Source organism: Rhodococcus gannanensis, assembly GCF_042681175.1.
GTDB classification, from domain to species: domain Bacteria; phylum Actinomycetota; class Actinomycetes; order Mycobacteriales; family Mycobacteriaceae; genus Rhodococcus_G; species Rhodococcus_G gannanensis.
Genome location: NZ_JBHUFB010000020.1, coordinates 608,129 through 665,799, shown reverse-complemented (window position 1 = coordinate 665,799; position 57,671 = coordinate 608,129). Strand labels below are relative to the sequence as shown.

Here is a 57,671-nt window from a genome sequence, read left to right as displayed (position 1 = left end):
CGGCCCGCTCGCGCTGCTGATGAGGTCGTGGGTCGCGCGGGAACAACCGCTGGAGGTCATCGGACCGCCGGAGGCTCTGGACCTGTGCCGGGACTGGGTCGGCCCGGACGACCCGGTGCACTGGACCGCCGTCGCGCCCGGTGACGTGGTGCAGGCGGGCGACCACGCGGTTCGGGTGCTGTCCGCCGCCCACCGCGTTCACCGCGACGGTGACTGCGTACTGTACGAGGTTGCGTCCGGCGGGCGGAAACTGTTGTGGGCCACCGACACCGGACCACTCGACGCGGCGCAGCTGGGCTCGCTACGCGACGCCCGCTACGACACGGTCTTCCTCGAGGAGACGTTCGGGGATCGCGCAGAACACGAACCCGACCACCTCGACCTGCGGACGTTCCCGCGCGCCCTCGCCGCACTCCGCGAGTTCGGCGCGGTAACCGATGACACCGAAGTGATCGCCGTTCACCTCGGCCATCACAATCCCGCCGATCTGTCGGACAGGCTTCGGCCGTGGGGAGTTCGCGTCGTCCCGGACGGGACTGTGATCGCCGTCGGGGCGCCGCCGGACCGTGTGCCCGCCGCACAGCGAACCCTGGTGCTCGGCGGCGCACGGGCCGGCAAGTCGACCCACGCCCAGCGCCTGCTCGCGGACCGCGACGACGTCACCTGCGTCGCGACCGGGGCCGCGGACGACGGCGACGACGAGTGGGCAGCGCGGATCGCCGCGCACCGTTCGTCCCGGCCGGATACCTGGCGGACTCTCGAAACCGACGACCTCGTCGGCGCACTGCGCACGGCGACCGGCCCACTTCTCGTCGACTGCCTCGGCACCTGGCTCGCCCGGCGCATCGACCTGCACGGCGCCTGGACCGACAAGAGTTCCTGGCCCGTGGTTCGATCCGACATCGACGACCTCGTCCTCGCGCTCCGCCGGACGCACGTGCAGGTCGTGGTCGTCAGCAACGAGGTCGGCAGCGGCGTCGTCCCCGCGACCGCCTCCGGCCGCCGCTTCCGCGACGTCCTCGGCCGGCTCAACGCCGCCGTCGCGGCCGAGTGCGAGGCCGTCGTCCTCGTCGTCGCCGGGCGCCCACTGCCGCTACGCTGACCAGTCCCGCACGCGGAACAGCGGCGCGGAACCGGCAGGGTGGGTAGCAGGCCCACCTGTCAATTCGAATCAATCGGAATCCAAAGCGTGACCGAGGGAACCGAGTGCGCGACAGTACTGCTCGAGTGCTTGACCATCGAGAGCGACCGAGAGACCCGGCTCTGTGACGTCGCAGCAACCCCACCACACGGTGTGGGTGCTACCGCCGGGATCGATGGAACGCGCGACGGGGTGGCTTCGGCCACCCGGTCCCAATCGTGAAGGGTTGCCCGTGACCGACTTCGAGGTGCCGTCGTGAGCGCGCCCGCCACCAGCGCACCGCCGGCTCCGGCCGAGGCCGCCGACGAGGCCGACCTGCGTGTCGTCCCCACCCGACACCCCTGGCGGTGGGTGGTCGCCATTGCGGCGCTGGTGCTCGTCGCGCAGTTCGTGCACGGCCTCGTTGTCAACCCCGGCTGGGACTGGGCGACGTTCGCGCAGTACTTCACCGCCCCGTCGATTCTCGCGGCCCTGTGGACGACGATCGAGCTGACGCTCTGGGGCACGGTTCTCGGGTTCGGGCTCGGAGTCCTGCTGGCAGTGGCCAGACTGTCGAACAATCCGGTGCTGCAGGTGATCTCGTGGACCTACGTCTGGGCGTTCCGGTCGATCCCGCTGATCGTGCAGCTGCTGTTCTGGTTCAACATCGCCTACCTGTACCAGACTTTGACGTTGGGTATCCCGTTCGGGCCCGGGTTCTTCGAGTTCAACGTCACCGGTGTGATCTCCGGGTTCACAGCGGCGGTCGTCGGACTCGCCCTGCACCAGGCGGCCTACTCGGCGGAGATCGTCCGTGCCGGAATCATCTCCGTGGACGACGGGCAGATCGAGGCGGCGAACGCTCTCGGGATTCCGCGTACCCGCCAGTTCGTCAAGATCGTTCTGCCGCAGGCGATGCGGTCGATCCTGCCGAACGCGGCCAACGAGGTGATCAGCCTGTTCAAGGGAACCTCGATCGTGTCGACGATGGCGATCGCGGAACTCTTCTACCAGGTACAGGTGATCTTCGGCCGCAACGGCCGCGTGGTGCCACTGCTGATGGTCGCGACCGTCTGGTACATCGTGCTGACGTCGATCCTGTCCGTCGCGCAGTACTACATCGAGAGGCACTATGCCCGAGGGTCGGCCCGCACGTTGCCGTTGACGCCCTGGCAGAAGGTGCAGGCGAAGTACCGCGAGATCCGCGACACCAGTACCGGCGCGCCGAGAGGAGCCACGCGGTGACGACCACCGATGTACAGGCAGTACATGCCGTCGACGTGCGTGGGGTGCACAAGTCCTTCGGTTCGCTGGAGGTTCTCAAGGGCGTCGACCTGACGGTCCGGCAGGGCGAGGTGACGGTGATCCTCGGTCCCTCCGGGTCGGGGAAGTCGACCCTGCTGCGCACCCTGAACCACCTGGAGAAGGTGGACCGCGGGTCCATCCGAATCGACGGCGAGCTCGTGGGCTACCGCCGCCGCGGCAACATCCTGCGTGAGCTGCGGGACCGGGACATCCTGCGGCAACGCTCGAAGATCGGCTTCGTGTTCCAGAACTTCAACCTGTTCCCGCATCTCACCGTTCTCGAGAACGTCACGGAGGCGCCGATATCCGCGCAGCGCCGTGACCGCGGCGAGGTGACGGCCGAGGCCCGGCAACTGCTGGAGCGGGTGGGAGTCGCCGACAAGGCCGACCGGTACCCGAAGCAACTGTCGGGAGGGCAGCAGCAGCGGGTGGCGATTGCACGGGCACTCGCGTTGCGCCCCAAGGTCATTCTGTTCGACGAGCCCACCTCGGCCCTCGACCCCGAACTCGTCGGCGAGGTACTCGACGTCATCCGCGACCTCGCCCGGGCGGGCGCGACCCTCGTCATCGTCACCCACGAGATCGGGTTCGCCCGAGAAGTCGCCGACACGGTCGTGTTCATGGACGACGGCGTGGTCGTCGAACAGGGGGCACCCGCGCAGGTGCTCGATCATCCCACGCACGACCGCACCCGCGCCTTCCTGTCGCGCGTGCTCTGAACAATCCCCCCGAGAAATCGCCCTGGAAGGAAACGATGTCCGCCACCATCCGCCACACGAGGCTGTTCGCCTCGGCTCTGACCGCCGTTGCCCTGCTGGCGGGTGCCGCGTGCAGTTCGGGCGAAGCCGCCGAGCCCGATGCCGCGACCGCGGCCGGGTACAACCTGACGCCCGAGCAGAACCGCATCAGCACCGACGAGGTGCCGGACATCGCGGCGAAGGTGCCGCAGGCGATCCGCGATCGCGGAACGCTGATCGTCACCGGGTCGGCGGGCACCGTCCCGCCGCTCCGCTTCTACGCCGACGACGACAAGACGCTCATCGGATCGGAAACGGACATCGCGCATCTCGTCGGTGACGTCCTGGGGCTCGACATCGAACTGACAGCAGCGGACTGGGCGCAGAACTTCGTGCGCATCGACTCCGGCGAAGCGGACACTTTCATCTCGAACGTCACCGTCACGGAGGAGCGCAAGGAGAAGTACGACTTCGCCACCTACCGTCTCGACAGCCTGGCCGTCGAGGTGAAGAAGGGCAGCGGCATCACGTTCTCGGGCCCGAAGGACATCGCGGGCCTGACGATCGGAGTCGGGTCGGGAACCAACCAGGAGGCACTGCTCGTCGAGTGGAACGAGCAGAACGTCGCCGCCGGCCTGGAGCCCGCCGAGATCCTCTACTACCAGCAGGCCACCGACTACTACCTGGCGCTCGGGTCGGGCCGGATCGACGCCTACGTCGGCCCGAACCCGTCCTCGTCGTTCCACGCCCTGCAGACCGGTGAGACCGAGGTCGTCGGGACGTTCTCCGGCGCCGGACTCGATCTGCAGGGTGAGATCGCGGTCCTGACCAAGAAGGACAACGGGCTGATCGGCGCGATCAACGACGCGCTGAACCATCTGATCGAGAACGGAACCTACACCCAGGTGCTGGAGCGGTGGGGCATCAGTTCCGAAGCGCTCGACGCCTCCGAGATCAATCCGCCCGGCCTGCCGAAGAAGCAGTAGCGGTGACCGGTGTGACCGAGTACCCGGTGGACGTCGCCGTCGTCGGGGGTGGAGTGATCGGCTCCGCCGCCGCCTGGCGGCTCGCCGCCCGCGGTCGATCGGTGGTGCAACTGGAACAGTTCGAGCCGGACCATCGGCGTGGTGCCTCGCACGGCACGTCCCGAATCTACCGTCAGGCCTACGACGACGACTTCCACACGCTCCTCGCCGGTCGCGCCCTGCCACTGTGGCGCTCCTTGGAGGAGGTCACCGGAACCTCGGTGCTGACATTGACGGGTGCCGTCGACCACGGCCGCCCCGAGACGGTGCTGACCCGGGCGAGCACCCTGGGGGCGCTGGGCATCGACCACGAGGTCCTCGACGTCCCGGCGGCGGAGAGCCGCTGGCCCGGAATGCGATTCGACACGACGGTGCTGCACCACCCGGCCGCAGGCCGATTGCACGCGGACAGGGCGGTGTGGGCGCTGCAGGACGCCGCCCGGCGAGCGGGCGTGGAGATTCGGCACCGGACACCGGTGCGCGAGATCCACGGCCTGGCCTCCGGGGTCGAGGTCGTGACCGATGTCGACGTGATCCGCGCCCGGCACGTGGTCCTCGCGGCCGGCGCCTGGACGCGACCACTGCTCGCGAACACGACGGTGCGGCCGGCGCCGGTCCTGCCGTCGCTGCGCACGACCCAGGAACAGCCCGCACACTTCGCGCCCGTGACGGATGCCGACTGGCCGAGTTTCGTCCACCATCCCGGCGCGGAACTCGACGGAGAGGGCGTCTACGGGCTCGGCTCGGAGACCGGTGTCAAGGTCGGCGAACACGGAACGGGCCCCGTGGTCCACCCGGACACGCGCGACCACCGACCTGACCCCGACGGTGTGCAGCGTCTGGTGGACTACGCGGCCACCTGGTTGCCCGGAGTCGACGCGGCGTCGGCGGTGCCCGACAGTTGCCTGTACACCAGCACCCCGGACAGTCGGTTCGTGGTCGACCGCGCCGGGGACGTCACCGTCGCCGCGGGATTCTCCGGGCACGGATTCAAGTTCGCTCCCGCCGTCGGAGAACTGGTCGCCGGACTCGTCGCCGGCGACGTCCGGGCGCCGGTGCCGTTCCGGTTCGGGGTGCGGCGGCCGGTGGTCGCATGACGGCAGGGCAACTGGAGGTCCGCGCAGTGCTGCAGGACGATCCGCTCGCTGCACCCCTCCTGGCAGAACTGGCGCGGGAGTACAGCACCCGCTACGAGCGACCGTTCGAGGAGCAGTTCGAGGCGCTCACGACGCACCCGGGCGCCGAGTTCGCGCCACCGGACGGGGCCCTGCTGATCCTGCTCGACGAGGGGACGCCGGTGGCGGGAGGCGCCTTCCGTCGGTACGACGGGACAACCGCCGAGTTGAAGCGGATCTGGACGTCGAAGGACCACCGGCGTCGAGGTCTCGGCCGGGTGGTGCTGGCGGAACTCGAGACGGAGGCGGCGGCTCGGGGGTACAGCCGCATCTTCCTGACCACGGGCTGGCGGCAACCCGAGGCGGTCGCCCTCTATCTGGCTGCCGGCTATACGGCGTTGTTCGACCCGACCCGGCCGTCCGAGGAGATCGGACCGCACCCGTTCGAGAAACACCTGACCCGAAAGGCGCACTCCGCGTGAAGTTCCTGCTCCTGAGTCTCATCACCCACCAGCCGGACCCGGTCTCGGGTGAAGTGCTCGACCCCGCGACCAGACTGCGGGAAGTAGTCGACACCGCGGTTCTCGCGGAGCAACTGGGCTTCGAGGGTTTCGCGGTGGGGGAGCGGCACGAGCGCCCCTTCCTGGCATCGGCTCCGCCGGTCGTGCTCAGCAACATCGCGGCCCGCACGACGACGCTGGAACTGTGGACGGGCGTCACGACCCTGAGCCTGCTCGACCCGGTCCGCGCGTTCGAGGACTACTCGACCCTCGACAACCTGTCGGGTGGCCGCCTCCAGCTGATGATCGGGAAGGGTAACGGCACCGCTCAGGCCGACTTGTTTCACGTGACACCGGGTGACCAGTGGGACCGCAATCGCGAAGGGTACGAACTGTTCCGCGCGCTGTGGGAGAACGAGACCGTCACCTGGAACGCCCGATTCCGTCCCCCGCTGGTGGACGCGGTGACGGTGCCGCGGCCGCTGCAGCCGCGCCTGACGATCTGGCACGGCAGCGCGACCAGCCGTGAGTCGGTTGATCTGGCTGCGCGGTACGGCGACCCGGTGTTCTCGGCCAACGTCACCAATCCGGTCGAGCCGTACGCCGACCTGATCGACCACTACCGGGAACGCTGGGAGGCGTACGGGCACGATCCGGCGAAGGCCCGGGTCGGCGCGGGCACCGCCGGGCTGTACGTGGCCCGCACCTCGCAGGAGGCGGTCGAGCGCTATCGCCCACTGTTCGAGCAGCGGCTGGCCTTCGCCCGCGACACCGGGCTCCCGGTGGTGTTCGAGACGATCGAGGATTTCGTCGACCGCAGCTCCGCGTTGATCGGCAGTCCACAGCAGGTTGTGGAGAAGGTCCTGCGCTATCACGAACGGCTCGGCCACGAGGTCATGCACCTGACGGCGGACCGTGGCGGACTGTCGACGGCGGAGCAGCGGGCGAGCCTGGAGCTGTTCCAGGCGGAGGTCGCCCCGGCGCTGCGATCGGCCGTCCCGGAGCGCGGAACCGCCCCGGTCGCCTGAGCAGGCCGTTCCACTCGGTGTGCTCGGGTGTTTCCGATCCGGCGCGAGGGGCATTCCCACGCCATGGAATCGTTGTGGCACGACATCGCGGGCGCCGTCACCACCGATCCGTGGCGGCCCGAGGCATCGGTGGACACGCTGGTCGTCGGAGCCGGGCTCACGGGTCTGACGACTGCGTTGATGCGCAGTCGCGCGGGCGAGTCGGTGATCGTCCTGGAGGCCAGGTGTGTGGGTGCCGGGACCACCGGCAACACGACCGCCAAGATCTCGCTGCTGCACGGGACCAAGCTCTCGCGGATTCGTTCCCGGCACTCCGGTGCCCTGGTGCGGAAGTACGTGGACGCGAATCGAACCGGGCAGGACTGGCTGCTCCGCTACTGCGCGGACCGCGGTGTCCCGGTACAGCGGGAGACCGCCTACGACTACGCCCTGTCACCGTCGGGGGCGGAGACGCTGCAGCGTGAATTCGACTGCGCGACCACGGCGGGCCTCGACGTGACATGGAGTGACGCCCCTGAGCTGCCGTACCGAGTGGCGGGCGCAATGGCATTGGAGAACCAGGCCCAGGTCGACCCCATGGCGCTGCTGGCGGTGCTCGTGGCCGACGTCCGCGAGCAGGGCGGCGCCGTCGTCGAGGGGGTGCGCGCCCGGTCCGCGCGTGGCGCCGGTGACGGCGTGCGAGTCGACACGGACCACGGGCCCGTCCACGCCCGGCGAGTGGTGCTGGCGACGGGTATGCCGATCCTCGATCGCGGTGGGTTCTTCGCTCGACTGCATCCGCTCCGGTCGTACTCGGCGGCCTTCGCCGACGTCGAGAACGTTCCGTCCGGCATGTACCTGTCCGTGGACTCGCCGACGCGATCGCTGCGAACCGTGCCGACGCCCGACGGTGTGCTGCTGCTCGTCGGCGGCAACGGTCATGTCGTCGGTCGCGGGGGTTCCACCCGCAAGCGCGTCGATGACCTCGAGAGTTGGACCTCGCAGCACTTCCCCGGCGGCCGCCGCACCCACCGGTGGTCAGCGCAGGATTTCCATCCCGTCGACGAACTGCCGTACGTCGGGTCGTTGCTGCCCGGCGAGCGCCGCATCCTCGTCGCGACCGGTTTCGACAAGTGGGGGATGACGAACGCGGTGGCGGCGGCGATGTGTCTGGCCGGCGGGCACTCGGACCCGGAGAAGTGGGCGGGGGCCTACGACGCGTGGAATCCACGACTGCTCACCGGTGCGATGACCGCGGCGAAATGGAACGGTGAGGTCGCGGTCCAGCTCGCGACGGGCTGGTTGGCCCCTGTTCTCGACCGCGACCGCACGGAACCCGAGGACGGCGCGGGCCGGGTCCGGCCGACACTCGGCACACCGGTCGCGGTGTCGGGAGTCGGCGATTCCGAGCGGTGTGTGTCGGCGATCTGCACTCACCTCGGCGGAGTGGTGCGATGGAACGACGCGGAACAGTCGTGGGACTGCCCGTTGCACGGATCACGATTCGCCGCGGACGGCAGGGTGTTGGAAGGACCGGCCACGCGGAACCTCGCACCCAAGCAGCGCTGAGGGTTTCGCTCGCGCTGAGGGAAAGGGTGTGCCGGCGGCCGGGTCGAACACTAGCGTCGGGAACGACCATCCAGAGCGACCGAGAGACCCGGATCGACGACGTCGCAGCAACCCACCGCCGAAAGGCGGAGCAGGGTGCTACCGCCGGGAAACGATGGAAGTGAGCCGACATCAACGTTTCTGCCTGCCCGGGCCCACTGCGAGTCGAGGGCGTCGACGACGCCGCGCCGAGGCGGTGGCATCCCCCGTGCCCGTGACATCCACATCCCTCGCGATCGCTGTCGAGCTCGACGGCACCGGCGCCCACCCTGCCTCGTGGCGGTTCGGCGACACCGCGCCGAGCGACGGCCCGGCGATCGCGGACCTGGTCCGCCGCGTCGAGCATGCCGGGTTCGCGATCGCGACGTTTGCCGACCCCACCACCCGGGTCGACCACCCCACGATCCGAGGCAGGCTCGACCCGGTCGAGGTGGCGGCGTTCGCGGCGGCCGTGACTACCTCGATCGGGCTGGTACCCGCCGTCGGCGCACTGCACGCGGAACCGTTCCACCTCGCCAACCAGCTCGCCAGTGCCGACTTCGCGTCGTACGGCCGAACCGGGTGGCTCGCCGAGACCCAGGACACCGCGGCGCGTGCCGACGCGTACGGGTCCGCCGAGGTCACCGCACCGCAGGCCGTGCGACAGGAGAACGACGAGGTGGTCGCGGCGGTCCGGCGACTGTGGGACACCTGGGAGGACGGCGTCTTCGTCGCCGATCCCGTCACCGGGCACTTCCTCGAGCCGGATCGGCTGCACTATGCGGATTTCGAGGGCGAACTGTTCTCCGTCAAGGGCCCGTCGATCACGCCGCGGCCGCCGCAGGGTCAGCTCGTGGTGTTCGCGCCTCTCGGTACGTCCGGCGCCACCGAGGCGGTGTCGGCGGATCTGGTCGACGTGCATCTCGTCGACGGCCAGACGACGCGCGAGATCGCCGCACGGGCCGGGACCGCCCGCCGGGCGGGCGAGGATCGTGTCTTCGCGGAGATCGAAGTGGTCCTCGAGACCGAACACGACACCGCGACAGGGCGACTCGCCGAACTCGATGCTCAGGCTCCGTGGCATCCGGGTGAGCGGCTGCGTTTCGTCGGCTCCGTCGAGGGACTGCACGCCACCCTGACGGAACTGATCGGCCGCGTCGACGGAGTGCGGCTCCACCCTGCCGTGCTCGCCACGGATCTGCCGATCCTCGAACGAGAGGTACTGCCGCGACTGCGCCGAGAGCGGCGTCTCGTCGTGCCGCAGCCAGGGGCGTCGCTGCGACGAACCCTCGGCCTCACCCGTCCCGTCAACGTGTTCGCGGTGGCTCGCGCCGCCCGAGGAGACCACCATGTCCGGTGAGCGTGCGCAGCGCAGGCAGCGACTGCACTTCAACCTGTTCTTCCCGTTCGCACCCGACTACGTGTGGTCGCAACAGTCCCGCACCGACATCTACTACGACTTCGACGCACTCACCCGGCTCGTGCAGAGTGCGGAACGCGGGCTCTTCAGCGGCGTGTTCTTCGGCGAGAGCCTGCGGCTGCGTGAGCATCTCGGCGTTCTCAACACCGACGCGATCACGGGCCGACCGGACGCGCTGGTGCTGTTCGCGCACCTCGCCGCCCGCACCGATCACATCGGACTGATCGCCACACTGAACACCACCTACTTCGAGCCGTACGACCTGGCGCGCCGAATCGGAACACTCGACGTGTTGTCCGGTGGCCGGGCGGGCTGGAACATCGTCACCACCGACAGTGCCTGGACGGGAGCCAACTTCCGCAGGGGCGGCTACCTGGATCATTCCGACCGCTACACGCACGCGCGCGAGCACGTCGACTTGGTGCAGGCGTTGTGGGACGCATGGCCGTCGACTGGTACCCGGTCGCCGCTGCCCGCCGTGGAATGGTTCGACACCTGGTACCGGGTGGTCGCGCAGCCGGAATGGCCGCGCAGCCCGCAGGGGCAGCCCGTGTTCTTCCAGGCCGGCGAGTCCGACGAGGGACGGGACTTCGCCGCCCGCTACGCCGAGGGGATCTTCTCCCGCTACCTCGATTTCGACGCCGCCCTCGACTACGCGACGGATCTCGGCAGGCGCCTGGTCGCGGCCGGGCGGCCCGCCGACGACCTCCGGATCTTCCCGGCCACGTCCGTTGTGCTCGGGGACACGCAGGCCGACGCCCGGGATCGTCACGAGTGGTTCCGGGGCCAGGTGTGGACGGATCGGCGGACCCGTGCCGTCGTAGAGAAGGTCTGGGGTCGGGACCTGTCCGAGCTCGACCTCGACGGGCCGCTGCCGGACGAGCCGCCGGCGATCGTCAAGCAGAGTCGAAGCCACGGCGTGATGAACAGCCGCGACCGGCCGCACCTGATCGCGCAGCAGTGGCGCGACCTGTCCCGCGAGCGGGGATTCACGGTCCGGCAGCTGGTGCGGCATCTCGCGCCGTCGGCGGGCTTCGTCGGGACACCGGCCTCGGTCGCGGACCGGCTCGCCGAGTACGTACACGCCGGTGCCATCGACGGGCTGAACCTGACCCCGACGGCATTCCCGGACGGGCTCGACGAGATCGTCGATCGCCTCGTCCCCGAACTGCAGGACCGCGGCATCTATCCGGATCGATACCCGGGCACGACCCTGCGGGAGAACCTCGGACTGTCGCCGAGCGTGGCCCGCCGGGCCGACCGCGACCGCACGGTCGCTGTATAGCACACAGACTCCACCCGGCCTCAACTCACAGGAGTGCACTCGATGACCCAGAACCGACCTCTCCACATCGGAGTCGCCCTCGACGGCGCCGGCTGGCACCCCGCGGCGTGGCGCGAGCCGAATTCCAGACCCCACGAACTGTTCTCGGGCTCCTACTGGACCGATCTGGCGGCCACCGCGCAGCGCGGCCTGCTCGACTTCGTCACCGTCGAGGACAGTCTGACGGTGCCCGGCAATCCCTACGTCGCGGAGGACCCGGACGCGGTCGACCAGGTGCGAGCACGTCTGGACGCACACCTGATCGCCGCCCGCGTCGCGCCGAAGACCCAGCACCTGGGCCTGATTCCCACGATCACCACCACCCACACCGAGCCGTTCCACGTGTCGAAGGCGCTCGCCACCCTGGACCACACGTCGCGTGGCCGCGCCGGCTGGCAGATCAAGATCTCGTCGTCGGCGCAGGAGGCCGCGCACTTCGGGCGCCGAGACGTTCCCGGCCTCGACAAGACGGACCGGGAAGCGCTCGCGAAGGGCGAGCTGCCCGCGTTCGTCGCGGAGCTGTTCGACGAGTCAGCCGACGTCGCGGAGGCCGTGCGCAGGCTGTGGGACAGCTGGGAGGACGATGCGGAGATACGCGACGCGCCGACCCGACGGTTCATCGACCGCGACAAGCTGCACCACGTCGACTTCGAGGGCCGGTATTTCAGCGTGCGGGGGCCGTCGATCACTCCACGGCCGCCGCAGGGTCAGCCGGTCGTCACGGCGCTCGCGCACCGCGACATCGCCTACGAACTGGCCGCCCGTGCAGCCGATCTCGTGTTCGTGACGCCGACCGAGGCGAACGGGAAGGAAGTCCTCGCCGACCTCGAGGTGGCGGCAGACCGGGTCGGTCGCACGGGCGAGCCGCTGCGCGTGTACGCCGATGTCCTCGTGTTCCTCGACGCCGACCGGGAGTCCGGGGCGGACCGGCTTGCTCGACTCGACGCCCTCGCCGGCCGCGAACTGGTCACGGACGCAACGGTGTTCACCGGTGGCGCTTCGGCTCTGGCCGACCTGCTGCAGTCGTGGCAGGAGCAGGGCTTCGACGGGTTCCGGCTCCGTCCCGGCGTCGTGGTCGACGACCTCAACTCCATCACCACCGGGCTCGTCCCGGAACTGCACAGGCGCGGCCTCTTCCGCACCGAGTACTCGGAGACCACTCTGCGCGGCCTGCTCGGTCTGCCCACCGACGTCCCCAACCGTTACGCGACCCCCGCGGCCTGAGCCTCGAAGTCTGATCCCGGAGAGAAGGACATGAGCACATCCAAGAAGCAGGTCATCCTCGGCGCCTACCTCGGTGGCGTCAACCATCACACCGCGTGGTGGCATCCGGAGGCGGGCAGCCAGATCGACTTCGACTCCTTCGAGCACACGGCGCGCACCGCCGAGCGTGGGAAGTTCGACTTCTTCTTCCTCGCCGAAGGCCTCGCGTTGCGGGAACGGGCCGGCCAAGTCTTCGACCAGGACATCATCGGCCGCCCCGATACGTTCACGGTGCTCGCCTCGCTCGCGGCGGTCACCGAGCACCTCGGTCTCGCGGGCACGATCAACGCCACCTTCAACGAGCCCTACGAGTTGGCACGCCAGTTCGCGACCCTCGACCAGCTGTCGGACGGTCGAGCCGCGTGGAATGTGGTCACCTCGTTCGACGAGTTCACCGGCCGGAACTTCCGCCGCGGCGGATTCCTTCCGCACTCCGAGCGGTACGTCCGTGCCGAGGAGGCAGTCGAAGCCGTTCGGCAGCTGTGGGATTCGTGGCAGGAGGGCGACATCGTCGCGGACCGGGGCAGCGGCAAGTTCCTGAGCCGACCCGACGCGGGGTCGTTCGCCTACCGGGGCAGCCAGTTCGACATCTCGGGCCGGTTCACGGTGCCACGGAGCCCGCAGGGCCGGCCCGTGCTGCTGCAGGCGGGTGTGTCGCCGCAGGGTCGGGATTTCGCCGCTGCCAACGCCGACGCGATCTTCTCCCCGTACGGCAGCCTGCCCGAGGCGGCCGAGTACTACCAGGACGTCAAGGCACGTGCTGTCGCCGCCGGTCGCCGCCCCGAGGATCTGAAGATCCTGCCGTCCGCAAGCTTCGTCGTCGGCGACAGTGAAGCCGAGGCCCGAGAGAAGTACCTCGCGATCCGCGACGAGCAGGTCACCGGACAGACCGCGCTGATCCTGCTCGAGCAGCTGTGGAACCGGGACCTGTCGGGGTACGACCCGGAGGGGCCGCTCCCCGACATCGATCCCGACCCTGAGGCACCCCCGTTCATTCAGGGCCGGGCCTTCATCCACCAGGACCGATTCGAGACCGCCCGGAAACTCCGCGCGGTGTCGGAAGCGAAGAAGCTGACGTTGCGCGAGACCGTCGCCGACCAGTTCGAGCGCGGACCGATCGTCGGTACCGCCGCGCAGGTGGCCGAGAAGATCGACACGTTCGTGCAGAGCGATGGATCCGACGGCTTCATCATCGGATCGCATCTCGTGCCGACGGGTCTCGACGAGTTCGTCGACAAGGTCGTGCCGCTCCTACAGGACCGCGGTGTCCTGCGCGCCGACTACACCGGCTCGACCTTGCGCGACAATCTGGGCCTTCCGATCCCGGCGAATTCCGTCGCGGTCGGCTAAGCGGCCACGACGGGTGACGCTCGCTCCCCACCCCGCGTCGACCCGGCGCGCACCCGAGGTGTTCGTGTGCGCGGCAGCCGGATTCACGACACTTCTCGATTCCTCCGTCCTGAACATCGGGATGCCCGCCATGCGCTCGGCTCTGGACGCGAGCGGTCCCCAGGTGCAGTGGATCCTGGCCGCGTACTCGCTGGCGTTCGGCCTCGCGCTGGTGCCCGCGGGACGGCTCGGTGACGTCTACGGGCGGCGGCGACTGCTGCTGGCCGGGATCGCCCTGTTCGCCGTCATGGGGGTCTGCGGGGCGACCGCGACCGGTGCGTGGACGGTGGTGTTCGCACGGTTCGGTCAGGGCCTGGGTGCCGGGCTGATCTCGGCACAGGTCCTCGGGATCATCTCCGAGCGATTCACGGGCGCCGACCGCGCTCGGGCGCTGGCCGCGTACAGCACCGCGGGTGGGTTGGCCGGACTGTGCGGACCGCTGGTCGGCGGCGCCGCCCTCGCCCTCGCCCCCGACGGGGCAGGGTGGCGACTGCTGCTTCTGCTCAACGTGCCGTTCGCGGTGCTCACCCTGATACTGGCCGCGCGCCACCTCCCGCCGGATCATCGACGCAACCTGACGCGGCCCGGGGTGGACACGGGTGGGCTCGTGTTGCTCGCGGCGGTCACCGCCCTGCTGATGTTGCCGGTGGTCGCGGACCTGTCGCCGCTGCTCGTCGGTGCCGCGGTCTCGGGCGCTGTCCTGTTCTTCGCCGCGTTCCTGTGGTGGGAGAAGGGTTTCGCCGCCCGCGCGGGCAACCCCGTCCTGCTTCCGGCGCTGACGCGGTCGCCCGGCTACGTCCTCGGAACGCTGGTCGCAATGTTCTGGTTCGGGGCGATCCTGTCACTGCACACCGTCGTCAGCCTGTACCTCATCGAGGGGCTCGGATATCCCGCGCTCCAGGCGGCGGTGGTGCTGTCGGCGGGATCGCTCGCGATGGCCGTCGCGTCGTCCCTGGCGTGGCGGGTCGTGGGCCGGTTCGGACGCCGCGCGGTGGCTGTCGCGGTTCTCGTCGAACTGGCGGTGATCGGGGGATACGTCGCTGCCGCCCATGGCGGGGCGCCGGTCGCCGTGTTCGTGGCGCTGGCCGTGGTGTCCGGGCTGACGGGCGGCATGGTCGACGCACCCAATCGCGTGCTGACACTGGAATCGTCGCCGGCTGGAGGTCACGGTGTGGCAGCCGGGTTCCTGCAACTGTCGCAGCGGCTTTCGGCGACGGTGAGCCTGGCAGCGGTGTCGGGGCTGTACCTGTCGGCGCTCACGGCGGATGCCGACGACTTCGCGGGCGCGGCGACGGCAGGCCTCGCGGTGTGTGCGGCGATGATCGCGGTGTCACTGACGCTGGCAGTCGTGGACGGTCGGCGGCGCCGGACCGGTGGCATCGACAGCAGTGGTGGCGGCACGAGATAGGCGGCGTCGCGACCACAGGTGGCGTTCGGCGCAAGGACTCGCCGGAGTCGCTCCGTCGAGCGATGACCGTTCTCGATCCGGTGTCACGGGACATCGCCGTCACGGTCACCGCCGCTGTCGTTGTCACCACCGCCTGAGACCCGGGCCTGCCGGTGCCAACCCCCGGTCGCTCCGCAGGCTCCGCCCCTCTGCTCCCGAACCTCGGCTTCGCGGCGGGCGCGGGCGTGTTCGAGTGCCCCGGCGATCAGTTCGTCGAGGTGGTGCCGATGGTTGATTCTCGGTTTCTGTCCGGGGTCGATGTGTTTCGGTGCGGTCCACGCGGTCCGGCCTGCGTGGACGAGGTCGTCGGGTGAGGTGTGGGTTTTCCAGCCGCCGGGGCTGTCGGTGACGAGGGCGTGGCAGTGATCGCACGCGAGGTCGAGGTTGCCGATGTCGGTGGGTCCGCCGTCTCGCCATTCGCGGATGTGGTGAACGGCGGTCATCGAGGCGGGGGCGTCGCAGCCGGGTCGGGTGCAGCCTCCGGAGGAGGCGATGAGCGCGAGTCGCTGTTCTGCGGAGGCGAGGCGTCGGGCGCGGCCGAGGTGCAGGGGCCGGCCTCGGTGGTCGAAGAGTGCGAGCACCGGATGGGCCTTCTCGGCCATCCGCAGGGCATCGGAGATCGGCAGGATGCCCCCGGAGGCGGTGGTGACGATCCCGTTCTCTTCTTCGATCTGCTGGACGCTCATGGTGATAATCGCGGTGACCGGCAGGCCGCGATGGCTGCCCAACACTCCGGACGAGAGCAAATGGCGGAGACCCGCCGTGAGGGCGTCGTGGTTACGTTGAACGGCGGTGCGGGTATCGCGGGCGGCGGCCTTGGCGAGAGCGTTCCGGTCGAGGTCGGGTGATTCGACGTCGCCGGACGGAGATTCGGGGTCGTCGGGGTTGTTCATGCCGGGGCGGGCGAGTTTCGCGAGTACCGGCTCCAACAATGCGCGGGTTTCAGGGTCCAGCAGTCCGGAGATCGGCGTCATGAGGTCTGCGCCTTGCTTGCCGATCCGCAGGCCGCGCATGCGTTTGCGGTCTCGTTCGTCCGGGGCGTTTCCGTCGGCAGCGAGGTGCGCGAGTAGGTGGAGTCCGATTGTGGTGACGTCTTCGGGGGTGGTGGAGCGAGCGGCGTCGGAGAGGATTGTCTCGGCAACCTCGATGTGGTCGGTGTCGGTGCCGTGGGGGATCTTTCGCATGATCTGGGCGATGGCGCGGACGTGGTCGGTTCCGATTGCGCCGGTGGCGAGGGCGGCAGCAGTGTCCGGCAGGGTCGGTTCCAAGTTCTCGCCGGAGATGTTGTGCCAGACACCGGTTTTGCGGGCTCGTTTGACGCGTGCGGCTGCGTCGGCACCGGAGATTCGCAGGGTTTGGATCAGAAATTCGTTCACCGACCTGCAGGCCAAGTTTCCCGGGATTGAGCGTTCGACGGCTTCGACGACCAAGCGGTTTCCGACTGCCGCGGCTTTCCGCAGTGAGGTCTCCAGCCGTTGAATCACTTCGACCACCTGGTCGTCGGACAGGCCGGTCAGGGGCTTGCCCAGGAGCCCTTCGACGGCGACGTCGAGTGCGGCCAGGTGGTGTTCCACCTGGTCGACGCCCAAAATCTCGTCAATCGAACTCATGTTCGAAACACTACCGCGACCCACCGACAGACTTTCTCAAGATCGACGGAATGCATCCTCGCGCAGGGGTTTGGCGTCGCGCTCAGCGGAGGCTGTTACGCACGACGCGGGCTGTCAGTTCCGATCAGGGCGAGGACCGGCCAGGAATATGTCGATTCCTACGCGAAGGACTGGAAGGTTCCGACAGGCGACCCGAAGCTGCCAGAGAGGGCTTCAGGCCGGGGCGACGGCCGCATCGTCGTCAGGACGGCTCGGCTCGATCTTCTTGCGCCTGACGAGCAGCACGATGGCGAGCACGGGGTACGCCAGGATCGGCGCGAACACGCCGAGGTACGCGCCCTGGTCGAGCAGAATCGCGCTGCCACTGAGCAGCGCGAAGTCGAAGAGACCGTGCAGGACCGAGTTCACCGCGTTGTTCCCCGACACGCGACGGGTGAGGTAGAAGAAGTAGCCCGCGAGGCTGACCAGGATCGCTTGCGGGATGGTGGATGCGCCGTGCCCGATGACGTTGGTCAGGTGAACCGCACCGAAGATGACGCTGGACCACAGGGCGACCTGGCCTTCGCGGAGGCCGTGCTGCCTCAGAACGGTCACGCCGATGCCGCGGAACATGCCTTCCTCGCCCCAGCCGACGAACTGGGTGGCGATGAGGAGCGCAACGACGAACAGCCAGCCCTTCTCACCGAGCGCGCTGTAGTCGATACCGACGACGATCGCGACGAGAAGCACGATGGGCACGACCCAGGCCCACCGGTTCACCGGGCGGTCGTCGCGGAGCACCGGACGCCACCAGCCCAGCGCCGTGACGACGCCGTAGGTGAACACCAGGGCGAGGGCGAGGGGAATCACCATCGTGAACACGACGCCGCGGGTGGTCAGTGTGTCGTCCTCGCCGCTCCACCCGCTGATGGCGAGGCCGCCGATCTGGATGATCACCAGGTACGCGACGACGATCGCCGCGAAGGCGAGCTACGACAGGCGGCGCCCGTTTCCGGAGCGTTCGGGCACAGATTTGTTAGCGGTGGTTACCTCGTGAGACTAGGCCGCCAGAGACGTTTCTCGCGACTCGGCAATCACTGCGCAAACACTCTTCAGCTCGGCATCGGACCGAACACCGTGACCGGCGGAACAGGGCCGACCCACCGTTCGATCTCTACCAGCGTCGAGTGCGCGCTGGGGCCCTGCGCGAGTTTCGAGGTACCGCGGTCCGGTGTCAGGACGTTCGGGTTGCCGTGCACGTCCAGTCCGCCGGGGGTGATCGGGTCGTACCAGGCTCCGGTGGCGAGCCGGACCACGCCGCGCCTGATGACATCGGTGACGACGGCGCCGGCGAGGGTCTGCCCGCGGCCGTTGAAGATCCGCACCACGTCACCGTCCCGGATGGACCGCGCCTCGGCATCGTCGGGATGCAGCAGTACTGGTTCGCGGCCGGCGACCTTGCCTTCCCGCGAGTGCGAACCGTTGTCGTACTGCGAGTGCAGGCGGCGTTCCGGCTGACCCGACAGCAGATGCAGCGGGAAGCACTGCACCAGCGGGGCGCCGCCCCACTCCTTCGGTGGCAGCCAGGTCGGGTGCCCGGGGCAGTCGGCGTAGCCGAACCCGGCGATGGTGGCAGAGAATATCTCGATGCGGCCCGACGGCGTGGCCAGGGGATGGGCGTCCGGATCGGCTCGGAAGGCCCGGTACGGGGGAGTGGCCGGGGCGATCGTCGGGGCCGGGATCACACCGGCAGCGACAAATTCGTCCCAGTCCGGCAGGACGCCACCCGCGTCGGCGACACGCTTGCGGGTACGGTCGTAGAGTTCGACAACCCACTCGTCGGCGGTGCGTGATTCTGTGAAGGATTCCTCGAATCCCATGTCGCGGGCCACGGCGGCGAAGATCTCGTAGTCGGTGCGCACCCCGGGCGGGGGTTCGGCCGCCTTGACGATCGCCGAGAGGTACGAGTCGACCCCCGCGGCGAAGTCGTTGCGTTCGAGCCACGTGGCCGCGGGTAGCACGATGTCCGCGTGCCGCGCCAGCGAGTTGGCGAAATGCTCGTGTACGACGATGGTTTCGGGACGTTGCCACGCCTCGACCAGCCGATTGAGGTCCTGGTGATGGTGGAACGGATTTCCGCCCGCCCAGTACACCAGCCGGATGTCGGGGTAGCGATGCCGCGCACCGTCGTAGTCGTACTCGGTGCCGGGGCCGAGCAGCATGTCGGCGATCCGCGCGACCGGGATCACCGACCAGATCGAGGACTCACCCTGATCGAACGCGGCGGGACGGAAGCCGTGGCGGGGCTGCCCGAGCTCGTGCAGTGCGCCGAGCGCGGCGCCGAAACCGCCGCCGGGGAGACCGAAGGTCCCGGTGAGCGCTGCCAGGGTGAGCGCCGCCCACACCGGCTGCTCACCGTGATCGGCGCGCTGTAGCGAGTACGACGTGGTGAAGACGGTGCGGCGTCCGATGATTCGCCGCGCGAGGTCGCGGATGCGATGCGGGGCGAGGCCGCAGAGCGGCGCCGCCCACTCCGCGGACTTGGCGATGCCGCCGCCGCGTCCGAGCAGATAGTCCTCGAACTCCGCCCAGCCGACCGTGCAGCGACGCAGGAAGTCGGTGTCGTGGTCGCCCGCGACGACGATCGTGTGCGCGAGAGCCAGCATGACCGCGACATCGGAGCCCGGGACGATCGGCAGCCACTCGGCGCCGAGCTCCGCGTCGGCGTCATCGCGTAGCGGTGACAGGGAGACGAACTCCGATCCGGCGTTGCGGGCGCGGCGCTGCGCCAGGACATTCCGGTGGGCGCCGATTCCACCGCCGTTCACCTGCGCGTTGCGCGCCGCGAGCCCGCCGAACGCCACCACCAGTGAGCGGTGCTCGGCGACCTCGTCCCAGGTGGGATTGGACGCGAGGGCGGCCGGATATCCACCGGCGACGCGGCGCAGGATCACCTGCATCGCCGCGGACGAGTAGGACTCCCGCGACGCGGTGTAGCCCCCGACCATGTTGAGGAAGCGGTGGATCTGCGATTGCGGATGATGGAACCGTCCGGCCGAACCCCACCCGTAGGACCCGCCGTAGATCGCCTCGTTTCCGTGCTCGGATCGGACCCGGTCGAGTTCGCGTGCGACCAAACCCGTTGCCGTGTCCCAGTCGACGGGCACATAGGTGTCTGCGCCGCGCCGTCCGAGACCCCGGCGGGTGTCACCCGGGCCATGCTCGAGATAGCCGCGTCGCACCAGCGGTTCGGTCAGCCGGGAGGGCGACGCCAGGGTCGACGGCACACCGAGCCCGATCTCCGACGGATCGTCGTCGATCGGGTTCGGTCGCAATCCGTGGACGGTGACGCCGTCCGTCTCCGCGAGGTAGGCGCCGAAGTGGCCGGCGGTGGGGACCTCCCACCGCCGGCCGCGCGGCGCCGCTACTCCGAAACCCATGCGTCGACGTAGGACGGCCACCACGGAGCCTGGAAGCTCAGCCCGTGCACCGTGGCAGGCGCGGCCTGGGTCTGGCTGCCCTCGGTGACGGGCAGCGCGTAGCCGCGCTCGACGACCAGTTCCTGGATCTTCCCGGCCTGCTCGTTTCGCTTCTCGGGGTCGAGTTCGTGGCTCTGGGCCTGAAGCAGTTCCTCGAGTTCCGGGTCGTAGCTGGTCTTGTAGAACTGGCTGAAGTCCGGGTCGAATGCCGAGACCAGCACGTCCGCGTCCGGCCGGGTCAGGTTGCCGTACTGCAGCTGCCATTTCCCGGACGCCCGGTTGGCGGTCACCTCGGAGGCGCTGGCCTGCGCGAGCTGCAGGTCGACGCCGATCCGCTTGAGCTGCAGCTGAACCAGCTCGTGCAGTGACTTGTCGCCGGAGGCGCTGAACTGGATGGCGAACGTCAGCTTCTGGCCGTTCTTCTCCCGGATGCCGTCCGTGCCGGCCTTCCAGCCCGCGTCGTCGAGGATCTCCTCGGCTTCGGTGCTGTCGTAGCCGAGTTTCCCGGACAGGTCCCGGTAGTTCGGGTGGGTGGTGGACAGGATGCTGGTCGGCACCTTCTGGAACTCGTTGAACACGGTGTCGTGGACTTCGGCGCGGTCGATGCCGAGCTGCAGTGCGCGGCGCACGGCCGGGTCGGACAGGATCGGGTCGGTCACGTTGGCGTAGTACGTGTAGACGATGCCCGCGGACGAGCGGGAGGCGATGTCGAAGCCCTGCCCGCGAATGCTGTCGACGTCGTTGGCGGGCACCGTCGTCGACACCTGGATCTGGCCGCTGAGCAGCGCGCCGGTCCGGACGGAATCCTCCGGAAGCACCTGGAAGGTGATGCTGTCGAGGTAGGCCGGTCCCTCGTGGGCGTTCTTCGGCGACGACCACTGGTAGTCGTCGCGACGGCTCAGGGCGATCCGCGAATCCTGGACCACTTCGTCGATGACGAAGGGGCCGCTGCCGATGACGCCCTCGGCCAAACGTTCCTCCGGCGTCTTCGTGGTGATGGTCTCCGGCGCGATGATGCCGAGCGGCTTCTCCGACAGTGCTTGCAGGAAACCGGCTTTCGGCTGGTCGAAATCGACCCGGACGGTGAGGGGATCGAGGACGGTGGAGCCCTGGTAGCCGAGCAGATAGGCGGACGACTGGAAGGCCTTGCCCTGCTTGCCCAGGTCGATGATGTTGTCGAAGTTCAGCTTGACCACCTCGGCGTCGAACGTCTCGCCGTTGCTGAACGTGACACCGTCCTTCAGCCGGAAGGTGTACGAGCGGCCGTCGGCGGACACCTCCCAGGACTCGGCGAGCCAGGGCACGATCTCGCCGGTGTCGGGGAGTTGCTCGGTGAGGTTGTCCACGACTTCGACATTCGCGAAGTTGCACCCCGACGTCTGCGCCTTGTCGAGGCCGCACGGCGGGAGGATGCCCACCGTGACGGTTCCGCCCGAGCGCGGCGTCAGGCCTTCGGCGTCTGCGCCGCCACTCGGATCGGACCCGCAGCCGGCGAGCAGGGCTGCAGCAGTGGCCAGTGCGGCGGCCAGGACGGCCACCGATCGTCGTGTCATGAAGTTCACGTCCTGAAAAGGGTTGGGAGGAAGGGGTATTGAACGGAAGAAAATGGGGTCAGGCCCAGTCGCCGCGGATCGTCTGCGGCTGCCACAGTCGGCCGCGGTCACCCTGGCCGAGGTCCTTCGCGGCGCGCAGCGGCCAGTTCGGATCCCGCAGGGCGGCCCGGCCGAGGAACACCACGTCCGCGCTGCCGTCGTCGAGGATTCGGGCCGCATGCCACGGGTCGTCGATCAGCCCGACCGCGCCGACGGGGACCCCGGCGTCCCGCCGGATCCGTTCCGCGAGCGGCACCTGGTATCCGGGCCCGAGTGGAACGTCGGCGGGCAGCAGTCCGCCGCTGGACACATCGATCAGGTCGACACCGAGCGGCACGATCCGTTCGGTGATCGCGACGATGTCGGCCGGGGTGAGTCCGCCGTCGAGCCAGTCGGTCGCGGAGAAGCGGACCGACAGCGGCTTGTGCGCGGGCCACCACACCCGGACCGCCTCGACGATCGTGGCGAGCAGGCGGACGCGGCCCTCGGGAGTGTCCCCGTAGCCGTCGGTGCGAGTGTTGCTCAGCGGGGACAGGAACGAATGGATGAGGAACCCGTGCGCGGCCTGGATCTCGAGCAGGTCGAATCCGGCCTGGTCGGCCCGGCGCGCGGATTCACCGAACGCGCCGACGATGCCTGCGATCTCACCGGTGGTGAGGGCGTGCGGTGCCGCGAACCCAGGAAAGGCCGCCGTGTCGGGGCCGACCGCCCGCCACCCGCCGTCGGCCTCTGCGATGCTGCCCTGCTCGACGTCCCAGGGGCGGTGGATCGACGCCTTGCGTCCGGCGTGAGTGAGCTGAATTCCGGCACGGGTGCCGCGGGCGTGGACGAAGTCGACGATCCGGGACCACGCGCGAGTGTGCTCGTCGTTCCACAGGCCGGTGTCCTGGGGACTGATTCGTCCCGCCGGCGTCACCGCGGTCGCCTCCGCGACGACCAGACCGAACCCGCCCGCCGCGCGTGCCCCGAGATGGGCGAGGTGCCAGTCCCCGGGGACACCGTCGACCGCGGAGTACTGACACATCGGAGACAGCCAGATGCGGTTGCCGAAGGTGACCTCGCGCAGGGTCAAGGGCTCGAACAGTGGTTGCGTGGGAGTGGTGGCGACGAACGCGGGTTCGGTTCGAACGGTCATGGGGATCCTCGCGAAGGGTCGTTGCGGGAGGGAATACCGAGGGCCCACGACAGGCGGTGTCCGCGCCCCGGTGCGCACGTGCGTGTGCCAGCGACCCTAAACACCCAGGCGGAGGCATCGAGAAGAGTTGCGATCGTGATGACGTAAAGGGTTCGCGGCGGACACCGTTGTCACTAGCGTGTGCAACGACCATCCAGAGCGACCGAGAGACCCGGCTCGATGACGTCGCAGCAACCCCCTGTTCGCAGGTGAGGGTGCTACCGCCGGGAACGATGGAGGCAGTGGCGTGACCGATGAGGGGCTGGTGACCGCATGGTCGCGGCTGCACATCGACCTGTGCCGAGTATCCGCGGACTTCTGTCGCTCCTGACGCTCTGGGTTCGAACAGCCTTCCCCTTCCTCAGATCATGGAGCCTCGGTGTCCTTCTCGTTCACTACCCCCGCTGCGCGCCGCCGCGCAGCGATCGCAGTCGCCGCGTCGGCGGCGCTCACCGCCGGACTGACCGCGTGCGGATCGTCCGACACGTCCGGCCCGTCGTCCGATGCCGGTGCACCCCAGTCGGGCGGCACCTTGCGCTACGGCCTCTCGGGAGCCCCGACATGCGCGGACCCCGCTCAGTCGGGATCCAACCAGACCATCTACGTGGCGCGTCAGGTCGTGGACTCGCTCACCGACCAGGATCCCGAGACCGGTGCACTGACGCCGTGGCTCGCCGAGAGCTGGGACGTGAGCAGCGACGCGTCGTCCTTCACCTTCCACCTGCGTGACGGGGTGACGTTCAGCGACGGGACGCCCTTCACAGCGGACTCCGTGAAGAAGAACTTTGACGCGATCCTGGGCACCCTGACGGCTGCCAAGGCCGCGCTCGCGGCCAGCTACCTGGCCGGATACACCGGTTCCACCGTCGTGGACCCGCAGACCGTACAGGTGAACTTCGCGGCGCCCAACGCGCAGTTCCTCCAGGCCACGTCGACGGTGCAGCTCGGCTTCCTGTCCGACGCGGATGTCGCGAAGTCCGCCGAGCAGCGCTGCGCGGGTGACCTGTCCGGCACCGGGCCGTTCGTGTACGAGAGCTATGTCCAGGACAAGTCCGCGACCCTTGCCAAGCGCGCCGGATACGCGTGGGGCTCCGACGTGTTCGCGCACGACGGTGAGGCCTACCTCGACAAGATCGAGTTCACGATCGTCCCCGAGTCCGGGGTGCGCAGCGGTTCGCTCGCATCGGGCCAGCTCGACGCCGTCTCCGACGCCCTCCCACAGGACGCACCGCAGATCGAGGGCTCGGGCGGACGCATCCTCACCACCTCGAATCCCGGCGTGCCCTTCGGTTTCCAGCCCAACGTGACCCGCGGTGTTCTCGCCGATCCGGCCGTGCGCGCCGCGATCGTGCCGGCGATCAATCGACAGGAACTCGTCGACACCGTCCTCGGACCCGACTTCAAGCCTGCGACGAGCACCCTCGCCTCCCGTACTCCCGACTACACCGCCCTCTCCGACGTCACCTACGACCCCGACGCCGCGAAGAAGATCCTCGACGATGCGGGCTGGGTACCCGGACCGGACGGCATCCGCGCCAAGAACGGCACACCGCTGAGCTTCTCGGTGACGTTCAGCTCTGTGTTCGCAGGCAATCAGGCGATTCTCGAGCTCGTGCAGCAGCAGCTGCGTCAGGTCGGCATCGACCTGCGCCTCGACCTCGTGTCCACCGCCGAGCAGACGGCGCGGCAGGGCACCAAGGACTACGACTCCACGTACTACAACAGCACCCGCGCGGACGGCGACATCCTGCGGACCGCGTTCGGCCTCGACGGCCGAAACCTCAACGCACGCGGACCCATCCCGGAACTCGACGAGGTGCTCGCGGCTCAGCTCCGGACCACCGACCCGCAGCAGCGTGGTGAACTGATCGAGCGTGCGCAGCAACTGATCCTCGACAACGGACTGTGGCTGCCCACCGTCGAACTGTCCCAGGCCATCGGTGCTGCCAGTGCCGTGCAGGACCTGAAGTTCGAGGCGTCGGCGCGGCTGCAGTTCTTCGACGCCTGGCTCAGCGAGTAACCGATGACCCGTTACCTCGGATCTCGTGTCCTGCAGGCGATCGGTGTGCTGTGGGCGGCGTTCACCGTGTCGTTCGTCGTGCTGTATCTGCTGCCGTCCGACCCGGTAAGCATGGCGGTGGACTCCGCTGCCGCCAGCGGCGCTGCGATCGACGCCGACGCAGTCGCCGCGCTGCAGGCCCGGTACGGGCTGGATCAGCCGGTATGGGTGCAGTACTGGAACTCGCTGACAGGCGCGGTCCGGGGTGACTTCGGCATCTCCATCGCCACCGGACAACCCGTGACGGAGGCGATCGCCGCGGCCGTACCGAGCACCCTCGCACTGGCATCGCTCGCTCTGGTGCTGGCGGTGGTGTTCGGTACCACGGTCGCGTTCCTCGCCACCTACACGCGGATCGGGTGGCTGCGCAACGCGCTCTTCTCATTGCCGCCGCTCGGTGTCGCCGTGCCCACGTTCTGGGTGGGTCTGATTCTGCTGCAGGTCTTCTCGTTCCGGCTGAAGCTGTTCCCCGCCTTCGGCGAGGGCGGATTCGACCACCTGCTGCTCCCGGCGATCACCCTCGCACTGCCGACCGGAGCGGTCGTCGCGCAGGTGCTCGCGGCGAGTCTGGACACCACCCTGCGTCAGCCGTTCGTGGAGGCCGCGCGGGCAAAGGGTGCCTCGCGGCTGCATATCCAGACTCGGCACGCATTGCGGCTGTCGAGCATTCCCGCGTTCACCATCGCCGGCGTACTCGTCGGTACACTTCTCGCGGGGTCGGTGGTCGTGGAGACGGTGTTCTCCCGAGCGGGCCTCGGGCGGCTGACGCAGACGTCGGTGATGGCCCAGGACATTCCGGTGGTGCAGGGCGTCGTCGTCTTCAGCTCGCTGGTGTTCGTGCTCGTCAACCTCGCGGTCGACCTGCTGTACCCGCTGATCGATCCGCGGATAGTCGGTGCGGGCCGTGGCGGCCGCGTGACCGCCTCCGCCCAGGACGAGGTGAAAGCTCATGTCTGACATGCTCATCCGGGAAACAACCGCGGTGGAGGCGCCGGCCCCGGCCCCGGCGCCGGTCGATTCGGCGCGGACGCGCGTCCTCGGCGTCCTCGTCACGGTTCGTCGCAACTGGGCGCTGGTGCTGTCCGCGGTGGTGCTGGTCCTCGCCGTCGGGTTCGCTCTGTTCCCCTCCTTCTTCGCGTCCGGTGATCCGCTGCAGGGAGTCCCGGCCGACAAACTGCAGGGGCCGAGCCTCGCGCACTGGTTCGGTACCGACAACATCGGCCGAGACGTGTACACCCGCGTCGTGCACGGTGCCGGGCTCTCGCTCACCGCAACGCTTGTCGCGGTCGGGATCGCGCTGGTGGTCGGCTCACTCGTCGGACTGCTGTCGGGTGCCGTCGGGGGAGCGGTCGACGCGGTGCTCATGCGCATCGTCGACGTGCTGCTCTCGATTCCCGCACTGCTGCTCTCGCTCGCACTGGTGACCGCACTCGGATTCGGGACGCTCAACGTCGCGATCGCGGTCGGTGTCGGTCTCGTCGCCAACTTCGCGCGTGTCATGCGCTCCGAGGTGTTGAGGGTGCGGCGCGCGCAGTACGTCGAGGCGGCGTTCGCGTCCGGTGTCCGCTGGCACACGGTGCTCCACCGGCACGTCCTGCGCAACGCCTACGCGCCGGTGGTTGCCCTGGCGGCAGTCGAATTCGGCATGGCCGTCCTGGCGGTGTCGTCGTTGAGCTTCCTCGGATTCGGTGCGATTCCCCCGACTCCGGAGTGGGGATCGCTGATCTCGGAGGGCCGCAACTACCTGGCCACCGCCTGGTGGATGACGACCCTGCCGGGTCTCGTCATCATCGCCGTCGTCCTCGCCGCGCACCGCATCGGACACACCATCGACGATCGGAGCAGGAGATGACCCCCTACCTGTCCAGCCCCACACCTGCCGGCCCGCTGCTCGCCGTCGACGGACTGCGCGTCGAGTACGGCAGTGAGGGCGACCCGGTGGTCGCCGTCGACGGTGTCGGATTCACGGTGTCGCGCGGCGAGGTCGTCGCCGTCGTCGGCGAGTCCGGATCCGGCAAGTCGACCACTGCGCACGCCGTCATCGGCCTGCTGTCCGGGAGCGGTCGGGTCACCGGCGGCAGCGTCACCTTCGACGGCCGGCGTCTGGACACGTTGCCGGAGAGGGCCCTCGAGAAGCTGCGCGGCGCCCGTATCGGCCTGGTGCCGCAGGATCCGACGACGTCGCTGAACCCGGTCGTCCGGATCGGGGAGCAGGTCGCCGAGGTACTGCGTATCCACGGCTTGGCGGATCGCCGGACCGCCCGGATCGAGGCCTTGCGCATCCTCGGCGAGGCCGGTCTGGACAATCCCGAGTTGCGGGCGAGGCAGTACCCGCAGGACCTGTCGGGTGGTCAGCGCCAGCGCGTCCTCATAGGAATCGCCCTGGCGTGCCGTCCCGATCTGGTGATCGCGGACGAGCCCACCAGTGCACTCGACGTCACCGTGCAGCGGCGCATCCTCGACCATCTGCAGGCCCGGATCGCCGAGAACGGCACCGCGGTCCTGTTCATCACCCACGACCTCGGGGTCGCCGCCGATCGCGCCGACCGCATCGTCGTCATGCAGCACGGGCGCGTCGTCGAAACCGGACCGGCGCGCCAGGTTCTGAGCGATCCGCAGCACGAGTACACGCGGGCACTGATCGACGCCGCCCCGAGCCTGGCCGACGCGCCCGTCCGGCCTTCGCACGGCGCGTCGGAACCGCTGCTCACGGTGGCGAACGTGTCGAAGACGTTCCGCATCGACCGCCGAACGTCGCTCGACGCGGTCGAGAACGTGTCCTTCGAGGTCTCCCGTGGGCGGACGTTGTCGCTGGTCGGCGAGTCGGGATCGGGGAAGTCGACGACCGCGCGGATCGCGATCCGGTTGGAGACCGCGACGTCGGGGCAGGTGTCGTTCGACGGTCGGGACATCACGACGCTGCGTGGCCGGGAACTGCGGGCCCTGCGGCGTCGGGCACAGATCGTGCACCAGAACCCGTATGCGTCATTGAACCCGAAGCTGCGGATCCGCGACATCGTCGCGGAACCGCTGGCGGCCTTCGGGATCGGTACCCGGGACGACCGGGCGCGACGGGTCGCGGAACTCCTCGATCAGGTGGCGCTGTCCGCGGCTCACCTCGACCGCAGGCCCGCCGAACTGTCCGGTGGGCAACGGCAACGCGTCGCGATCGCTCGCGCTCTGGCGCTGCAGCCCGAGCTTCTCGTACTCGACGAGCCAGTCTCCGCGCTCGACGTGTCGGTGCAGGCGCAGATCCTGGATCTTCTCGGCGAGCTGCAGACGGAATTGGGGCTGGCCTACCTGTTCATCTCCCACGACCTGGCGGTGGTCCGACAGGTCAGCGACGACGTCGCCGTGATGCGTTCCGGTGAGATCGTCGAGTTCGGCACCACAACAGACATTTTCGACAACCCACAGCACGAGTACACGAGGTCGCTGCTCGACGCGATCCCGGGAAAGGCCGCACATGTCCGATAACTCCGAGATTCTGGTGGGGGTCGAGTTCGCAGGCACCGGCGCGCACCCCGCTTCGTGGCGGCGCGACGACTCCCGCGCCGAGGAGATCTTCACCGGCGGCTACTGGTCCGAGCTGGTCGGGGCAGCGGACCGCGCGGGTGCGGACCTGGCCTTTCTGCCCGACACCTTCGGGGTGAGCGACGCTCGCGGCGCGGTCCGCGGCCGACTCGAAGCGGTCGGCGTCGCCGCCCGCCTGTCCGCCGTCACCTCGCGGGTCGGGTTGATCCCCACGGCGACCGTCACGCACACCGAGCCGTTCCACGTCGCGAAGGCGATTCAATCCCTCGACCACACCACGCGCGGTCGTGCGGGCTGGCAGGTCGCGGTGTCCGCCGGACCGGAGCAGGCAGAGCTGTTCGGACGCAAGGCAGCCCAGGACTCGACGTCACTGTGGGCCGAGGCGGAGGAGGCCACCGAGGTGGCCGTGCGCCTGTGGGACAGCTGGGAGGACGACGCGGAGATCCGCGACGTCGCGACGGGCAGGTTCGTCGACCGCGACAAGCTGCACTACATCGACTTCGTCGGTGAGCACTTCTCCGTGAAAGGGCCGTCCATCACGCCGCGGTCTCCGCAGGGCACGCCTCCGATCGCGGTGTCGGTCGACGGTGAGCAGTCGCTCGCCTTCGCGGCGGCTCGGGCGGACATCGTGCGAATCTCCACGCCGGACGTCCGCGGTGCGGCCGCCCTCGCCGACGAGGTGCGATCGCGGGCAGGCGACCGGCGACCGGTGGTGCTGCTCGACATCGATGTGCTGCTCGCGTCCGAGAACGCGGTGGCGGCGGTGGAGCGGGCTCGGCTCGACGAGTGGTCCGGAGTCGAGTATCGATCGAATTCGATACTGCACCAGGGTGACCCGGACGGTCTGATCGACCTGCTCCGCGGACTCAGCGGCGTCGACGGCGTCGTGCTGCGGCCGCTCGCGCTCGCGTCGACGCTGGAACTGCTCACCACCCGGGTGCTCCCCGCACTGCGGCCGACACCACGTACTGCGGCGACCGTCCGTGAACTGCTCGGCCTCGAGCGTCCGGTCAGCCGCTACGCCACCACTCACTGAAGGGATCGATCACCATGCCACGCGCCACCTCACGCAAGCAGGTGCACCTCGCGGCCCATTTCCCCGGCGTCAACAACACGACCGTGTGGGCGGACCCGGAATCGAAGAGCCAGATCGACTTCGACTCGTTCCTGCATCTCGCCCGCACCGCCGAACGGGGACTGTTCGACTTCTTCTTCCTCGCCGAGGGACTCCGCCTGCGTGAACACCGCGGACGCATCCACGACCTCGACGTCGTCGGCAGACCCGACACACTCACCGTGCTCGAAGCCCTCGCAGGCGCGACCACGCATCTCGGTCTGGCAGGCACCATCAACACGACGTTCAACGAACCGTACGAACTGGCCAAGCAGTTCGCGACACTCGACCACCTGTCCGGCGGCCGCGCTGCGTGGAACATGGTCACCTCGTCGGATGCCTTCACCGGTGAGAACTTCCGGCGCGGAGGCTATCTCGACCACTCGCAGCGGTACGTGCGAGCCAACGAGCTGATCGACGCCACCCGCCGGCTGTGGGACAGCTGGAGTCCCGGCGGCCCGATCGTGGACCGGGAGAACGGCGTCTTCGCCGCCGACGGCGACATCGATCCGTTCGACATCCGCACCACCCAGTTCGACATCCGCGGACGCTTCGAGGTCCCGCGCAGCCCTCAGGGGCACCCGATCCTGTTGCAGGCCGGGGACTCCGACGAGGGGCGCGAGTTCGGTGCCGCGAAGGCCGACGCGATCTTCACCGGACACGGCACCCTCGAGGACGGGCGCGCGTTCTACGCCGACGTCAAGGGCAGGCTCGCCAAGTACGGTCGCCGCCCTGACGAACTCAGGATCCTGCCCGCCGCAACGTTCGTGCTGGGGGACACCGCCGAGGACGCGGAGGAACGGGCCCGGCACATCCGTCTGCAGCAGGTCGGGCCGCAGACGGCGATCGCGTTCCTCGAGCAGGTGTGGGGGCGTGACCTCTCCGGGTACGACCCCGACGGGCCGCTGCCGGACGTCGAACCGGAGGACAACGTCGACATCACCCGCGGTCGCGTCCGGCACGCGAAGGATCCCCGAGCCGTCGCGCTGGCCTGGCGGGAGAAGGCGGAGGCCGAGAAGCTCAGCATCCGCGAGCTGATCATCGAGGTCACGGCCCGGCAGCAGTTCGTCGGAACCCCACAGGAGGTGGCCGACGAGATCGACACCTACGTGCAGACCGATGCCAGCGACGGCTTCATCCTCGTCCCGCACCTGACGCCCGCGGGGCTCGACGAGTTCGTTGACACCGTGGTTCCGCTGCTGCAGGAGAAGGGCAGCTTCCGCACCGCCTACGAGGGCACCACGCTGCGCAGCCATCTCGGGCTCGGAGCACCGCGACCGGCCCACGATTCCGGTCTTGTAACCGAAGGAGTTCGCGCGTCATGACCGCAACCGACACATTCCAGGCCGAGTGGCAGGACTGGCGCACGGCACGCGAGGCGGCGCTGGCGGATCCGCACGGGTGGCTGAGCCTGACCGCACTGCACTGGCTTGACGAACAGCCGACAGGCCTCGGTGAGGTACCCGGACTGTGGCACGTCGACGGTGACACGGTTGTGCATTCCGGAACGGCCTTCGCCGACGTAGTCACTCCCGTCGAGGGCGCGCCGGGTGAGCGCATCGAGTTCGGCGATCGGATCGCCGAGATCATCCGTCGAACGGGACGGTTCGCCGTCCGGATTCACGACCCCAAGTCACCCGCTCTCGCGGACTTCGCCGGGATCCCGGTCTACGAGGCAGACCCGTCATGGGTCGTCGCGGGACGGTTCGATACCTATCCCGATGGCCGCACCGTCACCACGGGCGCCGTCGTCGACGGCCTCGAGCATCACCACAATGCCGTCGGTACCGTGACGTTCGACCGGGACGGCAGCGAGCACACCCTCGTCGTGTTCGGCGACGGCAGCGGACCGACCCGGGTGCTGTTCACCGACGCGACCAGCGGCGTCACCACCTACCCGGCGGCCCGCATCCTGCACCTTTCGGCACCCGCCGACGACGGCACGGTGGTCCTCGACTTCACCCGCGCCGAGAACCTGCCCTGCGCGTTCACCGACGCCGCAACCTGCCCGATCGCGCCCGCCCAGAACCGCCTTCCCTTCCCGGTCGAAGCCGGCGAACGCGATCCCCGTCAGGAGGCCGCCGCATGACCCGCGTGCCACTGTCAGTACTGGACCTCGCTCCGGTCAGCGAGGGCAGCACACCTGCCGACGCGCTGGGCAACACCATCGACCTCGCCCGCCACGCCGAACAGTGGGGCTACCGCCGCTACTGGGTCGCCGAGCACCACTTCGTCGGGGTCGCCTCGTCGTCCCCCGCCGTCCTGATCGGGGCGATCGCCGCGGCCACCGAGAGCATCCGCGTCGGATCCGCCGCAGTGCAGTTGGGCCATCACACCGCCGCCGCGGTCGTCGAGGCGTTCGGCACGCTCGACGCGCTCCACCCCGGACGCATCGACCTCGGGCTCGGGCGATCAGGGCAGCGCCGCGCCGAGGCACTGGCCGCCGCGCAGTCGGGCCCGACGCCGGAACCGCGACGCGAGACGGTGATTCGGGACGGCCTGGTGATTCCGCCGCCGTTCTCGTTGGTCGGGCTGCTCTCGTCGGCGCGACTGGCGGCGGGACTCGGCGCCCTGCAACAGCCCGGCGCGCAGGCACCGGACTTCACACAGCAGGTCGACGACATCCTCGCCCTGATCGACGGGACCTATCGCACGCCCGACGGTGTCGACCTGCACGCGGTTCCCGGTGAGAATGCGCGGTTGCAGACCTGGATCTTCGGGTCGAGCGCCGGGCCGTCCGCCGAACTGGCCGGGCGGCTGGGGCTGCCGTTCGGCGCCAACTACCACGTCAGCCCCGGAACCACCGTCGAGGCGGTCGAGGCGTATCGTGCCGCGTTCCGACCGTCCGCGGTCCTCGCCGAGCCGTACATCGTGGTGTCAGCCGACGCCGTCGTCGCCGAAACAGACGGGAAGGCACAGGAACTCGCGTCGACCTACGGACAGTGGACGTACAGCATCAGGTCCGGTCAGGGCGCGGTTCCCTACCCGGATCCGCGTGGCGCCGCGCCGCTCACCGACGGCCAGCGCGCGCTCGTCGAGGACCGCCTCGTCACGCAGTTCGTCGGTGCGCCGGGCACGGTCGCGGAGCGGCTCGCGTCGCTGCAACGCGTCACCGGCGCCGACGAGATCGTGGTCACCTCCGTGACCCACGGCCATCGGGAGCGGCTGCGGTCGTACGAACTGCTGGCCCGTGAATGGGGCCTCGGCCTGCGCGCCGCCTGACCATTGCGTCCAACTGGCAGGGGCGTCAGGTGGCCGTGAAGGGGTTACCGGTGCGGCCGACGAGGTCGGCGACGGACTCGATCACGAGCGTCGGCCGGTACGGGAACAGTTCCACGCTCGCTCGGGTCGAGATCCCGGTCAGGACCAGGATCGTCTGCAGGCCCGCCTCGAGCCCCGACACCACGTCGGTGTCCATCCGGTCGCCGATCATCAACGTGTGCTCGGAGTGCGCACCGATCGAGCGCAGCGCCGACCGCATCATGAGCGGGTTCGGTTTGCCCACGTAGTACGGCTCGCGTCCCGTCGCGCGGGTGATCAGGGCCGCCACCGATCCGGTGGCGGGCAGCGATCCCTCGCGGGACGGGCCCGTCGCGTCGGGGTTCGTCGCGATGAACCGGGCGCCGCGTTCGACGAGGCGGATCGCCGTCGTGATCGCCTCGAACGAGTACGTTCGCGTCTCGCCGAGCACCACGTAGTCCGGGTCGTTGTCGGTCAGCACGTACCCGATCTCGTGCAGCGCGGTGGTCAGCCCGGACTCCCCGACGACGTACGCGCTGCCGCCGGGACGCTGGTTCCGCAGGAACGTCGCAGTGGCCAGCGCCGACGTCCAGATCGACTCCTCCGGGATGTCGAGGCCGGACTGCAGCAGTCGTGCCCGCAGGTCCCGCGGAGTGCGGATCGAGTTGTTCGTCAGCACGATGAACGGCGTCTCCGACGCACGGAGTTCGTCGAGGAATGCGTCCGCACCCGGCACGGGGTGCTCCTCGCGGACGAGCACCCCGTCCATGTCCATCAGGTACGTCCAGCCGGGGGTGGGCTCGGAGGTGGTCACGTTCCCAGTGTGCGCCCCCGAGGCTCCGGGTTCAGCCTTCGTAGGCCTGCTTGAGCACGTTGATGTCGAGTTTGCGCATCTGCATCATCGCGGCGACCGCGCGCTGCGAACCGGCGGGATCGGGGCCGCCGATCACCGACTTCAGGTCCCGGGGGACGACCTGCCACGACACCCCGAACTTGTCCTTCAGCCAGCCGCACTGCGACTCCTCGCCGCCGTCCGCGGTGAGCGCATCCCAGTACTCGTCGACCTCCGCCTGGTCCGCGCAGTCGATCTGGAAGGAGATCGACTCGTTGAAGGTGAACTGCGGCCCGCCGTTGAGTGCGGTGAACGACTGCCCGTCGATGGTGAACTCGACGGTCAGTGCGGTGCCCGCCGGCTTCGGCATGCCCTCGCCGTATCGGGCGATCTCACCGATGGAGGAGTTCTTGAAGACGGACGTGTAGAACTGAGCGGCTTCCTCGGCTTCGGAGTCGAACCACAGACACGGTGTGAACTTCTGCATGGCGCGCCGTCCCTTCGGGCTGGAGATGGGTGTCACCTGTGTAGACCGGCGCGGCCGCGGAAATTCATCGCGGCGGGCGGATCAGAAGCGCCGGATCTGGTTGATCGGCGGTAGCTGCGACAGCGGCGTCAGCCCGATCGGGACGCCCGCACCATAGGCGTTGAAGACCTGACCGAAGCCGGCGTAGATCCCGACGTGGTCGTTGGCGGCGCGGAACGTGATGATGTCGCCGGGTGCCATCGCCGCGAGGGGGATGGGGGTGCCGACCCACGCCTGCTGCTGGCTGACACGGGGCAATTGCACGCCGGCCTGCCGGAACGCCCACTGCACCAGGCCGGAGCAGTCCCACGCGTGGGGGCCGACTCCACCCCACAGGTACGGCTTGCCCGTCTGCGTGGTCGCGGCGGCGAGTGCCGTCAAGCCGGCCGGGGACGGGATGGGGAGGGGGATCGCCGAACTGCCCGCGCCGACCGATCCGGTGGAACTTCCCGCGCTTCCGGAGCTCTGCGCGAGGGCGGGTGCGGCGGGAAGGGCGACCACACCGGCGGTGAGGATCGCGGCGACGATTGATCGTCGTAGGAAACGGGCGCGAGTTGCTGTCGATCCGGTCACGGACGTGCCTCCTGGTCGGCCTCGAGCGAGCGACGGTTCGACTGGAACATCACGACTTCGGGATCAAGTGTTACACGCATCACACTGATCCGTGGCTGTTCTGCGACGTGGCGGGTGCCGGTGTCGTCCCTCAGATCCGCCGGACCGTGTTGATCGGCGGCAGGTCGGTCAGCGCCGTCAGTCCGATCGGCCGGTCCACGTCGTAGGCGTTGAACACCATCCCGGCGCCCGCGTAGATGCCGATGTGATCCGCCTCCTCGCGGAACGACACGACGTCACCCGGGGCCATGTCGGTGACGTCGACAGGCTCGCCGATCTCCGCCTGGTCCCAGCTCAACCGGGGCAGGTCGACCCCGGCCTGCCAGAACGCCCACTGCACCAGGCCGGAGCAGTCCCAGCTGTCCGGGCCGGTGCCGCCGTACAGGTACTGCTTGCCCTCCTGCGTGAACGCCGCCGCGAGGGCCGCCAGTCCGGCGCGGCTGGACGTCGCGACGACCGCGTCGTCCTGTTCGGTGCCGCTCGCCGCGGCCGCCGCGTCGAGGGCGTGCTGTTCCGCTGCCGTCAGCACGGACAGTCGATCGGACGTCGACCTCTCCAGGAGCGTGGGGACCGCGAGCGCACAGGCGACCAGTGCCGCCAATCCGACGGTGGCGACGCCGGTGCGGACGGCCCGACGGCGTCCGGTCGATTCGGACGTGGTCGACAATTCGGACACCCCCCGCGGCTGTGGACGCGGTCGTCGGCGCCGCGATCCGCCCTAGGTTAGCGACCGCTCGGAACCCGGGCAGTACTGCGGGTGTCGCCCGGACAGCAGGCCCGTCCGGTGTGAGGATGGACGGCGTGGCCGACACGGACGACGACACCACGCCGAACCGCCCCGACGAGCGCTTCACCCTCGCCAGCGAACGCACCTTCCTCGCGTGGATCCGCACCGCGCTCGGGCTGCTCGCCGGCGGTATCGCGCTGCTGCACGTGGTCCCCGACTTCAGCACCGGTTGGGTGCGTACCACCATCGCACTTGTGCTGATCGTGCTGGCGATCGCCGCACCCATCGCCGGACTGCGTCGGTGGCTGCAGGTCAAGGAGGCTCTCGAATCCGGTGCGGCGATGCCGCCGGAGCACGACCTGTGGGTGTTCGCGATCGCGATCAGCGCGATCGGGGTCGTCGCCGCGATCGCGACGATCGTGTCGGCTGCCTGAGACCCGGGTCCACGGGCCGCCCGCACCTGAATTAGCGTCGCGAGGAAGCGCACTACTCGAGGAGGAACCGTGGCACTGAAGCTTGGTTACAAGGCGTCGGCGGAGCAGTTCGGGCCGCGTGAGTTGGTGGAGTTGGCGGTGTTGGCGGAGTCGCGGGGGATGGATTCGGCGACGGTGTCGGATCATTTTCAGCCGTGGCGGCACAAGGGTGGGCATGCGCCGTTTTCTCTTGCGTGGATGACGGCGGTGGGGGAGCGGACGGAGCGGATCGAGTTGGGGACGTCGGTGTTGACGCCGACGTTTCGGTACAACCCGGCGGTGATTGCGCAGGCGTTCGCGACGATGGGGTGTTTGTATCCGGGGCGGGTGATGCTCGGGGTGGGGACGGGTGAGGCGCTCAACGAGATCGCGACGGGGTATTCGGGGGAGTGGCCGGAGTTCAAGGAGCGGTTCGCGCGGTTGCGGGAGTCGGTGCGGTTGATGCGGGAGTTGTGGTCGGGGGATCGGGTCGATTTCGAGGGGGAGTACTACCGGACGGTGGGGGCGTCGATTTATGACGTGCCGGAGGGTGGGATCCCGGTGTATGTCGCGGCGGGTGGTCCGGTGGTGGCCAGGTATGCGGGCCGGGCGGGGGATGGGTTCATCTGTACGTCGGGTAAGGGGATGGACCTCTACACGGAGAAGTTGATGCCGGCGGTGGCGGAGGGTGCGGAGAAGGCGGGCCGGGATGTCGCCACCATCGACAGGATGATCGAGATCAAGATCTCGTATGACACGGATCCGGGGTTGGCGTTGGAGAACACCAGGTTTTGGGCGCCGTTGTCGTTGTCGGCGGAGCAGAAGCATTCGATCGAGGATCCGATCGAGATGGAGGCGGCGGCGGATGCGTTGCCGATCGAGCAGGTGGCGAAGCGGTGGATTGTGGCGTCGGATCCGGATGAGGCGGTGGAGCAGGTGAAGGCGTATGTCGATGCGGGGCTCAATCATCTCGTGTTTCATGCGCCGGGTCATGATCAGCGGCGTTTTCTGGAGTTGTTCGAGCGGGATCTGGCGCCGCGGTTGCGGGCGTTGGTTTGACGGCCCTGTGCGCGTTTGTGGTGGTGGGAGCTACCGCAAACGCGCACAGGCGACGAAGTCGCACTCAGGCGACCAGCTTGGCCCTCAGGGCGTCGATCGTCGCCTCGCTCAGACCGAGGCCGGCAGTGAGATAGCCGTGGATGCTGCCGTAGTCGGCGACCGCCTGGTCGATTCCGGCCTGCAGGTAGCTCGCGTCGACCGCCAGCACCGGGGCGAGATTCGTTGCCGCGCTCTGGCCGAGTGCCAGGCCGATGAGGGCGAGCGTCTTGCTGTTCGACTGTTCGAGGTAGGTGTTGCTCAGCAGGTAGTCGTCCATGATCGTCTGCTGGGGCAGACCGGCGATGGTCTGCAGCAGCATCGCGGTCCAGCCGGTGCGGTCCTTGCCGGACGAGCAGTGGAACAGCTGGGCGCCGTCCTCGGTGGCGAGCGAGGTGAGCAACTGGGCGAACGCCGCCCGCCGCGTCGGATCCGTCACGAACCCCCGGTTCGCCTCGCGCAGGAACTCGCGGCCCTCCTCCGGTGAACCGATGGTCTGGGCCAGCTGGGTCACGTCACCGAACTCGATGGGTATCTGCGTGTACTGGGCGCTCGCCGGGATCTTGTCGGCGCCGCCGACGAGCGGGTTGCTGATCTCGCTGGCGCCACGCAAGTCGTAGACGTCGGCCACGCCGAGTGACACGAGGGTCTGCAGGTCCGCGTCCGACGTCCCGTCGAGCGCGTCGGCGCGGAAGAACACACCGCGCTTCAGGTGCCCGCCGTCGGTCGTCGCGTATCCGTCGCCGTCGTTACCCGCGACGTCGCGGAAGTTGCTGACGGAGGCCAGGATCGACGGACTCGACTCGCCACTCGAACCCAGCGATCCGGTGTCCAGCGATCCGGTGCCGAGGGAGCCGAGATCCACGGCGCCTGCCATGGTGGGTGCCGCTATCAGCAATCCACCCGCGAGCAGTGCGGCGGCAAAGGTTTTCACGGTGTGTCGGGACATGGTGGAACCTCTCTCGTTGGTGACGCTGTCGTGGGATGAACTTCGGCGCCGGGGTAGGACGCCGAGCGGTCCGGTGACGTGCTGACGTGGGCGGACGACGCGGTGATCGGTGCCTGCACACGATCCGTTCCCGGTGGCGGTGACACGGGTCGTGGGCCGGGCGGGTCCGCGAGAGTCCCTCCGGGGTGGAGAGACCGAGGTGTCACGGTTCATGACGACTCCCGTCGTGGTGCACAGCCGACGTCCCCCGACGACGGGCGTCGCCCGAGTTCGGTTGTGCGCGAGCGTGGGACGGTCGCCCCACGTCAAAGCCGTTACAGCCTGTAATCACTAGAGCCGTGACAGAATGTAACGACTAGATCGGGACTGCGTACGGGGTTTGAAGAATGTCGAAGGAACGGGTGCCGAAACACCGGCTCGGCCCGCAACGCGATCCCGCCATCGACGAGGCGGTGCTGGCGGCGACGCGGCAGTTGCTCGTCGAGCGGGGCTACTCCGGAACGTCCATCGACGCGATCGCCACGCGCGCGGGGGTCGGCCGTCCGGCGATCTACCGGCGGTGGCCCTCGAAAGCCCACATCGTCAACGACGCCGTCTATCCCGTCCTCGACACCGACCGGGACGCCGACATCGACGCCGAACTCGGGACCAGCGGTGCGATGCCGGACCAGGTGCGCGATCTCGTGCACGGCGCCGTCGCACTGTTCGCGAGCCCGTCTACGCGAGCGGGCGTACCCGGTCTGATCAGCGAACTCCGCACCGACGGCGCGCTCCGCGACACGCTCGTCGTGCGTCAGCTCGCCGGCGTCGCCGCCGAACTCCGCAGGCGGCTCGACGCGGCGGCCGAGGCCGGCGAGATCCGCGCGGGTGTCGACGCCGACACCCTGCTCGACGTGCTGGGCGGCGCCGCGATCTTCGCGCTGTGCATTCGGGACGTGCAGGACACCGACGGTCTCGCCGGCCGGCTCACGGACCTGGTCCTGAACGGCATCCTGCCCACCGCGGGCCGCGCAGCGGGCGAAGGCACCCACACGGGCCGCAGCTAGGCTCACTGCACATGGAAGCAAGCGAGGACGTCAGGGAAGCCGCTCGCCGGATCGGTGCGGTGTTCGGTGCGCTGCCGCAGGTGGTGATGTTCCGGGCGGCCGTCGACCCGGAGGCCGACGGCGAGCAGCCCGACGAGGTCGCCGTCGCGATCGGGGACGGCTGCCCCGGCCCCGGCTACGCCTCGTACGCGACGCTCGATCTGTCCCGGTACCCGACCAACGTCACCACCGAGGACGGCAGGCCGATCCGAACCGAGCTCGTCACCGTCGGCCGCGCCGACGACCGCGTCCTCGCCGACGTCCTCGCCCAGTGCGCGTTCGCGCTCGCGTCCGGCTCCTTCCACGTCACCCCGAACACGATCGTCCCCAACGCGGTGAAGGAGGCCGACCCGGGTCGCGGCACCAAGCACCTGATGCTGGTCGTCCCGTTCATCTGGCCCGACCTGGAGATCCTCGTGGACCGCGAGGAGGACGTCACGACCTGGCTGCAGGCCGTTCCGATCACGGACGCCGAACTCGAGCTGGCGTCCCGGGACGGTGCCGAGGCGTTGTTCGCCCGCCTCGAGACGGCCGGCGCAGATGTCTCCAACCTCGACCGCGATTCGGTGGTCTGACAGCGACGGACACCACGAGTTCCCACGGGCGGGGTCGTCCCGTCCGCTGTTGCGCTGCCCGTGAGTGCCTTTCGGCATAGGATCCTGCCATGAATCGGCCGTGGCCACTGGTTCAGCGGCAGCGCGAGTTCGACACGCTCACCGCCGCACTGACCTCTGCGACCGGTGCCTGCGGTGTGGTCCTCACCGGCGATGCCGGCGTGGGCAAGACAACTCTGGCGCGGGTCGCGACCCAGTCGATCCCCGGCGAGGTGCGCTGGGTCGCGGGCACGGAGTCCGCGCGCAGCATCCCGCTCGGGGTGTTCGCGCACCTGGTCGGCTCCTCGACCGCTCGCGACCCGGTGGCGTTCATGTCCGCGGCGCGCGAAGCGCTGCTCGGCACGTCCGGCCGGGTCGTGATCGGGGTCGACGACGCGCACCTGCTCGACCAGCTCTCCGCGACCTTCCTGCACCAACTGGCGATCGACCGGGCGGTGCACATCGTCGCTACGGTACGCAGCGGCGAATCGACCCCGGACGCGGTGACGTCGCTGTGGAAGGACGGCCACCTGACCCGCCTCGAACTGCGACCCTTCACCCGCGACCAGAGCGTCACCTTCATCGAGTCGGTGCTGGGCGGCCCCCTGGAAGGGCTGAGCGCGAAACTGATGTGGGAGGCGTCCGGCGGTAACGCGCTGTTCCTGCATCACCTCGTCGAGGGCGCACTCGAAGCGGGGACGCTGCGCGAGCAGCGCGGCGTGTGGCAGCTTCGGGGCCGGGCGGCGATCACCTCAGAACTGGCGTCCCTCCTCGAGGACCGCATCGACCAGCTGTCGCCGGAGGTGATCCGGGTACTGGAACTGCTCACCTTCTGCCAACCGCTGGCACTCGGCACCCTCGGTGACCTCGCAGGCGAGGACGCCGTCGAGGAGGCGGAACAGCGCGGCCTGGTGCGGATCGTCGAGGACGGCCCGAAGATCGAGGTGCACTACAGCCACCCGATGTTCAGCGAGGTGGTCCGGCGCCGCGTGGGTCGTGCAGCGGCGCGGCGACTGCGCGGCAACCTCGTCGAGGCGCTCCAGGCGACGCCCCCGACGACGCCGAGCGACCGGATCCGGCTCGCGGAACTCGCGCTCGACAGCGACCAGACCCCCGACATCGACCTGTTGCTGACCGCGTCGAAGGACGCGATCGCGTTCTCCAACGTGCCGCTCGGTGAGCGGCTGGCGAAGGCCGCGGTCGACCGCGACGGCGGGTTCCGCGCGGCGAATCTACTGGCCAGGTCGCAGCTGTGGCAGGGGCGGGCGGCGGACGCGGACGCCGCGCTCGCGCGTTTCGATCCCGACTCGCTCGACGAGAGCGAACTGGTGCGCTGGGGCGCGACCCGCGTCGCGAACCTCTTCTGGGCCGCCGGTGACGCCGACGCCGCGCACGCCGTCCTCGACGAGGTGACGCAGCGGGTGCAGAGTCCGATCGCCGTCGCGGTGGTGCGCGGCGTCGGGGCCACCTGCGCGGTGTTCGAGAATCGTCTCGACGAGGGCCTCGCGGAGGCGGAAAGCGTTCTGGCGGAAGCGAGTACCGTGCCGTGGGCCGAGGAGTGGGGGATGTTCGCGGCGTCGATGGCGTTGGCGGTCGGGGGTCGCGGACAGCGGGTCGCGGACCTGGCCGCCCGCGGCGACGCCGTGCGGAACCAGGTGGACGGCCTCACCCGCTACCCGGCCGCGATGGGTCCCGTTCTCGCGTCGGTGTTCACCGGCGAGTTCGACGCCGCGGCGCAGCGCGCGCAGCGCTACCTCGACGAGGCCGCCGCGACCGGGCAGTACCTGAGTTGGGGTCAGGCGAACATCCTCCATGCGCCGGTGGACATCGCCCGGGGGCGGTTCGCGGACGCGGCACGACGGCTGGAACAGGCGCTGGCCGCGTTGACCGTCGGTGACTCCGGGTCCGCCCTCGCCTGGATATTCCCGGTGTATCCGTATCTGGCGCAGGCATATTCGGTGCTCGGACGAGTGTCAGACGCCACCGCGGTACTCGCCGCCGGGCAGGAGCGCTACGGCAGGCACGTTGCGGTCTTCGGGCCGATGTTCGAGATCGGCAAGGCGTGGGAGGCAGCCGGTCGTGGTGAGACCTCCCGTGCGATCACCACGGCACGGGCCGCCGCCGAGTGCGCACGCGAGGCCGGGCAGTTCGCCGTCGAGGCGATGGCACTGCACCTGGCGACCCGGCTCGGCGACAAGACGACGTCGGCTCGCCTCGCCGAGCTCGCCGACGTGTGCGACGGCAGATTCGTCGCCCTCGCCGCGGCGCAGGCCGCAGCGTTCTCCGCGGGGGACGGTGACGAATTGTCGAGGGTGTCGGGTGAGTTCGAGCAGATGGGCGCACTCCTCGATGCCGCGGACGCCGCCGCTCAGGCCGCGGTCGCGTTCGCGAACGCCGACCGGCGTCGCGACTCCCTCGACGCAGGCGCGACGGCGAACGCTCTCGCGCAGCGGTCCGACCACGCCTCGACGCCGGCCGTGCTCGAGGCCGCTCGGCCGCTGCCGCTGACCAGTCGGGAGCGCGAGATCGCGTCGATGGTCGCGGTCGGCCTGTCGAACCGGGAGATCGCCGACCGGCTGGTGGTGTCCGTACGCACCGTGGAGGGGCACATCTACCGCGCGTGCACGAAGCTCGACGTCGCCGATCGCAACGGCCTCGCGGACTCGCTGCGCACGCGGCGCTGACCTCGGGGCCCACCCGTCACCTGCCTCGACCAGGTTGTGCACGCCCAGTCGAGGCGGGGCCTCGGCGACGAGGGCGCACTAGTCTGACGACATGGCATCTGCAGCGTCGTCGGTCTCGAGCGTCTACATCGCCTCCCCGGAGGGGGACACCGGAAAATCGACCATCGCGCTCGGTGCACTGCAGATGCTGTGCGGGTCGACGGCCCGCGTCGGGGTGTTCCGGCCCATCGCCCGGTCCACCGCCGAACCCGACTACGTCCTCGAACTGCTCCTCGACCACACCACCGCCGATCTCGGCTACGAGCAGTGCATCGGCGTCACCTACGACGACGTACACGAGGACCCCGAGCTGGCGCTCGCCGAGATCGTGGCCCGCTACCACGTGGTGGCCGCGGAATGCGACGCGGTGGTGATCGTCGGCAGCGACTACACCGACGTCGCGAGCCCCAGCGAACTGGAGTTCAACGCCCGTATCGCGGTCAACCTGGACGCCCCGGTGCTGCTGGCGCTGCGGGGTGCCCGCCGTACGCCCGACGAGGTGTACCAGCTCGGTCAGATGTGCGCAGCCGAGCTGCGGTCACAGCACGCGCATCTCGTCGGGATCGTCGTGAACCGCTGCGAGCCCGACGACATGGACGCGGTGGCCGAGGCGCTGACCCCGCTCGGCGTCCCCGTCCGGACCCTGCCCGAGGTGCCGCTGCTGGTGGCGCCGACGGTCGCCGAGTTGCAGGTCGCCATCGGAGGCGAGCTGTACAGCGGCGACCTCGAACTGCTCCAGCGAGAGGTGATGAAGGTGATGGTCGGCGGTATGACCGCCGAACACATTCTCGAGCGGCTCTCCGAAGGCATGGTGGTGATCGCGCCCGCGGATCGATCCGACGTGCTGCTCGCCGTCGTCAACGCGCACGAGGCCGACGGGTTCCCGTCCCTGGCCGGAATCATCATGAACGGCGGTCTGCAACCGCACCCGTCGATCGCGAAGCTGATGGCGGGCCTGCGGCCCAGCCTGCCGATCCTCACGACCGACCTCGGCAGCTTCGACACCGCCTCGGCCGCGGCGGCCACGCGCGGGCGGGTTGCGGTCGGCTCGCAACGCAAGGTGGACACCGCGATCGGCCTGATGGAGCAGCGGGTCGACTCGGCGGACCTGATCGCCTGGCTGCGGGTGGACAGACCCGAGGTCGTCACCCCACAGATGTTCGAGCACCAGCTGATCGAGCGCGCCCGCGCCGACCGCAAGCACATCGTCCTCCCCGAGGGCGACGACGACCGGGTGCTGCGCGCCGCCGGCCGGCTCCTGCAGCGCAAGGTGGCCGACCTGACCCTTCTCGGCGACGAGGCGACGGTCCGACGTCGCGCCGCCGAACTCGGCGTGGATCTCGACGACGCGGCCGTCCTCGATCCGCTCGACTGCGAGTACTCCGAGCGGTTCGCCGTCGAGTACGCCCAGCTCCGCGCGCACAAGGGGATGACGTACGAGCGGGCCCGTGAGGTGATGGGCGACGTCTCCTACTTCGGAACGATGATGGTGCACACCGGGATCGCCGACGGGATGGTGTCCGGGGCCGCGCACACGACCGCCCACACGATCAGGCCGTCGTTCGAGATCATCCGGACCGAGCCTGGGGTGTCGACGGTGTCGAGCATCTTCCTGATGTGCCTCGCGGACCGGGTGCTCGCCTACGGCGACTGCGCCGTCGTGCCCGACCCGACGGCGGAGCAGCTCGCCGACATCGCGATCTCCTCGGCGGCGACCGCGGCCCGCTTCGGCATCGACCCCCGCATCGCGATGCTGTCGTACTCGACGGGTGACTCCGGCGCGGGTGTCGAGGTGGACAAGGTGCGGACCGCGACGGCACTGGTGCGGGAGCGGCGCCCGGATCTGTTGGTGGAGGGCCCGATCCAGTACGACGCGGCCATCGAGCCGACCGTCGCTGACGCGAAACTTCCCGACTCGGCGGTCGCGGGTCGCGCGACCGTCTTCGTGTTCCCGGACCTGAACACCGGCAACAACACGTACAAGGCGGTGCAGCGCAGCGCAGGAGCGGTCGCGGTCGGACCGGTCCTGCAGGGCCTGAACAAACCCGTCAACGACCTGTCCCGGGGCGCGCTCGTCCAGGACATCGTCAACACGGTGGCGATCACCGCGATCCAGGCGCAGGGCGTCGGTCAGGAGCAGTCGTCGTGAAAGACTCCGTGCTCGTCGTCAATTCGGGCTCGTCCTCGGTGAAGTACCAGCTCGTCGACCCGGAGAGCGGGGTGGCGATCGCGGCGGGACTGGTGGAGCGGATCGGGGAGCCGGACGGGCTGATCACCCACCACCACGACGGTGTCGACCGGGAGCACCGGGGGCCGATCCCCGACCACGGTGAGGGGCTGCGGCTGGCGTTCGACATGTTCGCCGCCACCGGGATCGACCTGACGACGGCGGGCATCGCGGCGGTCGGGCACCGCGTCGTCCACGGCGGCGAGGTCTTCCACGAGCCGACGGTGATCACGCCGGAGGTGCTCGCCGAGATCCGCCGGCTCTCCGCGCTGGCGCCGCTGCACAATCCGGCGAACGCGCTCGGAATCGAGAGCGCGATGCGGGTGCTGCCGTCGGTCCCGCACGTCGCCGTGTTCGACACCGCCTTCTTCCACACCTTGCCGATGGAGGCCCGCACCTACGCCGTCGACGCAGAGATCGCGAAGGCACACGGCGTGCGCCGCTACGGTTTTCACGGCACCTCACACCAGTTCGTGTCCGGCCGGGTGGCCGAGTTCCTGGGCCGGGATCCCGGCACGCTGAAGCAGATCGTCCTGCATCTCGGCAACGGGGCGTCGGCCTCCGCCATCGACGGCGGACGTGCCGTCGACACCTCGATGGGGCTGACCCCGCTGGAGGGGCTGGTGATGGGGACCCGCAGCGGCGACATCGACCCCGGCCTGGTGATGCACCTGCGGCGCAGCGCCGGACTGGACGTCGACGCCATCGACGAACTCCTCAACCGCCGGTCCGGCCTCAAGGGACTGTGCGGTGTCAACGACTTTCGTGAACTGCGCCGCCTGATCGACGACGGCGACGAGGACGCCGCGCTCGCCTACGACGTCTACATCCATCGGCTGCGCAAGTACGTCGGCGCGTACCTGCTGAACCTCGGCGGCGTGGACGTCATCACCTTCACAGCCGGTGTCGGGGAGAACTCGGTGCCGGTGCGGGCCGACGCCCTCGCCGGGCTGGAACGGCTCGGCATCGAGATCGACCCGGACCGCAACGCCAGGCGCAGCCGCGAACCCCGCGTCATCTCCACCGACTCGTCCGCGGTGACCGTTCTCGTCGTCCCCACCAACGAGGAACTCGCGATCGCCCGGTTCGCCCGGGCGTGCGCGTAGCCGGCGGGCATGTCACCACCAGGTGCGGGGGCGGACCCGGTTCGCGAGATCGACCAGCTCGTAGCGGTGCCGCGGGTCGCTCGCGTTGCGTGCCAGGGTCCGCAGCGCGGCTTCGGTGCCGCTGCGCAGTCCGGGTTCGGTGAACGGGACGCCGAGGAACAGGCCGCGCGCGGGGTCGGCGGTACGGCCGGACCGCACCCAGTCGAGGGCTGTCCCGAGGACGGTCGCGCGCATCTGCGGCACGCGCCCCTCCTCGGTGGGCAGCGCCTCGACCCGGCGGGCCGCATCCCGCAGTGCCGACTCGTCCAGCTCCGCGATCGGGACTCCCGACAGTCGGGTGAGCGCCGCCGTCATCCGAGCGGTCGCGAACAGCCGTGAGGTGGCGGGGACCTGGTCGAGTGCCGCCACGGCGCCGCCGATGTCGCCACTGTCGGCGAGCTGGCGCGAGAGCCCGAACGCCGCGCTGACCGATCCGTGGTCGGTGCGCCACACGACCCGGTAGTACTTCTCCGCGAACGCCCGCCACTGCTCCCGGTCGTCGGTGTGCCAGTCCTGCAGGATCAGTTCCGCCGTCGCCGCCAGTGCCAGCTTCGGCGCGATCTCGCCGGGCAGTGCCGCGAGCGTCGCGTCGAAGCACGTCATCGCCGACTCGTACTCGCCGTCAAGCAGCGCAACCATCCCGCGATACCAGTCTACGCGCCAGTTGCCGCCCTTCGGCAGGGCGACGGCGTCGAGGATGCCTCCGGCGGCCTCCGGGTCACCCAGGTCGAGGAGAGCCCTGGCCTCGGCGAGCGCGATCTCCACCGTGAATCCCGGATGTCCGTCGACGGCCCGGTCGAGCCCCTTCGCGCGGGCCCGGCGGATGGCGTCGAGTGTCTGCTCCGGCTCCGCGTGGACCATCGCGTCGATCTGTCCGGAGCTGGGATCGGACGGATCGGTCAGCGGAACGGCCAGTGCTGCAACGACATCGCGGGCGGTCATCACGCCGTCGTGGCGACGGCCGTCGACGTAGACGTCGGTGCCTCGCACCGCCCAGTCGGTACCGAAGACCGTCCGGGCCGGACTGAACACCTCCGAGGGTCCCGGCCGTTCCTCGCCGGTCTGCTTCGCGAGCACCTCGCGCAGCACCCCGGTCAGCTGACTCGCGGCGGTCGCGGTGTTCGCGAACCGTCGTTCCGGCTCGGGGTCGGTGGCGCGCAAGAGGAACCGGTACAGCGACTCGTGCTCGGCCAGCAGCGGCGCGTCCTCGGGGAGGGGGATGCCCGTCCGGTATCGCCCCTTCTCCGAAGGCAGGTTCAGGCAGAGCACGGCCAGGGTGCGACCGATGGTGTAGATGTCGCTGGCGACGGTCGGTCCGGTGCGCAGGATCTCCGGCGCCTGGTACCCAGGTGTGCCGAACAGATACCCGAAGTCCTCCAGCCCGGCCACCGCGCCGAGGTCGATCAGCTTGACCTGGTCGTCGGTGATCATGATGTTCTCGGGTTTGAGGTCGTTGTACGCCAGACCGATCGAGTGCAGGTGGTCCAGCGCGGGCAGAATCTCCAGCACGTACGCCGCCGCCTGCTCGACGGGAAGCCGATCGTGGTGGGGCCGGGTACGCAACAGGTCGCGCAGCGAGTGCCCGCCCACGTACTCCATGACGATGAAACCGACCGTGCTGCCGTCGGATTGGGGGTGCTCCACGAAGTTGAAGATCTTCACGATGCTCGGGTGCTCGACCTCGGCCAGGAACTGCCGTTCCGCCAGTGCCACCGCCTGCGCCTCGGAGTCGCCGGAGTGCAACAGCCCCTTGAGCACCACCCAGCGGTCGCTGACGTTCCTGTCCACGGCCAGGTAGATCCAGCCGAGGCCGCCGTGCGCGATGCAGCCCTGCACCTCGTACTGGGCGGCGACGATGTCGCCCTTGGTGAGCCGCGGGGTGAAGTCGAACCCGGCGCCGCACGACGGGCAGGTGCCGGTGGTGTCGCCCGTGCCGCCGCGTCCGACCGGGGTCGCGCACTTCCAGCAGTAGCGTTTGTCCACGAGCACAACGGGATCCGCCATCACCGCGGTGGCCGGGTCCGGTGACGAGACGGCGGGGACCTCAACGAGGCCGCCGCCGATCCGGCGCCGGACCGTCGTCCGGGAGCGCTGAGAGCGACTGCGGCGCCCCGTGGTCCGCGCCGATTCCGCCGGCGCCGACATCTCCTGCGGGGCCCGGCTCGTCGGCGTCGCCGCCTGCGTGGCGGACGACGGCTCGTCCTGCGCCGCCGCCGGCTCGCCCGGTGATTCGGTGTCGTCCACGTCAGTCCTCGTAGCGCGGTGTCGGCGGGGCGGGAGCAGGTCCGAGGGGTGCGAGCCAACGGTTGTGGATGCGCTGCCACGTCCCGTCACCGCGGATCCGGTCGAGCGTCGCGTTCACCTGCCGCACGAGGTCGGTGTCGGCCTGGTTGACGCCGATCCCGTACGGTTCGACGCTCAGCCGCGGACCCACCAGCTCCAGGTTCGGGTCCTGCGCGGCCAGTCCGGCGAGGATCGCGTCGTCGGAGGTGACCGCGTCCACCTGGCGCTGCTGCATCACCACGAGGCAGTCCGCCCAGCCCGGCACCGACAGCACAGTCGCATCCGGTGCCAGGGCCTGTACACGATGCAGGTTCGTCGTCCCCGCGACGGCGCACACCCGCCTGCCCCCGAGATCGCCGATACCTCGGATGCCGGACCCCTTCAACGCCAGAACGCGTTGTCCGGCCTCGAAGTACACCGTGGAGAAGGCGATGGTCTGCCGGCGTTCACAGTTGATCGTCATCGTCTTGACAACGATGTCGACGGACCTGTCGACCAGGGACTGCACCCGGTCCGCCGAGGTGAGCAGGTGGTACTCGATCCGGTCCGGGTCGCCGAACAGGTCGCGGGCCACCTCGCGGGCGATCTCGACGTCGAATCCCACGATCGATCCCGTGGCCGGATCGCGGAAGCTGAACAAGTTGCTGCTCGTGTCGAGCCCGACCACGAGCCGTCCTCGTTCACGGATGCGATCCACCGACGGCGTCGGGACGGCGCTGTCCGCAGGCAGGGGCCGAAGGCTCGCGGTCGGGTCGCCGCACGACGGCTCGGGTGCGGTCGACGGTGCGGGCGGTGCGATGGTCGCCCCCGACGGCATCGGCGGCGGTACCAGCAGCGTCCGCGGTGCGTGCGCGACGTCGTCGCTCGGTGCGGCGCACCCGGCGAGGACCGCGGCGAGGGCGAGGGTGACGGTCGCCAGCGCGAGCCGCCCGGTCACTGGTACTCCCGCAGACGTGGCCACAGGCCCACCGCGATACCTGCGACGGCGATTGCTGCCAACCCCACTGCCCCCGTGGCCAGTCCGGTCAGCGTCGTCACCGCACGCTCGACGCCGGAGCGAAGCGCGGTCCGCGTCTCGCCGATTGCATGGGTCAGGTACGCGTCGGCCGTCGCATACTGGATCGCGGACTCACCCGCGGGGCCGACGGCGACGGAGACGGCGCCGTCCCAGTCGCCGCCGTCGAGGAGGGCCATCAGCCGGTCGTGCGCGTCCGCCCAGTCCTCGAGGGCGCGGTCGGCCACCGCGACCTCGTCGGCACCTTCGCGCATTCCGCCCTGCACCACTCGCTCGAGGAGGGTGTCGAGGTCGGTCAGGTGCTGCTGGAACTGGTCGTCGTAACGGCCGGTGAAGTCCCGGCGCACCAATCCGAGCGTCTCGTCGGCCCGGGCCTGCTGCGTCACGATGCGGCCCGTCGTCAGCTCGGACAGCGGCCGCGCGCCCTCGTCGAGGGCGCGGGAGGTGGACGCCGCGGACACCAGTCCCGCAACCACCAGCCAGACCAGCGATGCCGTAACGGCCACCGACGCGAGGATCAGACCGGCGTTGAGCCGTCGCCGGGTCCACCGCGCCAGCAACAGTTGCGCGACCACCAGGGCCACGAGCGTCACCATCAGCAGGACGATCGCCGGCCAGGGCGGCGTCGCGAACTCCGCCTGCATCCGCACCACCCGCGCCGACTGCACCGAGTGCAGCTGCTCGGCCAGGGGCAGCAGCGTCGACTGCATCATCGTCGAGGCCTCGCTGAGGTACGCGGAGCCGACCGGGAGCCCGTTCCGGTTGTTGACGCGGGCCGTCTCGACGAGGCCCGTGTACATCGGCACCCCCACCGACAGTCGGGCCAGCAGGTCGTGGGAGGTGGTGTCGGAGTCGTCGATGCCCGCCGCGGCGTCGACGAGGTCCGCCGACGCGTCACCGACGGCGAGCGTGTACCGGTCGCGGACCTCCGTCGGTTCGATGCCGCCCGCGAGGAAAGCCGTCGTCGCCGCCGCATCCGCGATCGACAGTGCGCTGTAGATGTCCTGGGCCGCATGGGCGAGTGGTTCGACCTCGCCGTGCAGGGTGTCGAGAGTCTGCTGTCGGTCGGTCACCTGTACGGCGGCGACCACACCCGAGAGGATCGCGATCGCGATCAGTCCGACGGCGAGTGCGGTGATCCGAAGCGGCGTGGTGCGTGCGAGGGCTCCGGCACGCACGGGCACCGAACCGGTCCCCGTTCCGACGCCGCTCGGGCACGTCGACGGGGCGACACGAACAACCACCGCGCATCCCCTTCGCACCTGGCTCGAACGCCGGACAGAGGGCAGCATATAAGCAGTACCCGCGCTTCGCGTCGAACGACTGACTATCTTCGAGGGCACATGATTCGTCCCGTGTCCGGTCCTCCGACCGGGTGCCGGGCAGTCGGAACACGGGGCAGGTGAGCGAAGTCGATGCGCGGTGACGGGGACGGTTGGGCCGAAAGCGATGACGGCAGCCGGTACTGGGGGCGTCACGGCGCCGCCGGACTGCTGCTCCGGGCGCCGTCACCGGGCGGGGGATCGGCGGTGCTGCTCCAGCACCGTGCGGCGTGGAGCCATCAGGGCGGAACCTGGGCGTTGCCCGGCGGCGCCCGGGACTCCCACGAGACCACCACCCACGCCGCGGTCCGCGAGGCGGGCGAGGAGGCGGGAATCGGCGCCGGCCACGTCCAGGTCCGCGCCGAACGTGTCACCGCCCGCGCCGCAGGCAGTCCGTGGACGTACACGACCGTCGTCGCCGACGCCGCGACCACGCTGACCACCGTTCCCAACGGGGAGAGCACCGAACTGCGCTGGGTGCCCGAGGACCAGGTCACCGACCTGCCGTTGCACCCCGGCTTCGCCGCCAGCTGGCCCGGCCTGCGCGCCACCCCGGTCCGGCTGCTGCTCGACACCGCGAACGTCCTCGGGTCCCGGCCGGACGGCTGGTGGCGCGACCGCGCCGGCGCCACCGGCAGGCTCCTCGCCGACCTCGCCTGCACCCTGCCCCGAACCATCGAGCTGCCGGACGGCGGCTTCGGCTGGCTCCCCCGCGTCGAAGCGGTGCTGGAGGGCCGGGCCGTGGACGCCGTCGCGGTGGACGACCGGGTGCCCGTGCACGTCGCGGCGGGCAGCGGCGACGACACCCTCGCCGAGCTGGCGTCGGCGACGTCGCCCGCGGCCACGCTGACCGACGTCGTGGCCGAGCTGACCGCCGTCGTCACCGCCGACCGGGGCCTGCAGTCACGGCTCCCGGAGTCGGTGCTGCGGCTGTCGCCGTCAACGGTCCTGTCCTGGCTGGCCTGACCCGGGCACTCCACCCCGCCCCCGCCCGGCCCGCACCCATGGCTGAACGTGGCGTTCATCTCGCTGAAGCGCATGAACGTGGCGTTCATCCCGTCAGCCGCGTCCCAGCCGCGGCGCCAATCGTGGTGCCCCAGGCATGGCTGAACGTCACGTTCATCTCGTTGAAGAGCGTGAACGTGGCTTTCAGCCATTCGACGGGGGATGCGGGCGGGCCCGCGGAACGAGGGTGCGCGTCAGTTTCTCGCGGCGATGTTGTGGTCCAGGGCGTCGGCGAGCGAGCGGGCGGCGGCCTGTGGGTCGCGGGCCTCGGTGATCGCGCGGACCACGACGATCCTGGTCGCGCCCGCGTCCAGGACCTCCGGCAGACGCTCCTCGTCGATCCCGCCGATCGCGAACCACGGCATCGTCGGCTGCGACTCGGCGACCTGCCGGACCAGGTCGAGGCTCGCGGCGGCGCGCCCGGGCTTCGTCGGCGTGGCCCACACCGGACCGGTGGCGAAGTAGTCGACGCCCTCCTCGATCGCCGCGAGCTGCGCCTGCGCGCGACTGCCCGTGGACCGGCCGATCACCACGTCCGGCCCGACGACCTCACGCGCGTAGTGCACAGGGAGATCGCCCTGCCCGAGATGCAGGACGTCGGCGCCCGCGGCGAGCGCCAGGTCGGCGCGATCGTTGACGGCGAGCAGCGCACCGTGCCTGCGGCAGACGGCAGCCAGCTCGGCCAGCGCGGCCAGCTCCTCCTTCGCCTCGATCCGGCCGAACTGCTTCTCGCCGGCCGAGCCCTTGTCGCGGAGCTGGATGACGTCGACGCCACCGGACAGTGCGGCGTCGGCGAACTTCGCCAGGTCACCCCGCTCGCGACGGGCGTCGGTGCAGAGGTACAGGCGGGCGGTGGCGAGACGTTCGCGTGGGGTGGGTCGTCGACCGGCATGCGAGGTGGGCACGCGTCCAAAGGTAGTCTCTGGAACAACAGAGTGACACGGGAGTCCCGGCGAACGCGGGGCTGAGAGGGGGCTCGCGGGCCCCGACCGTCAGACCTGACCCGGATCATGCCGGCGCAGGGAGTGAGGTGGAGTGATGAGTGGAACCGTCGCGGTGATCGGTGGCGGCGTGATCGGACTGTCCGTCGCCTGGCGCGCCGCGCAGGCCGGCTGGACTGCCACGGTGTACGACCCGCACGTCGGATCCGGTGCGTCCTGGGTCGCCGGCGGCATGCTGGCCCCGCTGTCCGAGGGCTGGCCAGGGGAGGACGCGGTCCTCGACGTCGGTGCGGCGTCGCTCGACCGGTGGCCCGAGTTCGGCGCGGAGCTCGAGCGGCTGACGGGCGAGGCGCTGTTCACCTCCCAGAGTTCGATGACGGTGGCGCTGGACGCCGCCGACGCCGCGGACCTGCGGACGGTCGCCGAGTGGCTCGACGGTCGCGGGTACCGGCTCGACCTGCTGACCCGAGCCCAGATCCGCGCCGCCGAACCCGGGTTGGCTCCCACCATCCGGCTCGGGCTGTCGGCCGAGGCGGAGTTCGCCGTCGACAACCGCGCTCTGGTGCGGGCGCTGCGCGCTGCCGGGGAGGCGGCGGGGGTCCGCTTCGTCGCCGAGGCCGTCACCGATCCGGACGAACTCGCCGCCGACCGGGTGGTGATCGCGGCCGGGACCGCGTCCGCACGACTGTGGCCGGGGCTGCCGGTCCGCCCGGTCAAAGGCGAGGTGCTGCGGTTGCGGCACCGGCCCGGTGTCGCCCCGGCGCCGTCGCGCACGATCCGCGCCAGCGTCCACGGACGGCCCGTCTACCTGGTGCCGCGCGGCGACGGTCTCGTCGTCGGCGCGACCCAGCACGAGTCCGGAGAAGACACGGCCGTCACCGTCGCGGGCGTCCGCGACCTGATCCTCGACGCGCAGTCGCTGATGCCGAGCCTCGGCGAGTACGAACTGCACGAGGCCACCGCCGGACTCCGGCCCATGAGCCCCGACAACCTGCCGATCCTGGGCCGGGTGTCGGAGAAGGTGGTGGTTGCCGCGGGCCAGGGCCGCAACGGGATCCTGCTGACACCGCTGTCGGCGGACGCCGTCGTGGCGGAACTGGCAGGAAGCCCGCTGGCGGAGGTAGCGGCCTGCCGCCCCGACCGTTTCGGGGTGACCCTGCCGGAGGTGGGCACGACAGTGCCCGACACACGAGTGAGGATGGGATGACGAGCAGCGTGAACATCGGGATCACCGTCAACGGTGAGGACCACCAGCTGACCGAGGAGTTGACGGTGTCGCAGCTGCTGGCGCACCTCGGGCTTCCGGAGAAAGGCATCGCGGTCGCTGTCGACGGCGCGGTGTTCCCTCGGACCTCCTGGGACCGAGCGGTCGAAAAGGGTTGGGAGATCGAGATCCTCACGGCGGTGCAGGGTGGCTGACGACGTGTTGACGATCGCAGGCAGGCAGTTCGGGTCGCGGCTCGTCATGGGCACCGGCGGCGCCGCCAACCTCGCCGTCCTGGAGGAGGCGCTCGTCGCGTCCGGCACCGAGCTGACCACCGTCGCGATGCGACGCGTCGACGCCGTCGGCGGCACCGGCGTGCTCGACCTGTTGCGCAGGCTCGGGATCGGGCTGCTGCCGAACACCGCAGGCTGTCGAGGCGCCGCCGAGGCGGTGCTCACCGCACAGCTCGCGCGGGAGGCGCTGGAGACGGACTGGGTGAAGCTGGAGGTCATCGCCGACGACCGGACACTGCTGCCCGACGCCATCGAACTCGTCTCCGCCGCAGAGCAACTCGTCGACGACGGCTTCACCGTGCTGCCCTACACCACCGACGACCCGGTCCTCGCCAAGCGACTCGAGGACGTCGGATGCGCCGCCGTCATGCCGCTGGGTGCACCGATCGGGACCGGCCTCGGGATCTGCAACCCGCACAACATCGAGATGATCGTCGAGGCCGCCGGGGTGCCGGTGATCCTCGACGCGGGCATCGGCACCGCGAGCGATGCCGCCCTCGCGATGGAGCTCGGCTGCGACGCGGTGCTGCTGGCGACAGCGGTGACGCGGGCGAAGGACCCCGCCATGATGGCGGCGGCGATGGCGTCCGCGGTGACGGCGGGCCGGCTGGCACGGAACGCGGGACGTATCCCGAAGCGGTTCTGGGCGCAGGCGTCGTCACCGGCACTCGACTCCTGACGGCCCACCACGGTTTCACCCCTGACGGCTCGCCACTGTTCAGTCCTGACGGCTCGCCGTCGCGGCGGTAGGCTCGAAAAGGTGAGCGAGCAGCACGGACACCATGGCAAGGACGCGAACGGGCACCACGGGGACGGCGACTTCCGGATGGCCGCACCCGAGACCATCGACGTGACGCCCGAGATCGACGAGATCGGCGAACTCCTGCGCAAGTCGGGCCGCACCCGTCCCGACGACGGTCCCGACGCGCCGTGGCGGCACGGCTACCCGTACGACAAGAAGATGACGCGGCGCCAGTACGAGCACCGCAAGCGGGCCCTGCAGATCGAGCTGCTCAAGCTGCAGGCCTGGGTCAAGGAGAACGACGAGAAGATCGTCATCATCTTCGAGGGGCGTGACGCGGCAGGCAAGGGTGGCGCCATCAAACGGTTCACCGAACACCTCAACCCCCGCGGCGCTCGCGTCATGGCACTCGAGAAGCCGACGGAGCGGGAACGTACGCAGTGGTACTTCCAGCGCTACGTCGCGCACCTGCCTGCGGGCGGCGAGATCGTGCTGATGGACCGCTCCTGGTACAACCGGGCCGGCGTCGAACGGGTCATGGGTTACTGCACGCCGACCGAGTACCTCGAATTCACCCGCTCGGCACCGGAGTTCGAGCGGATGCTCGTCCAGTCGGGCATTCACCTGGTCAAATTCTGGTTCTCCGTCGGACGGGAGGAGCAGCACGCACGGTTCGTCGCCCGCAGCACCGACCCCGTCAAGCAGTGGAAGCTCTCGCCGACCGACCTCGCCAGCCTCGACAAGTGGGACGCCTACACCGAGGCCAAGGAGAACATGCTGTTCTACACGGACACTCCGCATGCGCCGTGGACGATCGTCAAGTCCAACGACAAGAAGCGGGCCCGGCTCGAGGCGATGCGCTGGGTGCTCGCCCGATTCGACTACACCGACAAGGACACCCGGATCGTCGGGCGCCCGGACTCGCAACTGATCGGACCGCCGCAGACGGTGTACGACGAGGGCGAGATGCCGTCCGAGCGTTTCCCGACCCTGCCCGAGGCGGCCGGGAACGGTCAGGTGCGCTGACCCCGTCCGCGGCCGACCCGGGACGTGAAACGAGCCGATCCGCAAGGAGATCGGCCCCACCCCGACAGACGCGACGGCTCGGTGTCAGGGTCAACCCCCACCGCGTGTCATCCTCCGGGATGACACGCCACGCGACCACCGGGGGATGTGCGATGCCCGATTTTCCGGAATGCTGGCGGTCATGATTGAAGTGAGGGGACTGACCAAGAGGTTCGGTGACGTCACCGCGGTCGACGACCTGACGTTCACCGTTCGGCCCGGAATCGTCACCGGATTCCTCGGACCGAACGGCGCGGGCAAGTCGACGACGATGCGGATGATCCTCGGCCTGGACCGGCCCACGTCCGGTGCCGCGTTGATCGACGGCAAGCCGTACCACGACCTGAAGCAGCCCCTGCGCACCGTCGGCGCCCTGCTCGACGCCAAGTGGGTGCACCCGAACCGCTCCGCCAAGGCGCACCTGCAGTGGATGGCCGCGTCGAACGGGATTCCCGCCTCGCGTGTCGACGAGGTGCTGCGGCTGGTCGGACTGTCCGAGGTCGCGGGCAAGAAGGCGGGCGGATTCTCCCTCGGCATGGCGCAGCGGCTCGGGCTGGCGGGCGCACTGCTCGGCGATCCGAAGGTCCTGCTCTTCGACGAGCCCGTCAACGGTCTCGATCCCGAGGGCATCGTCTGGATCCGCAAGTTCATGCAGCGTCTCGCGGCCGAGGGTCGCACGGTCCTGGTGTCGAGTCACCTGCTGTCCGAGATGGCCTTGACCGCAGAGCATCTCGTGGTGATCGGCCGTGGCCGGCTCATCTCCGACTCGCCCGTCCAGGAGTTCGTCGACCGCGCCTCGGAGGCCGGGGTGCGCGTCCGGAGCCCCCAGCTCGGCGCGCTGCAGGAGGCGCTCACCGCGCAGGGCATCGCCTACCGGGAGGACGGCGCAGGCACGGGCACGGCGGCGCTGATCGTCGCCGGCGCCACCACCGACGTGGTCGGGCAACTCGCGGGTGACAACGGCATCGTGCTGCACGAGCTGTCCGCACAGCGGGGCTCGCTGGAGGACGCCTTCATGAAACTGACCGGGGACGACGTGCAGTACCACGCCGACGTGATGGGAGGGGCGCTCTGATGGGTGTCGTGACAGCCGAACGAATCAAGCTCACCTCGACGAAGTCGCCGTGGTGGTGCACCGTCGCAATCATCGTCCTCGGGCTCGGGCTCGCCGCCGTGATCGGGTTGACGTCGAAGCTGGGCCTGGAGGCGTACCAGAAGGACGTCGCTGCGGGCGCGGACCCGAGTGTCGAGCCGTTCCTCCCGACCCTCGCCGACGCACTGAGCGGCATCACCGGGTTCGGTGTGCTCGTGCTGATGATCCTCGCGGCACTGGCCGTGACCAGCGAGTACCGGTTCGGCATCATCCGCACCACCTTCCAGGCGGTGCCGAAACGCGACACGGTGCTTTTCGCCAAGGCGGGGCTGATCGGCGTGTTCGGCGCGCTGCTCACCTTCGTGCTCACCTTCGGTGCGTACGCGATCGCGAAGGCGACGGCGGGTGCGGAGGCGGGTGTCCGCCTGACACTCGACGGCGGCGATGCGTGGCGCGCCTTCTACGGCGTCCCGATCTACGCGCTGTTGTGCGTCGCGCTGGCCGTCGGCGTCGGGTCTCTGGTTAGGCAGTCGGCGGGCGCGATCACCCTGCTGCTGCTGTGGCCGCTGCTGATCGAATCCCTCTTCGGTCTGTTCGGCAGCTTCGGCCGCGAGACCCAGCCGTTCCTGCCGTTCGCGAACGCCAACCATTTCCTCGGCTCCGACCAGGGCAGCATCGATTTCCACTGGGGTCCGTGGGGCAGCCTCGTCTACTTCATCGCG

50 protein-coding genes and 3 riboswitches (1 of these 53 cut by a window edge) are annotated in these 57,671 nt (G+C 69.7%); of the genes, 36 read left to right on the top strand and 14 right to left on the bottom strand.

The window, feature by feature from the left end:
• The 13 genes from ACFSJG_RS23830 to ACFSJG_RS23770 form a co-directional block, all read left to right on the top strand.
• On the top strand, nt 1–1,102 hold the 3' portion of the coding sequence (locus ACFSJG_RS23830; RefSeq protein ID WP_378487695.1) for a bifunctional adenosylcobinamide kinase/adenosylcobinamide-phosphate guanylyltransferase. The gene continues 239 nt to the left of window position 1, outside the view; the window shows 1,102 of its 1,341 coding nt (coding positions 240–1,341); the start codon falls outside the window, past its left edge; its stop codon occupies nt 1,100–1,102.
• Nucleotides 1,103–1,232: 130 nt separating this feature from the next.
• Nucleotides 1,233–1,323: riboswitch (SAM riboswitch) on the top strand.
• A gap of 73 nt (nt 1,324–1,396) precedes the next feature.
• Nucleotides 1,397–2,365, top strand: a complete 969-nt coding sequence (locus ACFSJG_RS23825; protein ID WP_378487694.1) for an amino acid ABC transporter permease — start codon at nt 1,397–1,399, stop codon at nt 2,363–2,365.
• On the top strand, nt 2,362–3,144 hold the full coding sequence (locus ACFSJG_RS23820; protein ID WP_378487693.1) for an amino acid ABC transporter ATP-binding protein: 783 nt from the start codon (nt 2,362–2,364) through the stop codon (nt 3,142–3,144). The genes ACFSJG_RS23825 and ACFSJG_RS23820 overlap by 4 nt, the downstream gene beginning before the upstream one ends.
• Nucleotides 3,145–3,179: 35 nt before the next feature.
• On the top strand, nt 3,180–4,148 hold the full coding sequence (locus ACFSJG_RS23815; protein WP_378487692.1) for an ABC transporter substrate-binding protein: 969 nt from the start codon (nt 3,180–3,182) through the stop codon (nt 4,146–4,148).
• Nucleotides 4,149–4,159: 11 nt separating this feature from the next.
• Nucleotides 4,160–5,284, top strand: a complete 1,125-nt coding sequence (locus tag ACFSJG_RS23810; RefSeq protein ID WP_378487935.1) for an FAD-dependent oxidoreductase — start codon at nt 4,160–4,162, stop codon at nt 5,282–5,284.
• The gene (locus tag ACFSJG_RS23805) at nt 5,281–5,784 is read left to right on the top strand and encodes a GNAT family N-acetyltransferase (protein ID WP_378487691.1); all 504 of its coding nucleotides are present in this window, start codon (nt 5,281–5,283) and stop codon (nt 5,782–5,784) included. Before ACFSJG_RS23810 ends, ACFSJG_RS23805 begins: the two co-directional genes overlap by 4 nt.
• Nucleotides 5,781–6,830 (top strand): LLM class flavin-dependent oxidoreductase, encoded by a 1,050-nt coding sequence (locus tag ACFSJG_RS23800; protein WP_378487690.1) that lies wholly within the window; start codon nt 5,781–5,783, stop codon nt 6,828–6,830. Before ACFSJG_RS23805 ends, ACFSJG_RS23800 begins: the two co-directional genes overlap by 4 nt.
• 63 nt (nt 6,831–6,893) lie before the next feature.
• Nucleotides 6,894–8,378 carry an FAD-dependent oxidoreductase gene (locus ACFSJG_RS23795; RefSeq protein WP_378487689.1) on the top strand — a complete coding sequence of 495 codons (1,485 nt, stop codon included), beginning with the start codon at nt 6,894–6,896 and terminating at the stop codon, nt 8,376–8,378.
• A gap of 253 nt (nt 8,379–8,631) precedes the next feature.
• Nucleotides 8,632–9,756, top strand: coding sequence for an LLM class flavin-dependent oxidoreductase (locus ACFSJG_RS23790; RefSeq protein ID WP_378487688.1), 1,125 nt, complete (start codon nt 8,632–8,634; stop codon nt 9,754–9,756).
• Nucleotides 9,746–11,101, top strand: a complete 1,356-nt coding sequence (locus ACFSJG_RS23785; protein WP_378487687.1) for an NtaA/DmoA family FMN-dependent monooxygenase — start codon at nt 9,746–9,748, stop codon at nt 11,099–11,101. The genes ACFSJG_RS23790 and ACFSJG_RS23785 overlap by 11 nt, the downstream gene beginning before the upstream one ends.
• A 42-nt stretch (nt 11,102–11,143) precedes the next feature.
• Nucleotides 11,144–12,364, top strand: a complete 1,221-nt coding sequence (locus ACFSJG_RS23780) for an LLM class flavin-dependent oxidoreductase (protein WP_378487686.1) — start codon at nt 11,144–11,146, stop codon at nt 12,362–12,364.
• A 30-nt stretch (nt 12,365–12,394) separates the two neighbouring features.
• Nucleotides 12,395–13,753 carry an NtaA/DmoA family FMN-dependent monooxygenase gene (locus ACFSJG_RS23775; protein WP_378487685.1) on the top strand — a complete coding sequence of 453 codons (1,359 nt, stop codon included), beginning with the start codon at nt 12,395–12,397 and terminating at the stop codon, nt 13,751–13,753.
• Nucleotides 13,754–13,766: 13 nt separating this feature from the next.
• A complete protein-coding gene (locus ACFSJG_RS23770; RefSeq protein ID WP_378487684.1) occupies nt 13,767–15,200 on the top strand; it encodes an MFS transporter in 1,434 nt (477 codons plus the stop codon).
• 83 nt (nt 15,201–15,283) lie between these two features.
• On the opposite strand, the gene ACFSJG_RS23765 is transcribed toward ACFSJG_RS23770, so the two are convergent.
• From ACFSJG_RS23765 to ACFSJG_RS23745, 5 genes are all read right to left on the bottom strand, one after another.
• Nucleotides 15,284–16,849 carry an HNH endonuclease signature motif containing protein gene (locus ACFSJG_RS23765; RefSeq protein ID WP_378487683.1) on the bottom strand — a complete coding sequence of 522 codons (1,566 nt, stop codon included), beginning with the start codon at nt 16,847–16,849 and terminating at the stop codon, nt 15,284–15,286.
• A 213-nt stretch (nt 16,850–17,062) separates the two neighbouring features.
• On the bottom strand, nt 17,063–17,785 hold the full coding sequence (locus tag ACFSJG_RS23760; RefSeq protein ID WP_378487682.1) for a CPBP family intramembrane glutamic endopeptidase: 723 nt from the start codon (nt 17,783–17,785) through the stop codon (nt 17,063–17,065).
• 155 nt (nt 17,786–17,940) lie between these two features.
• Nucleotides 17,941–20,268 carry a molybdopterin-dependent oxidoreductase gene (locus tag ACFSJG_RS23755; protein ID WP_378487681.1) on the bottom strand — a complete coding sequence of 776 codons (2,328 nt, stop codon included), beginning with the start codon at nt 20,266–20,268 and terminating at the stop codon, nt 17,941–17,943.
• Entirely contained in the window at nt 20,253–21,860 is a 1,608-nt protein-coding gene (locus ACFSJG_RS23750) for an ABC transporter substrate-binding protein (protein ID WP_378487680.1), read from the bottom strand. Before ACFSJG_RS23750 ends, ACFSJG_RS23755 begins: the two co-directional genes overlap by 16 nt.
• A gap of 58 nt (nt 21,861–21,918) precedes the next feature.
• Nucleotides 21,919–23,034: an NADH:flavin oxidoreductase/NADH oxidase gene (locus ACFSJG_RS23745; RefSeq protein ID WP_378487679.1), complete on the bottom strand. Its 1,116-nt coding sequence runs from the start codon at nt 23,032–23,034 to the stop codon at nt 21,919–21,921.
• Between the two features lie 186 nt (nt 23,035–23,220).
• Nucleotides 23,221–23,313, top strand: a riboswitch (SAM riboswitch).
• 7 nt (nt 23,314–23,320) lie between these two features.
• Between ACFSJG_RS23745 and ACFSJG_RS23740 the strand changes: the two genes are divergently transcribed.
• The 9 genes from ACFSJG_RS23740 to ACFSJG_RS23700 all read left to right on the top strand — a co-directional run bounded on the left by ACFSJG_RS23740 (nt 23,321) and on the right by ACFSJG_RS23700 (nt 33,002).
• On the top strand, nt 23,321–23,404 hold the full coding sequence (locus tag ACFSJG_RS23740) for a putative leader peptide (RefSeq protein WP_378487934.1): 84 nt from the start codon (nt 23,321–23,323) through the stop codon (nt 23,402–23,404).
• A gap of 93 nt (nt 23,405–23,497) precedes the next feature.
• Nucleotides 23,498–25,093, top strand: a complete 1,596-nt coding sequence (locus tag ACFSJG_RS23735) for an ABC transporter substrate-binding protein (protein WP_378487933.1) — start codon at nt 23,498–23,500, stop codon at nt 25,091–25,093.
• Nucleotides 25,094–25,096: 3 nt separating this feature from the next.
• Nucleotides 25,097–26,089, top strand: coding sequence for an ABC transporter permease (locus tag ACFSJG_RS23730; RefSeq protein WP_378487678.1), 993 nt, complete (start codon nt 25,097–25,099; stop codon nt 26,087–26,089).
• Nucleotides 26,082–26,984, top strand: a complete 903-nt coding sequence (locus ACFSJG_RS23725) for an ABC transporter permease (RefSeq protein ID WP_378487677.1) — start codon at nt 26,082–26,084, stop codon at nt 26,982–26,984. Before ACFSJG_RS23730 ends, ACFSJG_RS23725 begins: the two co-directional genes overlap by 8 nt.
• Nucleotides 26,981–28,609, top strand: coding sequence for a dipeptide ABC transporter ATP-binding protein (locus ACFSJG_RS23720; protein ID WP_378487676.1), 1,629 nt, complete (start codon nt 26,981–26,983; stop codon nt 28,607–28,609). Before ACFSJG_RS23725 ends, ACFSJG_RS23720 begins: the two co-directional genes overlap by 4 nt.
• The gene (locus ACFSJG_RS23715) at nt 28,599–29,702 is read left to right on the top strand and encodes an LLM class flavin-dependent oxidoreductase (RefSeq protein ID WP_378487675.1); all 1,104 of its coding nucleotides are present in this window, start codon (nt 28,599–28,601) and stop codon (nt 29,700–29,702) included. Before ACFSJG_RS23720 ends, ACFSJG_RS23715 begins: the two co-directional genes overlap by 11 nt.
• A gap of 14 nt (nt 29,703–29,716) precedes the next feature.
• Nucleotides 29,717–31,105 (top strand): NtaA/DmoA family FMN-dependent monooxygenase, encoded by a 1,389-nt coding sequence (locus ACFSJG_RS23710; RefSeq protein WP_378487674.1) that lies wholly within the window; start codon nt 29,717–29,719, stop codon nt 31,103–31,105.
• A complete protein-coding gene (locus ACFSJG_RS23705) occupies nt 31,102–31,869 on the top strand; it encodes a DUF1684 domain-containing protein (RefSeq protein ID WP_378487673.1) in 768 nt (255 codons plus the stop codon). Before ACFSJG_RS23710 ends, ACFSJG_RS23705 begins: the two co-directional genes overlap by 4 nt.
• On the top strand, nt 31,866–33,002 hold the full coding sequence (locus ACFSJG_RS23700; protein WP_378487672.1) for an LLM class flavin-dependent oxidoreductase: 1,137 nt from the start codon (nt 31,866–31,868) through the stop codon (nt 33,000–33,002). Before ACFSJG_RS23705 ends, ACFSJG_RS23700 begins: the two co-directional genes overlap by 4 nt.
• A gap of 25 nt (nt 33,003–33,027) precedes the next feature.
• Here the strand turns inward: ACFSJG_RS23700 and ACFSJG_RS23695 are convergent, their stop codons facing one another.
• From ACFSJG_RS23695 to ACFSJG_RS23680, 4 genes are all read right to left on the bottom strand, one after another.
• Nucleotides 33,028–33,795 (bottom strand): HAD-IIA family hydrolase, encoded by a 768-nt coding sequence (locus ACFSJG_RS23695; RefSeq protein WP_378487932.1) that lies wholly within the window; start codon nt 33,793–33,795, stop codon nt 33,028–33,030.
• Between the two features lie 70 nt (nt 33,796–33,865).
• The gene (locus ACFSJG_RS23690) at nt 33,866–34,339 is read right to left on the bottom strand and encodes a VOC family protein (protein WP_378487671.1); all 474 of its coding nucleotides are present in this window, start codon (nt 34,337–34,339) and stop codon (nt 33,866–33,868) included.
• 81 nt (nt 34,340–34,420) lie between these two features.
• Nucleotides 34,421–34,951: a C40 family peptidase gene (locus tag ACFSJG_RS23685; RefSeq protein WP_378487670.1), complete on the bottom strand. Its 531-nt coding sequence runs from the start codon at nt 34,949–34,951 to the stop codon at nt 34,421–34,423.
• Between the two features lie 130 nt (nt 34,952–35,081).
• Nucleotides 35,082–35,657 carry a C40 family peptidase gene (locus ACFSJG_RS23680; protein ID WP_378487669.1) on the bottom strand — a complete coding sequence of 192 codons (576 nt, stop codon included), beginning with the start codon at nt 35,655–35,657 and terminating at the stop codon, nt 35,082–35,084.
• A 125-nt stretch (nt 35,658–35,782) separates the two neighbouring features.
• Between ACFSJG_RS23680 and ACFSJG_RS23675 the strand changes: the two genes are divergently transcribed.
• On the top strand, nt 35,783–36,151 hold the full coding sequence (locus tag ACFSJG_RS23675; RefSeq protein WP_378487668.1) for a YidH family protein: 369 nt from the start codon (nt 35,783–35,785) through the stop codon (nt 36,149–36,151).
• 69 nt (nt 36,152–36,220) lie between these two features.
• Nucleotides 36,221–37,228, top strand: a complete 1,008-nt coding sequence (gene fgd / locus ACFSJG_RS23670) for a glucose-6-phosphate dehydrogenase (coenzyme-F420) (RefSeq protein ID WP_378487667.1) — start codon at nt 36,221–36,223, stop codon at nt 37,226–37,228.
• 64 nt (nt 37,229–37,292) lie between these two features.
• On the opposite strand, the gene ACFSJG_RS23665 is transcribed toward fgd, so the two are convergent.
• Complete coding sequence (locus ACFSJG_RS23665; RefSeq protein WP_378487666.1) at nt 37,293–38,213, bottom strand: tyrosine-protein phosphatase; 921 nt, start codon at nt 38,211–38,213, stop codon at nt 37,293–37,295.
• A 386-nt stretch (nt 38,214–38,599) separates the two neighbouring features.
• Between ACFSJG_RS23665 and ACFSJG_RS23660 the strand changes: the two genes are divergently transcribed.
• The 5 genes from ACFSJG_RS23660 to ACFSJG_RS23640 all read left to right on the top strand — a co-directional run bounded on the left by ACFSJG_RS23660 (nt 38,600) and on the right by ACFSJG_RS23640 (nt 45,947).
• Nucleotides 38,600–39,259, top strand: coding sequence for a TetR/AcrR family transcriptional regulator (locus ACFSJG_RS23660; protein WP_378487665.1), 660 nt, complete (start codon nt 38,600–38,602; stop codon nt 39,257–39,259).
• An 11-nt stretch (nt 39,260–39,270) separates the two neighbouring features.
• Complete coding sequence (locus ACFSJG_RS23655) at nt 39,271–39,873, top strand: suppressor of fused domain protein (RefSeq protein ID WP_378487664.1); 603 nt, start codon at nt 39,271–39,273, stop codon at nt 39,871–39,873.
• An 89-nt stretch (nt 39,874–39,962) separates the two neighbouring features.
• Nucleotides 39,963–42,575, top strand: a complete 2,613-nt coding sequence (locus ACFSJG_RS23650) for a helix-turn-helix transcriptional regulator (RefSeq protein ID WP_378487663.1) — start codon at nt 39,963–39,965, stop codon at nt 42,573–42,575.
• A gap of 91 nt (nt 42,576–42,666) precedes the next feature.
• The gene (gene pta / locus ACFSJG_RS23645; protein WP_378487662.1) at nt 42,667–44,763 is read left to right on the top strand and encodes a phosphate acetyltransferase; all 2,097 of its coding nucleotides are present in this window, start codon (nt 42,667–42,669) and stop codon (nt 44,761–44,763) included.
• Nucleotides 44,760–45,947: an acetate kinase gene (locus ACFSJG_RS23640; protein WP_378487661.1), complete on the top strand. Its 1,188-nt coding sequence runs from the start codon at nt 44,760–44,762 to the stop codon at nt 45,945–45,947. The genes pta and ACFSJG_RS23640 overlap by 4 nt, the downstream gene beginning before the upstream one ends.
• Before the next feature lie 12 nt (nt 45,948–45,959).
• On the opposite strand, the gene ACFSJG_RS23635 is transcribed toward ACFSJG_RS23640, so the two are convergent.
• Genes ACFSJG_RS23635 through ACFSJG_RS23625 form a run of 3 tightly spaced genes read right to left on the bottom strand, consistent with a single transcriptional unit; the run spans nt 45,960 to nt 50,468 of the window.
• Complete coding sequence (locus ACFSJG_RS23635; RefSeq protein WP_378487660.1) at nt 45,960–48,230, bottom strand: serine/threonine-protein kinase; 2,271 nt, start codon at nt 48,228–48,230, stop codon at nt 45,960–45,962.
• A gap of 1 nt (nt 48,231) precedes the next feature.
• A complete protein-coding gene (locus tag ACFSJG_RS23630; protein WP_378487659.1) occupies nt 48,232–49,206 on the bottom strand; it encodes a transporter substrate-binding domain-containing protein in 975 nt (324 codons plus the stop codon).
• On the bottom strand, nt 49,203–50,468 hold the full coding sequence (locus ACFSJG_RS23625; RefSeq protein WP_378487658.1) for a hypothetical protein: 1,266 nt from the start codon (nt 50,466–50,468) through the stop codon (nt 49,203–49,205). The genes ACFSJG_RS23630 and ACFSJG_RS23625 overlap by 4 nt, the downstream gene beginning before the upstream one ends.
• Nucleotides 50,469–50,699: 231 nt before the next feature.
• Between ACFSJG_RS23625 and ACFSJG_RS23620 the strand changes: the two genes are divergently transcribed.
• On the top strand, nt 50,700–51,572 hold the full coding sequence (locus tag ACFSJG_RS23620) for an NUDIX hydrolase (protein WP_378487657.1): 873 nt from the start codon (nt 50,700–50,702) through the stop codon (nt 51,570–51,572).
• A gap of 233 nt (nt 51,573–51,805) precedes the next feature.
• Here the strand turns inward: ACFSJG_RS23620 and thiE are convergent, their stop codons facing one another.
• Entirely contained in the window at nt 51,806–52,516 is a 711-nt protein-coding gene (gene thiE, locus ACFSJG_RS23615; RefSeq protein ID WP_378487656.1) for a thiamine phosphate synthase, read from the bottom strand.
• Nucleotides 52,517–52,541: 25 nt separating this feature from the next.
• Nucleotides 52,542–52,653, top strand: a riboswitch (TPP riboswitch).
• Here thiE and thiO point away from each other — a divergent pair.
• From thiO to ACFSJG_RS23585, 6 genes are all read left to right on the top strand, one after another.
• Nucleotides 52,650–53,759, top strand: a complete 1,110-nt coding sequence (thiO, locus tag ACFSJG_RS23610; RefSeq protein ID WP_378487655.1) for a glycine oxidase ThiO — start codon at nt 52,650–52,652, stop codon at nt 53,757–53,759. It overlaps the preceding riboswitch by 4 nt.
• A complete protein-coding gene (gene thiS / locus ACFSJG_RS23605; RefSeq protein ID WP_378487654.1) occupies nt 53,756–53,971 on the top strand; it encodes a sulfur carrier protein ThiS in 216 nt (71 codons plus the stop codon). Before thiO ends, thiS begins: the two co-directional genes overlap by 4 nt.
• Nucleotides 53,964–54,728 carry a thiazole synthase gene (gene thiG / locus ACFSJG_RS23600; RefSeq protein WP_378487653.1) on the top strand — a complete coding sequence of 255 codons (765 nt, stop codon included), beginning with the start codon at nt 53,964–53,966 and terminating at the stop codon, nt 54,726–54,728. The genes thiS and thiG overlap by 8 nt, the downstream gene beginning before the upstream one ends.
• A gap of 147 nt (nt 54,729–54,875) precedes the next feature.
• Entirely contained in the window at nt 54,876–55,817 is a 942-nt protein-coding gene (gene ppk2, locus ACFSJG_RS23595) for a polyphosphate kinase 2 (RefSeq protein WP_378487931.1), read from the top strand.
• A gap of 181 nt (nt 55,818–55,998) precedes the next feature.
• The gene (locus tag ACFSJG_RS23590) at nt 55,999–56,931 is read left to right on the top strand and encodes an ABC transporter ATP-binding protein (RefSeq protein ID WP_378487652.1); all 933 of its coding nucleotides are present in this window, start codon (nt 55,999–56,001) and stop codon (nt 56,929–56,931) included.
• Nucleotides 56,931–57,671: ABC transporter permease (locus ACFSJG_RS23585; protein WP_378487651.1), on the top strand; the 741-nt coding region annotated here is incomplete at its 3' end. The genes ACFSJG_RS23590 and ACFSJG_RS23585, both read left to right, overlap by 1 nt.

Bases quoted from the DNA above. Each gene is read 5' to 3' on its own strand.
- ACFSJG_RS23655 (WP_378487664.1), top strand. From the start codon at position 39,271: ATGGAAGCAAGCGAGGACGTCAGGGAAGCCGCTCGCCGGATCGGTGCG.
- ACFSJG_RS23765 (WP_378487683.1), bottom strand. From the start codon at position 16,849: ATGAGTTCGATTGACGAGATTTTGGGCGTCGACCAGGTGGAACACCAC.
- ACFSJG_RS23660 (WP_378487665.1), top strand. From the start codon at position 38,600: ATGTCGAAGGAACGGGTGCCGAAACACCGGCTCGGCCCGCAACGCGAT.
- ACFSJG_RS23730 (WP_378487678.1), top strand. From the start codon at position 25,097: ATGACCCGTTACCTCGGATCTCGTGTCCTGCAGGCGATCGGTGTGCTG.
- ACFSJG_RS23755 (WP_378487681.1), bottom strand. From the start codon at position 20,268: ATGGGTTTCGGAGTAGCGGCGCCGCGCGGCCGGCGGTGGGAGGTCCCC.
- ACFSJG_RS23805 (WP_378487691.1), top strand. From the start codon at position 5,281: ATGACGGCAGGGCAACTGGAGGTCCGCGCAGTGCTGCAGGACGATCCG.
- ACFSJG_RS23650 (WP_378487663.1), top strand. From the start codon at position 39,963: ATGAATCGGCCGTGGCCACTGGTTCAGCGGCAGCGCGAGTTCGACACG.
- ACFSJG_RS23695 (WP_378487932.1), bottom strand. From the start codon at position 33,795: ATGGACATGGACGGGGTGCTCGTCCGCGAGGAGCACCCCGTGCCGGGT.
- ACFSJG_RS23780 (WP_378487686.1), top strand. From the start codon at position 11,144: ATGACCCAGAACCGACCTCTCCACATCGGAGTCGCCCTCGACGGCGCC.
- ACFSJG_RS23700 (WP_378487672.1), top strand. From the start codon at position 31,866: ATGACCCGCGTGCCACTGTCAGTACTGGACCTCGCTCCGGTCAGCGAG.
- ACFSJG_RS23675 (WP_378487668.1), top strand. From the start codon at position 35,783: ATGGACGGCGTGGCCGACACGGACGACGACACCACGCCGAACCGCCCC.
- ACFSJG_RS23815 (WP_378487692.1), top strand. From the start codon at position 3,180: ATGTCCGCCACCATCCGCCACACGAGGCTGTTCGCCTCGGCTCTGACC.
- ACFSJG_RS23785 (WP_378487687.1), top strand. From the start codon at position 9,746: ATGTCCGGTGAGCGTGCGCAGCGCAGGCAGCGACTGCACTTCAACCTG.
- ACFSJG_RS23775 (WP_378487685.1), top strand. From the start codon at position 12,395: ATGAGCACATCCAAGAAGCAGGTCATCCTCGGCGCCTACCTCGGTGGC.
- ACFSJG_RS23620 (WP_378487657.1), top strand. From the start codon at position 50,700: ATGCGCGGTGACGGGGACGGTTGGGCCGAAAGCGATGACGGCAGCCGG.
- ACFSJG_RS23720 (WP_378487676.1), top strand. From the start codon at position 26,981: ATGACCCCCTACCTGTCCAGCCCCACACCTGCCGGCCCGCTGCTCGCC.
- thiO (WP_378487655.1), top strand. From the start codon at position 52,650: ATGAGTGGAACCGTCGCGGTGATCGGTGGCGGCGTGATCGGACTGTCC.
- ACFSJG_RS23705 (WP_378487673.1), top strand. From the start codon at position 31,102: ATGACCGCAACCGACACATTCCAGGCCGAGTGGCAGGACTGGCGCACG.
- pta (WP_378487662.1), top strand. From the start codon at position 42,667: ATGGCATCTGCAGCGTCGTCGGTCTCGAGCGTCTACATCGCCTCCCCG.
- ACFSJG_RS23710 (WP_378487674.1), top strand. From the start codon at position 29,717: ATGCCACGCGCCACCTCACGCAAGCAGGTGCACCTCGCGGCCCATTTC.
- ppk2 (WP_378487931.1), top strand. From the start codon at position 54,876: ATGGCCGCACCCGAGACCATCGACGTGACGCCCGAGATCGACGAGATC.
- ACFSJG_RS23690 (WP_378487671.1), bottom strand. From the start codon at position 34,339: ATGCAGAAGTTCACACCGTGTCTGTGGTTCGACTCCGAAGCCGAGGAA.
- thiS (WP_378487654.1), top strand. From the start codon at position 53,756: ATGACGAGCAGCGTGAACATCGGGATCACCGTCAACGGTGAGGACCAC.
- ACFSJG_RS23795 (WP_378487689.1), top strand. From the start codon at position 6,894: ATGGAATCGTTGTGGCACGACATCGCGGGCGCCGTCACCACCGATCCG.
- ACFSJG_RS23715 (WP_378487675.1), top strand. From the start codon at position 28,599: ATGTCCGATAACTCCGAGATTCTGGTGGGGGTCGAGTTCGCAGGCACC.
- ACFSJG_RS23725 (WP_378487677.1), top strand. From the start codon at position 26,082: ATGTCTGACATGCTCATCCGGGAAACAACCGCGGTGGAGGCGCCGGCC.
- ACFSJG_RS23750 (WP_378487680.1), bottom strand. From the start codon at position 21,860: ATGACACGACGATCGGTGGCCGTCCTGGCCGCCGCACTGGCCACTGCT.
- ACFSJG_RS23590 (WP_378487652.1), top strand. From the start codon at position 55,999: ATGATTGAAGTGAGGGGACTGACCAAGAGGTTCGGTGACGTCACCGCG.
- ACFSJG_RS23745 (WP_378487679.1), bottom strand. From the start codon at position 23,034: ATGACCGTTCGAACCGAACCCGCGTTCGTCGCCACCACTCCCACGCAA.
- ACFSJG_RS23665 (WP_378487666.1), bottom strand. From the start codon at position 38,213: ATGTCCCGACACACCGTGAAAACCTTTGCCGCCGCACTGCTCGCGGGT.